We start from the raw sequence: 57671 nt of genomic DNA, 5'->3' as shown, positions 1-57671 counted from the left end.
ATCATCGAGCTCCAGAAGGGATTCGGAGGATAGGTCGACGGGAAGTTCAGCTCTGGTCATTGCCTCACCCTTGGGACTGCCGACGACCGCGCGATTGTCCACTGCGTCGAGCGCGGAGGCGCGGTCGCGGGCGGAACGAAAATGGAACGCCTGCCGAGCCGAGCGCCGCACGGCGCTCGGCTCGATCTCATCTGGTCAACCTCAGTTCATATGCCTCACCCGACATTCAGTGGCGGCATCTTGGGGAAGGCGACCGGCAGGGCTGCCAGCGCTCGATGGAACGGACCTGGACGCCACACCAGGTCCTGCGCCGGGACCGCCAGCCCCAATTCCGGAAGTGCGTCCAGGAGCTGGTCGATGGCGTCCTGGGCGATCTGGAACGCGGATGCCTGCGCCTGTCGCGGACATTGGTGCGGGCTCGGACCGCCCCAGCCCAAACTCCACGCCGCTCCGTGGCCGAAGTATTGGCCGTTGTTCATCGCCGGGTCGTTGCTGCACGCCGCCATGCTGATGATCACCGGTTCGTTCGCGGGCAGTGACGCCCCCGCGATCATGACGGGGTTGGGCGGGTAGGTGATGCAGTAGTTGGCCAGCGGCGGGTCGGTGGCCAGGATCTCCTCCAGCGCCGCACGGGTCAGCGGCGCCGAACCGAGATTGTCCGCCTCCCAACGGCTGTCGGTGAGCATCAACCGCAACGTGTTGGCGATCAGGTTCTGCTGCGGTTCGATGCCCGCCGCGTAGCAGGTGACCAGCGCGTTGATCAGCTCCTTGTCGTCCAGGTCGGCCGGATGCTGGACGAGTCGGGTCGCGACGTCCTCGGCGGGATGGGCCCGTTTGAGCTCGACGAGCTCGAGCAGCGCGTCGTCGAGCATCGCGTTGACCGTGGCCGTGTCCACGCCCTCGAACATGGCCGCCGACGCCGCGGCCACCCGCTCGCCGATCTCCGGCGGACACCCGAGGATGTGGTTGAGCACGCTGAACACCAGCGGTTGCGCGTATTGGCTGATGAGATCGGCCTCGCCCGCCCGGCAGAACGAGTTGATCAGCGGAACCGCGATCCGCTCGACGACCGCGTGCAGCGAATGCAGATCCACACCGGCCAGAGCATCGTTGGTCGCCGTCCGGTAGCGAATACGAGTCGCACCGACATTGCGCAGCGCATTGGGCCGCCATTCCACCATCGGCAGGATCGGCGAATCCGGATCGATGGTCTTCTGCCAGGCCCGCGGGTCGGCCGGGAAACGCGTTTCGTCGCCGAGGATCTTCACCGCGGTCGAGTAGCCGATGACCAGGGTCGCCGGAATGCCCGGGTCGATCTCGACCGGCACCAGCGGTCCGTAACGGCGACGCATGTCTTCGTAGGCTCGGTGCGGATCGTGAGCGAACTCGGGGCTGTAGAGCGAGATTCGTGGCCCGATCAACTCGATGGGGCGTGGTTCGGCGCCCTCACGAAGTGGCGCCTGCTGCGGCTGCACGCGGCTTCTCCTTAGAGATTCAGGGGTGGGGTTTTGGGAAAGGTCACCGGTAGAGCTGTCAACGCGCGGTGGAAAGCGCCGCGCCGCCATTGCGGCTGCTCGGCGAGCTCGATCTCCGGCAGGACATCGAGTAGCTGTTCGACCGCCTCGGTGGCGATCACCATGGCCACCGCCTGAGCCTTGTCCGGGCACGTATGCGGTCCCGCTCCCCACGCCAGATGCGAACGGTTGCCGGTGCGATCGCCGCCGCTGATCGTCGGGTCGTTGTTGGATGCCGCCATGCTGGTGATCACCGGCTGATTCGGCGGGAGCATCGTGGCGCCGATGATCTGCGGCTGACGCGGGTAGCCGACGCAGCCGTTGGGCATCGGCGGGTCACCGAACAGCACGTCGTCGATCGCGTCTCTCGTCGATAGGGATCCGCCGAGAAGGACGTCGCGGAACGAGACGTCGTTGGTCATCTCGAGCAGCGTGTTGGCGATCAAGTTCCAGGTGGGCTCGGCGCCGCCCTCGTACATCATGCCGACGGTCCGGGTGATCTCCGCGTCGCTGAACCGGCTCGGATGCGTCAGCAATGCCGACATCACATCCGAGCCCGGCCGCGAACGTTTGTCCGCCAGCGCCGTGCGGACGATCGCGGCCAACTGCTCGGCAGCCGCCTCCGCCGCTGCCGCGTCGGCGGCGTCGCGCAGGTGCGTCAACGCGGCGAACGCGGCGTCGTCCGCCTCGGGCGGGAAACCCACCAGGGCGTTCATCACCCGCACGGTCAGCGGTACCGCGTACTCGTTGAGCAGATCGGCGACACCTTCACCGCAGAACGAGTTGATCAGCGGTACCGCGTTGGCGATGACGTCGGTGCGCAGCGCGTGCAGGTCGACCCGAGCCAGACAGTCGATGTAGGCCCGCCGGTAGCGGGTGTGGTCCTCGCCCCTCGCGGAGCTCGGCCGCCACTGCGACAGCGGCAGTGCGGGCCATCCCGCCTTCGCCGACAGATCCGTGGGATCGGTCGGGAAACGCGCCGGGTCGCCGAGAATCTGCAGCGCCTCACGGTAGCCGAGCACCAACGTCGCGGCGACCCCGTCGGCCAGCTCGACGGGAGCCAGCGGGCCGTATTCCTTCCGGAGCGCGGAATACGCACCGTGCGGATCGGCGGCGAACGCCTCCGAATCCAGCCTCACGGGCGTCGGCCTCGTCCGTCCGCACGGGCTGCGATATCCGCAACCCGACGCACGGTCGGATTTCTCGGTGTCGATGTCACAGCAAAACCCCCTACAAATCGAATTCTTCGATGAAAGCTACTCGAGCACGAACGATTTCAAGCTGCGTAGATGAAGCGGCCGCGCGTCGACGCGGTCCGGTGAAGCTGAGTCGGCAATCCGCTGGCGACCCCGAAAACCCCGGTCGCCCTGTGCCGCAAGGACTCAGCCGCTGCGTAGACCAGCCGAACCGAGTTCGGTCCAGTGCCACGCCTGCCGCTCAGCAAACTTGCGGCAGTTGAAAAGTGTTCGACCAAAACAGGTTTCGATCACATCGGAGGATCATACCTACCGGAACCATCACTCGCAGCTCGACTGCCGGACAAGCAACTTCGGTGCACACGGCCGGAAAACGGCGCGGCGCGGTCGATTCGAGTTCGGGCCGGCTCTCGATGCGGTACGACAGGCATTCCGGGGAGCGGACCGCTCGGCAGGTGGGCAACGCGCGCGTACAGCAGCCGCAGGTCCGCTCGCAGTCCGGCCGCCATGGCGACCGCGACGGCGTGGTTCGGCGCGATGATCGGATCGTCGCCGCCGACGGCGCGCAGCGTCAGCGCCACCTGCGCGGTCGGCGCCAGCGCGGGGTGGCGGCACAGACGACGCGGACCGGTCCAACCCGAGGTCTGAGTGTTTCCAACCCGCGGGAGGAAGATCTTTCGCGCCCTCTGCGACGAGAGTTGGTTGTGTCATTCCGGGACGCCTTCCGGGGTGTCCCGAAAGCGCTCAGTTGAAGGAAAGATCATGAAATCAACCAAAATGCGCGCAGCCGTCGCAGCGGTAGCGATCGCACCGATGATCGCCCTCGGCTCAGGCGTTGCTACCTCGGCCCCGGCCGTCGAACCTCCTGTGCCCGTCCAGGTGGCGCCTGCCTCCGACCAAGTACCCGCGGAGGTCGAGCCCGCCCTTCTGTGGTGGAACCCCTTCCTGTGGTGGGTCTGCTTCGTGCCGCCGATCTTCCCGTTCGGTACGGGCATCTGCTTGGTCTGACCTGAGCAGCAACGCGACAATGCCATAAACGCCGCGCGTCACTCACCCGTCGGGTGGTGATGTGTAGTAGTAGTGCTTGAACAAGCACCTCCAACCAGACTCGATGCCAGAGAGAACACAACGACAAGGCCTGATGCCGTCGCGCCGATAGGTCTTGTGCGAGAAATGTGCCGACGTCATTCGCGCCGCACGGGAGTATCGCGGCCCCAGCGATGGGATGGACAAATGTTCAGGAAACTCGCAGTGGCCGCTCTCGCACTCGCGGCAGGCGCGCTGTCAGCCGGGGCACAGCCAGCCATCGCACAGGCCGCGGACCCGGCGGTGCTCGGCGGCGGCTCCGGCATTGTCATCGGCGACCAGGGCGTGTGCACGCTCACTACGATCGGGCACGACGCCGCAGGTCGGCTGGTCGGTCTCACCGCAGCTCACTGCGATGCGGCGGGCACCACGGTCGTCGCGGAGGCACACCGTGACGCCGGCGTCGTCGGCACGTTCGCCTACACGAACCCGGAGATGGACTACGCCGTCATCGAGTTCGACGCGGACAGTGTCATCCCCGTCGATCGCGTGGGCAACACGACGATCACCGAATTGGGTGGTCCGGCGCGGTTCCCGGACATCGCATGCAAGCAGGGCTACACCACCGGCCAGACCTGCGGACTCGCCTACGGCGATGTGTTCGAGACCAACAACTGGGCGTGGACCCAGATCTGTGTCCTACCCGGCGACTCCGGCGCACCGATCGTGGTCGGGACGACACTGGTCGGCATGGTCAACGGCTACCTGTACGTGCCGTGCCTCGGACCGCAGCTGGGCGGGAACATGGCCGCCATCATCGAGGACATCGACGCGCGCGGTGGCGTCGGCGCGGGCTTCCGCCCGATCTGACCTCCCACCGCGCCGAAAGGAGTCGCCGCTCCGCACGCGGCGCCGAGGGACGTAAACGAAGATCGAACGAACCGCTACCGATCGTGATAGTCGATCACGCCGCTCTCCATGGCACGTTCGACCAGGAACACGCGTTTCTGATTCGGCGGCAGGGCTTCGACGTCGAAAATCTTGAACAACGCCCGCATGTGGGTTTTGACCGTGGCGACGCTCAGGCACAGATCATGGGCGATCTGCCAGTTCGACGCGGGATAGGTGAACGCGGTCTCGGAGTCGTACGGGCGACACAGCGCCTCCAGAATCGAATACTGAGCGTCGGTCAGCGAGTTCCGGGTCGGCAGCCGCACCTGGACGATCGTCTTCTCGTCTTCGGACGGGCTGCCGTCGGTGAAGACGAACACCGATTTCCCCAGGCGCACCGTATCGCCGGACTCCAGCTTGCGAAATCCGCTGACGCGCTCGCCGTTGACGAAGGTCCCGTTCATCGAGAGACCGTTGTCGATCACGATCCAGCAGCCGCCCACTCGCTCGATGATGGCGTGCAGACGCGAAACGGTCGCGTCGGCCGCCACGATGATGTCCGCGGACTCCGACCGGCCGATCGTCATACGGGTCGCGCCGTGATCGAGGGAAATCTCGCGCCAGACCCCGTGGCGGTCCCGGTGCGACAGGGTGGCACACCCGTCCGACTGTCGCCGCGCCCGTTCGTATGCTGCCGGGTACGCTCGGTTACCCGGCGTTTTTTGCCCGTGTGGCGTGGACATGATGCGTAGTTCCCGTTCCGAAGTACGTCATGACTACGAACACCCGACCCATAACACAGAATGCGCTCTTTCGCGGCCGATTGCACGCGACAAGCCACTGACCTGCGGATTCAGGGGGACGTTTCCGGCTCGGGGCCCGCTTTCGACCCTCCGGCCGAACCGCAGGTGTCGATCCCGGGCCCGCGCACGGGCGCGGAGCCCGCAGCCGATGCGGACCGCCCCCTCACGGCGGTCCGCCGCCCGCCCTCGACGCGCGAAGTTCGGTTGGCAGTCAAACTAGACGACTGTCCAACTTTGTGCGAGGGTTCCGCTCACCACTATCGAAATCCTTGTCGGCCCCCGCGCCGCACCGCTTGGATTGCCGGGTTCAGACAAGGCGGGACGGCGGCAACGCGCCGCTCCGCCACCTCGCGACAAGCATTCGGGAGCACGAGTGAAATTCCATCGGGTACTGGCGATCCCGGTCCTGGTAGCAACCGCGGCCCTCACCCTGACCGCGTGCGGCACCGACGACGCGTCCACCGGCACAGTGGTGCGCATCGGCACCACCGATCGGGATCAGGTCTGGGACGTCTTCGAGCGTAAGGCGAAAGACCAGGGCATCACCCTGCGGATCACCAACTTCTCCGACTACCAGCAACCGAACCTCGCGCTCGCGCAGGGACAGATCGATGTCAACCTGTTCCAGCACCTGCAGTTCCTCGGCCAGTACAACGTGGCCAACAACGACACGCTGACCCCGATCGGCTCGACCTACATCGTGCCGCTCGGGCTGTACTCGAAGAAGCACCGGTCGCTGGCCGACATCCCGCAGGGTGGCCGCATCGCCATCCCGAACGACCCGACCAATCAGGCGAGGGCGCTGTTCGTGCTGCAGGCCGCCGGGTTGCTGAAGCTGTCCGGCGACAGCCGCCAGCCCTCCCCCGCCGACATCGACAAGGCCGCCTCCAAGGTCACCGTGACGCCGGTCGACGCGGCGCAGACGGCGCTGTCGCTGGCCTCGACGGACGGCTCGATCATCAACAACACCTTCCTGGAGCGCTCCGGCATCGACCCGAATTCGGCACTGTACAAGGACGATCCGAGGAATCCGGCCGCCGAGCCGTACATCAACGTCGTCGTCACCAGGGCCGCGGACAAGGACAACCCGCTCTACCAGCGGGTGGTCGACGCCTGGAAGGACCCGGAAGTGCAAGCGGCGCACGCGGAGTCGACCGAGAACACCGCGGTCGAGGTGACCCGCCCCGCGGCGGAGCTGGAGCAGATCCTGCGGCGGGTGCAGCAGACCATCCGCGACGGCAAGTGAGCTCGAGGCCGGACGAGCGCGCGGCCGCGGTCGAATTCCGTGGCGTCACCAAGGTTTTCGGTAGCGGCGCCGATCGCCACGTCGCGCTCGACGGCATCGACCTGCGGATCGAGCGCGGCGAGATCTTCGGCGTCATCGGCTATTCCGGCGCGGGCAAGAGCACGCTGGTGCGCCTGATCAACGCGCTGGAGAAGCCGACGAGCGGCACCGTCCTTGTCTCGGGCACACCGATCACCGGCGTGCCCGAGTCCCGGGTGCGGCGTGTCCGGCGCGATATCGGCATGGTGTTCCAGCAGTTCAACCTGTTCCGCTCGCGCACGGTCGCGGGCAACGTCGAGTACCCGCTGAAGATCGCGGGGTGGCGGCGGGCCGAGCGCAAGGCTCGGGTCGCCGAACTGCTCGAGTTCGTCGGCCTCTCGGAGAAGGCGCGCAGCTATCCGGATCAGCTCTCGGGCGGGCAGAAGCAGCGGGTCGGCATCGCGCGAGCGCTGGCGACTTCGCCCGCGCTGCTGCTGGCCGACGAGGCCACCTCGGCGCTGGACCCGGAGACCACCGGCGAGGTGCTGCGACTGCTGAAGAAGGTCAATCGCGAACTCGGCGTCACCATCGTGGTGATCACCCACGAGATGGATGTCATCCGCGCGGTGGCCGACCGGGTCGCGGTGCTCGCCGAGGGCCGGATCGTCGAGCTGGCCGAGACCTTCCAGGTCTTCGCGGCGCCGCGGGCGACGCCGACAAAGTCGTTCGTCGGCACCGTGCTGCGCAACCGGCCCGATCCCGGCGAACTGGCCCGGCTGCGCGAACGCCACGGCGGCACGCTGGTCACCGTCGACGTCGACGACGCGCGGGGGCTCGGCCCTGCGCTGACGCTCGCGGCGCACGCCGACGTGCGGTTCGAGGTGGTGTACGGCGGGGTCAGCACATTGCAGGACAAGACCTTCGGCAGCGTCACGCTGGCCCTGCACGGAGCGGACGACGCGGTGGCGAAGGTGATCGACGAACTCGAGCGGAGGTGACCGTGCACACGGATTGGGAGAGACTGCGGCCGATGCTGACCGAGGCGATCGGCACCACCGTCTACCTCGTGCTGATCACCTTCGTGGTGGGCGGGCTGATCGGACTCTTTCTCGGCACCGCCCTGTACACCACGCGCAAGGGCGGCCTGCTGGCGAACGCGCCGGTCAACGTGCTGCTCAACGTGCTGGTCAACATCGTGCGGCCGATCCCGTTCCTCATCCTGCTCGCCGCGCTCGGACCGGTGACGCTGGAGGTGGTCGGCACCACGATCGGCACCGAGGCGGCCGCCTTCGTGATGATCGTGGCGGCCTCGTTCGGGATCGCCCGGATCGTGGAACAGAACCTGGTGACCGTCGATCCCGGCGTGATCGAGGCGGCGCGTGCGGTCGGGGCGGGACCGCTGCGGATCATTCTGACGCTGCTCGTCCCGGAGGCGCTCGGCCCGCTGATTCTCGGCTACACCTTCGTGGTGATCGCGATCGTCGACATGTCCGCGATGGCTGGCATCGTGGGCGGCGGCGGACTGGGCGATTTCGCCCTGGTGTACGGGTACCAGCGCTTCGACTGGCAGGTCACCGTGGTCGCCACCCTGATCATCATCGTCGGCGTGCAGGGCATCCAGTTCCTCGGCAACTGGCTGGCGCGCAAGGTGCTGCGCAGGTAGCGGTCAGAGCGCCTGGATGTACCAGTCGAGCGGACCCTCGGCGGGATCGTCGCTGCTGCGCAGATAGTGGAACCTGGCCCGGCGGGCCACGCCCACCGCGGCGGAGCTCGCCGGATCGATCCGCAGCACGACTTCGTCGGCCAAGCCGCTGGCTGCCAGGTACCGGCAACCGAGGATCACCGCCTTGGTCGCCAGGCCCTGGCCGCGATAGGCCGGGTAGATCTCGAAGACCAGGTCGGCCTGACCCGCGGCCAAATAGAACCGACTGGTCTGAATATCCAGGGTGCCGACCAGGGACGCGCCGTGGTCGGCCGTGATCGCGAACAACCGCTCGGGGCCCCCGGAGGCCCAGCTCGCCACACACTTCTCGAAGTGGGCTCGCACGTCCTCCAACGAGCCGAGAGCGCCGCCGGGCCCGCGCGCCCGCCCAGGGCCCGCGGCGGCCAGATGCGCCTCGGCATCGGCCACCGCGATCGGTCGCAGCGCGATCACGCCGTCGGATAGCTGCACCACTCCATAATCGTCAACAAGATCACGATTCGGCAACCGACATCCCGGAGAATTCGCCACAAAGCGGGCGGCGGGGCCTCAGCCCACGTTGGACGTGCAGGCCGAGAGCACCGTGCTCGCCGGACGCGGCGAGGCGCTGCCGAGGTCGGGGAACGGCGGCGCGCTCAGGCCGAGCACCTGGATCGCGGCGCGCTCGGCCCCGCCCTTGGTGGTGTCCCACGCCCAGCCGACGCGCCCGTCGGCGCCCTGCGCCACGGCGCCGCAGGCGTTGCGGAAGTGCACGACCACCTGGCAGTCGCGCGCGCCGCACTCGTCGATCGCGTTGGCGTCGGCCGCCGCGAGGCTGGTGTAGTTCACCGCGTAGGAGACGGCACCGGTGCTACGCGACAGGGCCATGGCGCCGTAGAGATCACCGATCCTGGTCTCCCACGGCTCCGCCTGCTCGGCGACCGCGGGCCCCGCACCGGCGACCACCGCGCCCGCGGCGATGACGCCGACGAAGATACTGCGCGACAACGACATTGGAATTCCTCCCCGTTCAAGAAACGATTCGGGTCAGATCATCGTCCACGAAATCCGCAATGTCCAAAACGCCGGAGCTTTTCGAATGAAATACTCGCCCTGCGCATTTCATCGAATAGGGATCGGCGCCGAGGGGTGCTCGCCGCGAGCAAGGCTCGAGACGCCGAAATCGAGCTCCGGCGGAAATCTCACCCGACGTTCTTGGTGCAGGCCGACACCGCGACCTGAGCGGCACGCGGAGACGCACTGCCGAGATCGGGGAAGGGCGGCGCGCTCTCGCCGAGCGAGGCCATCGCGATCCGCTCGGCCTCTTCGCGGGAACCCGCTGCGGCCCAGCCGAATCGGCCGTCGGCGCCGCGGGCGATGGCGCCGCAGCCGTCGACGACGTTCAGCACCAGGTCGCAGTCGTAGACGTTGCACTCGCGGATGGCCGCGGCGTCGGCCTGGACGCGGCTGGGATGGTCCATCGTGGCAACCACCCGGCCGGTGCTCGGCGAGAACGCCAGCGTGCCGTAGAGCTTGGGCGCCGCGTCGGCCGCACCGGCGGCGACGACCCCGAGGGCGGCGGTGGAGGACACGGCGACGGCAAGGGCCGACTTGCGCAACACAGACAACAGGATCTCCCCGTTCAGAAGCGATAACGGGGAGATCCTTGCCGAGCGTGCCCGAATTGTCCAGATGTTCAGCGGATCACGAACGTCAACGCCCCCAGGGCATCTGGACGTTCGGGACGATCAGGGCCGATCAGCGCGCGTTGGCCGTGCAGACGACCTCGACGATACGCACGCCGCTCATGTTGGCGGAGCCGACGTTGGCCAGCAGCGCCGTCGGAGTGACCTCCGCGATCCGCTGGTAACCGGCGCGCTCGGCATCCGCCCTGGTCGGGCCGGACGCCACGACGGCGGCGTCGTTGCTCTCCATCAGCACACCGCAGCCGTTCGCCCACGAGGCAGCCACCTCGCAACCGTCCGTGCCGCAGTCGGCGATCGCCGCGGCGTCGGCGTCGGCGGTGCTCGCCTCGTTGACGCTCACGCCGTACACCAAACTGTTGGGGTTCACCGCGATCGCCGCGTGCTGGCTCGCCGCGTTCGCGGAGCCGGCACCGAGCACCGACCCCACCGCAAGGCTGCTCACCGCGACGGCGAAGCCGACCTTACCCATCAATCTCATCGAATTATCTTCCTGTTCGGATCGGCCCCGGAATCGGAGCCACCGCAATCATTGCCGACGGCATCGACATTCGAAAGTCGGCCATTGGCGCGAGAAACGAATCGGGCCCGGATCGACACGATCCGGGCCCGATTTCGAACGGCCGCACATGGCCGCGGCGAAGGCGAAGTCGCGCTTTTATACGGTGAAGCCGAGGGCGCGCAGCTGCTCGCGGCCGTCCTCGGTGATCTTGTCCGGACCCCACGGCGGCATCCAGACCCAGTTGATCTCGAGATCCTCGACCAGACCGCTGCGTACCAAGGCGTTACGCGACTGGTCCTCGATGACATCGGTGAGCGGGCACGCCGCCGAGGTCAGCGTCATATCCAGCTTGGCGATCTCGTTCTCGACCTTGATGCCGTAGACCAAGCCGAGATCGACGACGTTGATGCCCAACTCGGGGTCTACGACGTCGCGCATCGCCTCCTCGATGTCCTCGAGGTGCTTGATCTCCTCGGCCGAGAGTTCGACCTGCTCGGCCGCTTCGGTCGCCGGTGACTCACTCATGACGTTTCCCATCCTTCGGCAGGGCGCTGCCCATCGTGCGCTTGGTCTCTTCCGCGGAGGTTATCCGGACCACGGCGTCCTTGAACGCCATCCAGCCCAGCAGTGCGCATTTGACCCGCGCCGGGTACTTGGAAACACCGGCAAGCGCGATGCCGTCGCCGATCATGTCCTCGTCGCCCTCGACGGTGCCGCGGCTGGAGATCATCTCGTTGTAGGCGTCGACGACCTTCAGCGCCTGCTGCACGGGCAGCCCGATCACCTGATCGGTGAGGATCGAGGTGGCGGCCTGGCTGATCGAACAGCCCTGACCGTCGTAGGAGACGTCGGCGACGTCGCCGTTGTCGTCCAGCTGCACGCGCAGGGTCACCTCGTCACCGCAGGTCGGGTTCACGTGGTGCACTTCGGCGCCGTACGGTTCCCGCAGCCCGCGGTGGTGCGGGTGCTTGTAGTGGTCCAGGATCACTTCCTGGTACATCTGCTCCATGCGCATGTCTTATGCAACTCCGAAGAAGCTCTGAGCCTTCCGCACCGCGGCGACCAGCGCGTCGACCTCGTCGAGCGTGTTGTAGACCGCGAACGAGGCCCGCGCGGTGGCGGGAATGCCCATCCTGCGCATCAGCGGCCAGGCGCAGTGGTGGCCGACCCGGATCGCGACGCCTTCGTCGTCCAGGATCTGTCCGACGTCGTGGGCGTGGATGCCCTCGACGACGAACGACACCGCGCCGCCGCGATCCACGTTCTCGGTCGGGCCGACGATGCGCACGCCGTCGATCGCGCCGAGCCCCTCCAGGGTGGCGCCGACCAGCGTGTGCTCATGGGCCGCAACGGCATCCATGCCGATCTCGTCCAGATAGCGCACCGCAGCGCCCAATCCGACCACCTGCGAGGTCATCGGCACGCCCGCCTCGAACCGCTGCGGCGGCGGGGCGTAGGTGGTGGCCTCCATGGTGACCGTCTCGATCATCGAGCCACCGGTGATGAACGGCGGGGTCTCCGCGAGCAGCTCGCGACGGCCGTAGAGCACGCCGACACCGGAAGGGCCGAGCATCTTGTGCCCGGAGAACGCGGCGAAATCGACGCCGAGTTCGCGGAAGTCCACCGGCATGTGCGGCACCGACTGGCAGGCGTCCAGCACCACAAGGGCGCCGACTTTCTTTGCCCGGCGCACCATTTCGGTCACGTCGGCGACCGCGCCCGTGACGTTCGACTGATGGGTGAACGCGACGACCTTGGTGGCGGAAGACAATTCGAGCGAATCGAGGTCGATCCGTCCGTCGGCGGTGATGCCGTACCACTTCAGCGTCGCGCCGGTGCGCCGCGCGAGTTCCTGCCACGGAACGAGATTCGCGTGATGCTCCAGCTCGGTGATGACGATCTCGTCGCCGGGGCCGACGTGGTACGGGAACCGGTCGTCGGCGAACGCGTAGGTCACCAGGTTCAGCGATTCGGTGGCGTTCTTGGTGAACACGATCTCGTCGGCGTCGACGCCGACGAACCGGCCGATGTCGGCCCTGGCGCCCTCGTAGGCGTCGGTCGCCTCCTCGGCAAGCTGGTGCGCGCCGCGGTGCACCGCCGAGTTGCTCTCGGTCAGGAATCGCCGTTCCGCGTCGAGTACCGCGAGCGGCCGCTGCGAGGTCGCGCCGGAGTCCAGGTACACCAACGGTTTCCCGTCCCGAACCGTGCGGCTCAGGATCGGGAAGTCGGCCCGGATACGGGCGACGTCGAGGGTGCGGACCGTAGCGGTCATGTCAGGCTCCAGCGGTGGCGGCGGACGTGAAGCGGACGTAGCCGTTGGCGTCGAGTTCCTCGGCCAGCTCGGGGCCGCCCTCGGCGACGATGCGGCCGCCGACGAAGACGTGCACGAACTGCGGCTGGATGTAGCGCAGGATGCGGGTGTAGTGCGTGATCAGCAGGATGCCGCCGTCCTCGCGCTCCTTGTAGCGGTTGACGCCCTCCGAGACGATGCGCAGCGCGTCGACGTCCAGGCCGGAGTCGGTCTCGTCCAGGATGGCGATCTTCGGCTTGAGCAGGCCAAGCTGCAGGATCTCGTGGCGCTTCTTCTCACCGCCGGAGAAGCCCTCGTTCACGCTGCGGTCGGCGAAGGCGGCGTCGATCTCGAGCTCGCTCATCGACTCCTTCACCTCCTTGACCCAGGTGCGCAGCTTGGGGGCCTCGCCGCGGACCGCGGTGGCTGCGGTGCGCAGGAAGTTCGACATCGAGACGCCGGGCACCTCGACCGGGTACTGCATGGCCAGGAACAGGCCCGCACGCGCGCGCTCGTCGACCGACATCTCGAGCACGTCCTCGCCGTCGAGGGTGATCGAGCCGGAGGTCACCGTGTACTTCGGGTGGCCGGCGATCGCGTAGGACAGGGTCGACTTGCCCGAGCCGTTGGGGCCCATGATCGCGTGCGTCTCGCCCGACTTCACGGTCAGGTTCACGCCCTTGAGGATCTTGATGGGCTCGCCGGTCTCGTCGGGGTTGGCGACCTCGACGTGCAGGTCCTTGATTTCCAGGGTGGTCATGGAGTTCCTTTGCGGGGTAAGAGTTTCGGTGATCAGACGCCGATCGCGGCGAGCTCGGCCTCGATGGCCGTCTCGAGCCGCTCCCGGACCTCGGGGACCGCGATCTTCTGGATGATCTCGTGGAAGAAGCCGCGCACCACCAGGCGGCGGGCGGCGTCCTCCGGGATGCCGCGGGCGCGCAGGTAGAACAGCTGCTCGTCGTCGAAACGGCCGGTGGCCGAGGCGTGTCCGGCCCCGAGGATCTCACCGGTCTCGATCTCCAGGTTCGGCACCGAGTCGGCGCGCGCGCCGTCGGTGAGCACCAGGTTGCGGTTCACCTCGAAGGTGTCGGTGCCCTCGGCGGCCGCGCGGATCAGCACGTCGCCGACCCAGACCGTGCGGGCATCGCCCTTAGCGGAATGCGGATCGCCTTGCAGCGCACCCTTGTACAGCACGTTCGACTTGCAGTTGGGCACCGCGTGGTCGACGAGCAGACGCTGCTCGAAGTGCTGGCCCGCGTCGGCGAAGTAGAGGCCGAGCAGTTCGGCGTCACCGCCGGGGCCGTCGTACTTCACGGTGCCGGTCAGCCGCACCAGGTCGCCGCCAAGGGTCACCGCGGTGTGCCGCAGGGTCGCGTCGCGGCCCAGCTCGGCGTGGTGGGCGGTGGCGTGCACGGCGTCGTCGGCCCAGTCCTGGACCGCGACGACGACCAGCTTGGCGCTGTCGCCGAGCACGAATTCCACGTTCTCCGCGTAGGTTCCGCTGCCGCGCTGGTCGATGACGACGGTGGCGACGGCGAAGTTCCCGAGCCGGATCTGCAGGTGACCGTAGGCGGTCTTGCCCTCGCCGGGACCGGTGATGGTGACCGTGATCGGTTCGGCCACTTCGGTTTCCGAGCCGACCGACACGATGGTGGCCTGCTCGAAACCGGAGTACGCCTGCGCCGCGACGCGATCCGCCGGGATGCCCGCCTGGCCCAGGCGAGCGTCGGTGCGGTCCACCGTCTCCACGGTGACGCCCTCGACCTGCGTGACCTCGACCTGCGTCTTGCCGTCACGGGTCGCGGTGCCGTCGTGCAGGCCGCGAAGGCGGCGCAGCGGGGTGAACCGCCACGCCTCGTCCTTCGCGTGCGGAACTTCGAACGCGTTCACGTCGAACGAAGTGAAGACCTCGCCCTTGTTGATCGCTGGAGTACGAGCCTCAGCGGCTTCGGCAACGTTCTCGACGGCCATCAGCCGACGGCTCCTTCCATCTGCAGTTCGATCAGGCGGTTGAGTTCCAGCGCGTACTCCATCGGGAGTTCCTTGGCGATCGGCTCGACGAAGCCGCGCACCACCATCGCCATCGCCTCGTCCTCGGTGAGGCCGCGGCTCATCAGGTAGAACAGCTGGTCCTCGGAGACCTTCGAGACGGTCGCCTCGTGGCCCATGGTCACGTCGTCCTCGCGGATGTCGACGTAGGGGTAAGTGTCCGAGCGGCTGATCGTGTCGACCAGCAGCGCGTCGCACTTCACGGTCGACTTCGAGCCGTGCGCGCCCTTGTTGACCTGGACCAGGCCGCGGTAGGACGCCCGGCCGCCGCCGCGCGCCACCGACTTCGACACGATGGTCGAGGAGGTGTGCGGCGCCAGGTGCAGCATCTTCGCGCCGGTGTCCTGGTGCTGACCCTCGCCAGCGAACGCGACCGAGAGGACCTCGCCCTTGGCGTACTCGCCGGTCATCCAGACCGCCGGGTACTTCATGGTGACCTTGGAGCCGATGTTGCCGTCGATCCACTCCATGGTCGCGCCCGCCTCGGCCTTGGCCCGCTTGGTGACCAGGTTGTAGACGTTGTTCGACCAGTTCTGGATGGTGGTGTAGCGGCAGCGGCCACCCTTCTTCACGATGATCTCGACGACCGCGGAGTGCAGCGAGTCGGACTTGTAGATCGGCGCGGTGCAGCCCTCGACGTAGTGCACGTAGGCGCCCTCGTCGACGATGATCAGGGTCCGCTCGAACTGGCCCATGTTCTCGGTGTTGATGCGGAAGTAGGCCTGCAGCGGGATGTCGACGTGCACGCCCGGCGGCACGTAGATGAAGGAACCACCCGACCACACGGCGGTGTTCAGCGCGGAGAACTTGTTGTCACCGGCGGGGATCACCGAGCCGAAGTACTCCTGGAAGATCTCCGGGTGCTCGCGCAGACCGGTGTCGGTGTCCAGGAAGATCACGCCCTGGGCCTCCAGGTCCTCGCGGATCTGGTGGTAGACGACCTCGGACTCGTACTGCGCGGCGACACCGGCGACCAGCCGCTGCTTCTCCGCCTCAGGGATACCCAGCTTGTCGTAGGTGTTCTTGATGTCCTCGGGCAGGTCTTCCCAGCTCTCGGCCTGCTTCTCGGTCGAGCGCACGAAGTACTTGATGTTGTCGAAGTCGATGTCCTCGAGGTTGGAGCCCCAGTTCGGCATCGGCTTGCGGTCGAAGATGCGCAGCGCCTTGAGCCGCTGCTCGAGCATCCACGGCTCTTCGTTCTTCTTGGCCGAGATGTCGCGGACGACAGCCTCGGACAGGCCTCGTTGCGCGCTGGCACCGGCCACATCCGAATCGGCCCAGCCGTAACCGTATTTGCCCAGCGAAGCGATGGTTTCTTCCTGAGTGAGCGGTTGCACCTGGTCGGTGGTCGTCGTCATTCGGCACTCCTTCCGGAGTCGTTCGTTCGTACCGTCGCGGGCTGTGCGGCGGCTGGTTGTGCGGCTTTGGAATTGGTAATCGGTAATACGAGCAGCGGCACGTGCGTTGTGCACGCGCAGTCGCCGTTGGCGATCGTCGCGAGCCGCTGCACATGGGTGCCGAGCAGATCGCGGAACGCCTCGAGTTCGGCCTCGCACAGCTGCGGGAATTCCTCGGCGACGTGCGCGACCGGACAGTGATGCTGGCAGATCTGCACGCCCGCGCCCACCTTGCGCGTGGACGCGGCGAACCCGGCGTCGTTGAACGCCTCGGCGATCTCCTCGGCCTTGGCCTCGGTGGTCTCCGTGGTGTGTTCCGCGACGGGTTCGATCCCGGCCACGATAGTGCGTGCCCGTTTGCGGGCGAACTCGGTGATGGCCTGGTCGCCGCCGATCTCGCCGAGCTGGCGGATCGCCGCGCCCGCGAGGTCGTCGTAGGCGTGCCCGAGCTTGCCGCGACCGGCGGCGGTCAGCTGGTACTGCTTGGCTGGACGGCCGCGCCCCTTCTGCTGCCACGGCGCGGACCGGCTGGCCCTGGCCTGCCCCGAATCGATGAGGGCGTCCAGGTGGCGGCGCACGCCCGCCGGGGCGAGCCCCAGCTTGTTGCCGATCGCCGTCGCGGTGATCGGCCCCTCCTCCAGCAGCAGCTGGACGATGGCGGCGCGGGTGTGATGCCCCTCGGCCCCGACCGTGGCGATGGCAGCGGACGGCGCGGCACCGGTCTTGCGACCGGACCTCTCGTCGTTCTTCCGCAAACCCACGGTTTTCACAACATCAGTGTGGCGGAATTCGTTCCCGAAATCTAATAAGGGTGCCCTGAGTAGAACCGGGCTTGACCTGCGCCGCGCGGGGTCTGGGCGACTGTCCTTCTCCGGGGCTTGGAGGCCGCGATTCAGCAAACCGGAGACCGCGGCTACGCCTTCAGTGGGTTCGCACCGCCCCAACCTGGCGCTTTCCGCTGCGACTCGTCTCCACTTCCCCGAGCCCGAGGACGAACGCATCGCGTTCTCGCGACCTCACCACACCCCACCGATGCGAGGTCTGGCGTCGCTGCGACATTGGCCACACCCGCCCCGAGCTCACGGAAATAAGCAACAGACGCCTTCCCCAATGCCTGCGGACGAACCACGCGATGCTCGATGCCCTTCGGTCGTGCGGTGCGACACGCGACCCGCGAGGTTGTTGCCGAACCGGCTCCGGTCGCGCCGACAGGACGTACCTCGCGCGATGCGCGGGCTGTTGACGGACTGCGTCCGGCAGCGCCCACTAGGCTGCGTCTCGTGGCGGTACTGGAGGGCGCGCGGCGCAAGGCAGTGGTATTCGGGCGCCGGGCACTCGGTCTCGACGTGCCCGCGGCCGATCACACCATCGCGGTGTTGCACCGCGACGAATCCGAGGTGCCCGAACTCGACCGCAGAGAGCTGGTCCAGCTCGACCGTATCCGGCTCATGGGCGCGACCGGCACGGTGCTGATGGCGATCAGCGCGCTCGGCATCGGCGCGCAGCCGGTGCAGCAGAATCCCACCTCGGGCATGCGGGTGCTCGGCATCTTCGCCAGGGCGCACACCGGGTCGCTGGCGATGTGCATGATCGGCGCGGTCGTCGTGGTGCTCGCGTGGCTGCTGCTCGGCCGTTTCGCGGTCGGCGGCATCGGCGGCTCCCCACGACACCGGCTGACCCGCTCGCAGCTCGACCGCACCCTGCTGCTGTGGATCATCCCGCTCAGCGTCGCCCCGCCGCTGTTCAGCAACGACGTGTACTCGTACCTGGCACAGAGCGAGATCGCCGCGCGCGGCATCGATCCCTACAAAGAAGGGCCGGTCGCCGGTCTCGGGATCGACAACGTCCTCACCAACAACGTCCCGACCATCTGGCGTGACACGCCCGCCCCCTACGGGCCGCTGTTCCTGTGGATCGGCCGCGGCATCGCCGAATTGACCGGGGACAACATCATTCTCGGCGTCTGGGTGCACCGGGTGCTCGCGCTCGCGGGTGTCGCCTTGATCGTCTGGGCGCTGCCGCGGCTGTCGGTCCGCTGCGGCGTCGCGGGGGTGAGCGCGCTGTGGCTCGGCGCGGCGAACCCGCTGGTGCTGTTCCATCTGGTGGGCGGCGTGCACAACGACGCGCTGATGATCGGTCTGATGCTCGCGGGCCTCGAGTTCGCGCTGCGGGCGATCGAGGACACCCATCCGTTCGACGGCAGGGCCTACACGTTGCTCATCGCGGGTGCGCTGCTCATCTCGCTGTCGTCGACGATCAAGATCACCTCGATCATCGCGATGGGCTTCGTGGGGATGGCGCTGGCCCGACGCTGGGGCGGTGGCTGGCGGCCCGTGGTGACAGCGGCCGCGATGCTCGGCGCGATAGCCCTCGGCACCACACTCGTGATCAGTTCGGCGAGCGGTCTCGGCTTCGGGTGGATCCACACGCTCAACACCGCGAGCGCCGTGCGCAGCTGGATGTCGTTGCCCACCGCGCTCGGCATCATCACCGGTTTCGGCGGTGTGCTGCTCGGCCTCGGCGATCACACCACGGCTCTGCTCAGCATCACCCGGCCGATCGCCGCGACGGTCGCCGCGTTCGTGACGGTGCGCATGCTCGTCGCCACCGGCACCGGTCGCCTGCATCCGGTCGGCGCGCTCGGCGTCACCCTCGGCGCCATCGTGCTGCTGTTCCCGGTGGTGCAGCCGTGGTATCTGCTGTGGGCTATCGTGCCGCTCGCGGCGTGGGCGACCCGGCCCGTGTTCCGCGTTCCCGCCGTGGCGTTCTCCGCGGTGGTGAGCGTGTTGCAGATGCCGCGCGGCGCCGATCTGGAGGTGTTCCAGATCGTCGGCGCCGCCATCGCGACCGTCATCGTCGGCGTGCTGTTCATCGTGATCACCCGTAACTCCCTGCCGTGGCGGGCTGAGGCGGGGGTGTCGGCTCCGTCACAGCAGCCGACGTCTTACGGTGTCTCTTCGTGACCGCTGCCTCCGGACCCGCCGTTAGCGTCGACGGCGTCGTCAAGCGTTATGGCGAGACCACCGCGGTCGACGGCCTGACCTTCGATGTCGAACGGGCGCAGGTGCTCGCGCTGCTCGGGCCCAACGGCGCGGGGAAGACGACGACCGTCGAGATGTGCGAGGGCTTCGTGCGTCCCGACGCGGGCGCGGTGCGGGTGCTCGGACTCGATCCGATCGCCGATTCGGACCGGCTGCGTTCGCGCATCGGCGTCATGTTGCAGGGCGGCGGCTCCTATCCCGGCGCGCGGGCGGGCGAGATGCTCGACCTGGTCGCCGCGTATTCCGCCGACCCGCTCGACCCACAGTGGCTGCTGCGCACCCTCGGGCTCCAAGACAATCGCCGCACACCGTACCGGCGGCTCTCCGGCGGCCAGCAGCAGCGCCTGGCGCTGGCCTGCGCGCTGGTCGGGCGGCCGGAGATCGTGTTCCTCGACGAACCCACCGCTGGTCTGGACGCGCAGGCGCGGCTGATCGTGTGGGAACTGATCGACGCGCTGCGCCGCGACGGCGTCACCGTGGTGCTGACCACGCACATGATGGACGAGGCCGAGCAACTCGCTGATCAGCTCGTCATCATCGACCACGGACGCATCGTCGCCTCCGGCACGCCCGCCGAGGTGACCGCGCACGGCGCCGCCGGGCAGCTGCGCTTCACCGCGCCACCCAAGCTGGACCTCGAGCTGCTGAAAACCGCGCTCCCCGAGGGCTTCTCGCCGCGGGAGACGTCGCCGGGCTCGTACCTGGTGGAAGGCGAGATCGACCCGCAGGTGCTCGCCACCGTGACCGCGTGGTGCGCCCGGCTGAACGTGCTGGCCACCGACATTCGGATCGACCAGCGCCGCCTCGAGGACGTCTTCCTGGAACTGACCGGACGGGACCTACGCGGATGACGAAGCCAGAACCGACCGCCAACCGCTTCGCGCCGGGCACTTTCGCGCCCGATCCGCGGCCGACCACCCGCGCCGCCATGCTCGTCGCGCAGACCAGGCTCGAGCTGATCCTGTTGCTGCGCAACGGCGAACAGCTGCTGTTGACCATGTTCATCCCGATCACGCTGCTGGTCGGGTTGACGCTGCTGCCGTTCGGCGGTCTCGGCCAGGACCGGGTGGACAAGATCGTGCCCGCGGTGATGATGGTGGCGGTCATGTCCACCGCCTTCACCGGGCAGGCCATCGCCGTCGGTTTCGACCGCCGCTACGGCGCGCTCAAGCGCCTCGGCGCCACCGCGCTGCCGCGGTGGGGCATCATCGCGGGCAAGAGCGCCGCGGTGCTGATCGTGGTGGTCCTGCAGGCGATCCTGTTGGGCGCCATCGGTTTCGCGCTCGGCTGGCGGCCGGGTCCGGCCGGGCTGCTGCTCGGCGCGGTGGTGATCGCGCTCGGCACCGCCACCTTCGCCGCGATGGGTCTGCTGCTCGGCGGCACGCTCAAAGCGGAGATCGTCCTTGCGCTGGCGAACATCCTCTGGTTCGTCATGCTCGGCATCGCCAGCGTGGTGTTCGCCGCCGACGACCTGCCGACCGCCGTGAACGTGCTGGTCAGGCTGGTGCCCTCCGGCGCGCTCGCGGTCACGCTGGAGCACGCGCTGCGCAGCAGTGTCGACTGGTTCGGTCTCGCGGTGCTCGCGGGGTGGGGCGCTGTGTCGGGCGCACTGGCCGCGCGCTGGTTCCGTTTCGAGTGAGCGTCGGTACAAACGACGGTATGTAGTAGTCCGGGTGCGGTGGCCCGATCGCCGGTCGCTACCATCGTTGCGTGCTGTTTCGCGCATTCCTGCGACTCGTCGACAAGCTCCCGCTCCCCTCGCTGCGGGCGCAGCGACTGATCGCGCTCGCGGTCGTGCTCACCCAGGCGGGCATCGCGGTGACCGGCTCGGTCGTCCGGGTCACCGCCTCCGGCCTCGGCTGCCCGACCTGGCCGCAGTGCTTCCCCGGCAGCTTCACCCCGATCGGGGTATCCGAAGTAGCGGTCGTGCATCAGGCCGTCGAATTCGGCAACCGGCTGCTGACCTTCGTGGTCTCCCTGTTCGCCGGGCTGATCGTGCTCGCGGTGACCCGCGCGCGGCGCAGGAACGAAGTCCTCCTCTACGCCTGGCTGATGCCGGGCGGCACCGTGGTGCAGGCGATCATCGGCGGCATCACCGTGCGCACCGGTCTGCTGTGGTGGACGGTCGCGGTGCACCTGCTTGCGTCGATGCTGATGGTGTGGCTGGCCACGGTCCTGTACGCGCGGATCTGCGAGCCGGACGACGGCGTCCAGACCGTCCAGGCGCCCGCGCCGCTGCGCTGGCTGACCGCGTTGAGCGGCGTCGCGCTGGCCGGCGTCCTGATCGCGGGCACCCTGGTCACCGCCGCCGGACCGCACGCGGGCGACAAGAGCATCGAACGACCGGTCGAGCGGTTGCAGGTCGAGATCGTCACGCTGGTGCACCTGCACTCGCAGCTGCTGGTCGGCTACCTGGCGCTGCTGGTCGGCCTCGGCTTCGGACTGTTCGCGGTCGGCATCTCCCGCACGGTGCGCACCCGTCTGTTCGTGCTGCTCGGCGTGGTCTGCGCGCAGGCGCTGGTCGGTGTCGTCCAGTACTTCACCGACGTGCCCGCCGCGCTGGTCGTCACCCACGTGGCCGGGGCAGGCGCGTGCACCGCGGCGACCGCCGCGCTGTGGGCCGCGCTGCGGACCCGCGAACCGGTGCCCGCCGTCGCGCCCGACCCGGCGACTCAGTCCGCCTGATCCCGCGCGGTTCCCAGCGGAACCGCGCGGAAAAGGTGTACGTCAGACCACCGACGGACGTGTCAGGCTCGACCAGAGCGGATCACCCTGGGCGACAAGCCGGTTCGCGATCTCGGCGCGCGCGTCGGTGACGCCGCTGGCGCCCGAGACGCAGAACGCGGTCTCGGCGAGGGTGAGCAGCTTGATGTTGACCATGCGGATTCCCGACAGCGGACCGGCGACGGCGGTCGGGAATCCTTCGCCGGTCAAGCCCAGCAGCACGGTGACCAGCCCGTCCTCGTCGACATAGCTACCAGCGGCCTCCGGAGGAAAGTCCAGTCCGGGTAGTGAAACCGACAGCGTCCCATAGTGTTCCAGGTTTCGGGTGAAACGGAATCCGTGCTGCGAGGCGGTCTGCGCGACCGCCATCACCATCTGCCCGAGCCAGGAACCCATCACGTCCGCGAACGGTGCGTCCGCCGGAATGTCGGTGGCGGCCGCGTAGACCTCCACCTCGATGCCGTTGGTCGGGTCGGCGTCCGACCACGTGGCGGGAAACGACAGGCCGAGGCTGGTCACCACCAGCCCGTACTGGCGGCGCACCACCCGGTAGCTGGGGTGATCGATGCTGGGCGGCTCCGACTCCTGCACGCCCATCTGGGCCCAGATCTCGGCCGGAATGAATCTCGATTGGTAGCGCGGGGCCGACACTTCCGGATCGAGTCGCCCCCACGCGTTCCAGACATCGTCGTGCAGCGCCCACATCTGGGCCTCGTACCGCTCATAGATGTCCAGTTCGTCCATTTCAGTCACCCCGCGACGCTACCGACGCCGCGAGACCGGTGGCAAAACCGCGCCGCGTGCCACGGTGGGCGATCCGGTGACGGCTGCCACGATGGGTAAGAGGGTAGGAGAAGAACGGAGACCGAGCCGAGACGACGGCCGCGCCGAGGACACAGCGACGAGACCCACCGGAGGGCAGCGAGATGACCAGGTTCGCCAATCAGCAGTCCATCGTCGTCGGCGTCGACGGCAGTCGCTCCGCGCTGGCCGCCGCGCGGTGGGCGGGCGCCGTCGCCGCGCGCGAGGGCGTACGGCTGGTCGTCCTCAGCATCGTGCCGACCATCGACTACCGGATCACCGCCGCGATCGTCGCCGACGCCGACATCCTGCCGACGCTGCGCTTCGTGGCGAAGAAGCACGCCGCGGCCGCGGTCGACGCGGTGCGTGCCGACCAGCCCGACCTGGAGATCACCCAGACGATCGTGGAGGGCGTGCCTGGCGACGAACTCGTCGAGGCGAGCGAGACCGCGCTGCTGCTGGTGGTGGCCGCCACCGCCGACGACCGGATCACCACCCTGCTGCTCGGTTCGACGGCGCTGCGGGTCGCGAACAAAGCGCACTGTCCCGTGGTGGTGTGGCGCGGGGATGTGGACGATCCGCTGCCCGACGAGCGACCGGTCCTGGTCGGCGTCGACGGTAGCCCCGGCAGCGACGCCGCGGTCGGCAGGGCCTTCGAGATGGCCGCACTGCTCGGCGTGCGCGTCGTCGCGCTGCACGCATGGAACGATCCGGACCTGTTGCAGTGGACGCCGGTGCCCGACGCCTGGGAGGTCCTGGCGCAGCAGGAGCGAAAGTTGTTGAGCGAGCGGCTCGCCGGAGGGTCGAGCCAATTCCCCGACCTCCAGGTCGAGAAGCTGGTGCTACAGAGCCCGGCGACCCGCGCACTCCTCGAGCACGGCGCGGACGCCCAGCTCATCGTCACCGGAAGCCAGGGCCGCAACCGGCTCACCGGCCTGCTACTCGGCTCGACGAGCCAGAACCTGCTGCACCACGCACCGTGCCCGGTCCTGGTGGCCCGAGCCGTATCCTGACGGCCGGGGCCGCCGGGTCACTTCTCGTTGCGCGCCTTGGGGAAGCGGGTCTGGCGGGCGACCCAGCCCGCCATCTGCGCCCAGTGGCTCTTGCGCGGGGTGACGACGGAGGTGAGTTCGCGGTCCCACTCGTCGGCCTCGGTCAGGCCGTCGACGATCTCGACCAGACGCTTGGCGGTGGGCAGATCGTCGACCACGCGGTCGCCGAGGATACCGTCGGCGCCGACCAGGGTGACGCGCACGCCGATGCGGCCGATCGGCTGCAGGACGGCCGTGGCCGAACCACCGTGATCGGCGAGGAAGCCCTTCACCGAGTCGACGAGGGAACTCGACACCTTCACCGGGGCCGGGGCGGTCTCAACGCTCATGCCTGCGCCTCGCTGACGCTCGGCTCCGGCATGCCCGAGGGCGCTGTGCCCATGATTCGCTCGCTGCGCTCGCTCATGCTGGCGAGTTTACCGACCGGTAGGAGGTGGTCCAGACCCGGCGGGTGTAGAACTGAATGCCATGCGCGCCATTCAGGTTTCCGAACACGGTGGTCCCGAGGTCCTGCGGTACACGGAGGTCGAGGAGCCGAGTGTCGGGCCGGATCAGCTGCTGGTGACCACCGAGGCGATCGGCGTCAACTACATCGATACCTATATCCGCACCGGGACCTACCCGCAGCCGGTCCCCTACGTGCCCGGCTCCGAGGGCACCGGTGTGGTGTCCGCGATCGGCTCCGGTGTGGCCGAGTTCGCGGTGGGTGATCGGGTCGCGTGGGCGGCTGCGCCGGGCAGCTACGCCGAGAAGGTCGTGGTCCCCGCCGCCGTCGCGATCCCGGTGCCGGACGGCGTCGAGGCGCCGGTCGCCGCGTCGGCGCTGCTCCAGGGCATGACGGCGCACTACCTGATCGAGTCGATCTACCAGCCGGAACCCGGTGAGACGGTGCTGGTGCACGCGGGCGCGGGCGGTGTCGGCCTGATCCTGACCCAGCTGGCCGCGGCGCGGGGCGCGCGGGTCATCACGACCGTGTCCTCCGACGAGAAGGAGGCGCTCTCCAGGGAAGCGGGCGCGGCGGAGGTGCTTCGCTACGGCGACGACCTCGCCGACCAGGTCCGCAAGCTGACCGACGGTGTCGGTGTGGCGGCGGTCTACGACGGCGTCGGCAAGTCCACCTTCGACGCGAGCCTCGCCTCGCTGCGCGTGCGCGGCACACTGGCCCTGTTCGGCGCGGCCAGCGGACCGGTCCCGCCGTTCGACCCGCAGCGCTTGAACGCCGGCGGCTCGCTGTTCCTGACCCGCCCGTCGCTGGTGCACTACACCCGCGATCGCGCCGAATTGCTCTGGCGCGCGGGCGATATCCTCGCGGCCCTGGCGAACGGGACGCTGCGTATTCGGGTCGGCGCGACCTATCCGCTCGCGGAAGCCGAACGGGCGCATCGTGATCTGGAGGGGCGCAAGACCACGGGGTCGATCGTCCTGCTGCCCTGAGTTCTCGTCGCGGGTCGACCGAGCTGCCAACCCGCGTCGTCGGCCGCCCGCCTCGTCATCGGCACGGGGCCGTCGGTGGCCCGCATGGTCGGCACCGCAGGTCCGCGTGACCGCGCGGTGGTCTGCTGATCGGCCACCGCTCGAAAATGGCGGTCGGCGACCACATCGTCATAAGCCCCAGGCCGACATCGGCACGCAGCCCGCGCCATCGACAACGCCGCCCCGAACCGGAGACAGGCCCACGGTCGACAGCCTGTAGGAGCGGCCGCTACTCAGTAGTCCCGGCCGGTCAGCCCGCGGTAGATGAAGCGGGTCAACCCTTCCACGGCTTCGTCGTCATTCAGTTCGACATTGCCTTCCTCGACTGCGCCGAACAGCGCCTGCGTGAGCAGGAACATCATGGCGAGGCTCGCGTCCGGCGTGCTCGGCAGCCGTAGGCCCGCCGCGGCGAAACCGTCCAGGTGGTCGGCGATGTCGGCGCGCTGATCCTTCGCGAACCGCGCTGCGCTGCGGCCGAATTCGGCATCGACCAGGGCCGCCTGCTCGACCGCGCGCAGCACCGCGACGTGCTCGCGGGCGAAACGCCAGTAGCCCTCGATGTGGTACCGAACCGCGTCGGGACGGCGGAAATCCGGGTCGTGGCCCTCCGCTTCGGCGCGCGCGTCGCCCGCGTCGGCCATATCCCGTAGCAGCGCCGTGAGCAGGTCTTCCTTGCTCGCGAAGTGGTTGTAGAAGGAGCCAGCAGCCCGCCCGGCGGCCGCGGTGATGTCGGTGATCTTGGTGTTCAGATAGCCGCGTTCGGCGAAGACCCGCAGCGCGGCCGCCTTGAGCGCCTGTTCCGTCTCGGCCGACCTCTCCTTGCGGCTCGTCGCCACCGCGCCACCTCCTTGACAGCACAACGTACCAACTCCAATACTGAATCAACATTCAGTGAATTTATATTCAGTTTCAGTGAATTTATATTCAGTTACGGAGTCCTCGTGCAAGTACTCATCGCAGGAGCCGGACCGACCGGCCTCACCCTCGCCATCGATCTGGCCCGCCGCGGCGTGCCGGTGCGCATCGTCGACCAGGCCGCCGAATTCTTCGCCGGGTCGCGCGGTGACGGCATCCAGCCGCGCACGCTCGAGGTGTTCGACGATCTCGGCGTACTCGACGCGGTGCTCGCGGCGGGCTCGCCACTCCCGGTGCTGCGCGCCTACCTCGGCGGCGAGTTCGCCGGGGAACGCCGGATCGCCGAGCCCGTCGCGCCGACGCCCGCGGTCCCCTACCCCAATGGATGGGTGCTCGGACAGTCGCGGACCGAGGCGATCCTGCGCGACCGGCTCGCCGAGTTCGGGGTACGCGTGGAGACCGGCACCGCCCTGGTGTCGTTCGAGCAGGACGACGACGGCGTCACCGCGATCCTGGACCGCGACGGCGCGCGGGAGACCGTGCGGGCGGCATACCTGATCGGCGCCGACGGCGGCCGCAGCACGGTGCGCAAACACCTCGGCATCCCGTTCGAGGGCAGCACGGACGAGTCCCTGCGCATGCTGCTCGGCGACGTGCGCGCCGACGCCCTCGACCACGCGTACGGCTACTGGTTCGCCGCCGACGCCGAGCGTCCGATGGACGGCATCGTGCTGTCACCGCTGCCCGGCGGCGCCCATTTCCAGGTCGCCGCGCCGCTGACCGAGAACGCCGAGCCGACGCTCGCGCTGCTCCAGCGCTACGTCGACCACCACAGCGGCCGCACCGACATCGAACTCACCGACCTCACCTGGGTCACCGTCTGGCGGCCGAACATCCGTCTCGCCCAGCGCTTCCGGGACCGCCGGGTCTTCCTCGCGGGCGACGCCGCGCACACGCATCCACCCACCGGCGGCCAGGGCATGAACACCGGCATCCAGGACGCCTACAACCTCGGCTGGAAGCTCGCCGCCGCACTCGACGGCGACGAATCCGCGCTCGACACCTACGAATCCGAGCGACGGGCGGTGGCGGCGCGAGTGCTCGGCCTCAGCACCGCACTGCTGAACAAGCTGACCGACGGCGACGAGGACGCGCTCGCACGCGGCGAGGACACCCGCCAGCTGGGCATCAGCTACCGCGCGCCAGGCGATCACCGGCCGTTGGCGGTGGGTGACCGCGCGCCCGATGCGCCGGTGAAGGACGCCGACGGACGCCAGGTGCGGCTGTTCGATCTCTTCCGCGGACCGCACGCGACGCTGCTCTGCTTCGGCGCGACGGGCCCGCTGCCCGCCGAGGCGGGCGCGCGAAGTTACGCCGTGCTGCGCCCCGGAGCGACCACCACCGAACCGCACGTGGTCGACGTGGACGGGCACGCGTTCTCGGCGTACGCCGCCGTCGAGGGCGAGCGCGTCCTCGTCCGTCCCGACGGATACCTCGGCCGCCGCGACTGATCGCACCGACGAAAAAGGCCGACGCGCGATGCGTCGGCCTTCTTCGAATCCGGGCGATTACCCGAAGAAGCTTCCGATGGTCTCCCAGCCGAGCACCGAGTCGACCGCGAGACCGCAGAACACCACGGCCAGGTAGTTGTTCGACTGGAGGAACAGCCGCAGCGGCTTGACCGATTCCCCGCGCCGCACGCCCGCGTACAGCTGGTGCGCCATGAGCAGGAACCACGCGCCCGCCACCAGCGCCACCGCGGCGTAGAGCACGCCGGTGGCCGGGACAAGCGCCAGCGTGGTGAGCACGGTCAACCAGGTGTAGATGACGATCTGCTTGGTTACCGTGCGCTCGGTGGCGACGACCGGCAGCATCGGCACGCCCGCCGCACGGTAGTCCTCCTTGTAGCGCATGGCCAACGCCCAGGTGTGCGGCGGCGTCCAGAAGAAGATGACGCCGAACAGCGCGATCGCGGGCCAGCCGATGCCGCCGGTGACCGCCGACCAGCCGACCAGCGCGGGCATGCAGCCCGCCGCGCCGCCCCAGACGACGTTCTGCGAGGTGCGCCGCTTCAGGCCGAGGGTGTAGACGAAGACGTAGAACAGGATGGTCGCGACGACCAGCGCGCCGGCGAGCAGGTTCGCCTGCCACCACAGCCAGGCGAAGGATCCGATGCCGAGCGCGACGCCGAAGACGAACGCGTTGCGGGTCGGCACCGCCTCCCTGGCCAGCGGACGCTTGGCGGTGCGCTTCATCACCTTGTCGATGTCCGCGTCGGCCACGCAGTTGAGCGTGTTGGCGCTCGCGGCACCCATCCAGCCGCCGAACAGGGTGGCCAGGATCAGCGGCATGTTCACGTCGCTGCCGCGATCGGCCAGCAGCATGGTCGGAATCGTGGCGACGAGCAGCAGCTCGATGACGCGCGGCTTGGTCAACGCGATGTAGGCGAGCACCCGTCGCATCAGCCGGGACGGTAGGCCGGGACCAGTGAAACGGTCGGCAAGCACCGTCGCGGAGGAGCCGTGTGCGCCATTGCCACCCGGCTGTTGCCCAATCCGCACTGTCTCTCCTCGCACGCTGTGCATCGCATCCGGCAATGGAACGAGCAGCTCGCTCGGACCCGGTCACGGATGCGCGAGCGCCGGACGTCCGTCCGCCTCGGCGCCCTACAGCCGAATGCGGCGCGGCTACTACTACAGAGGATGGTAGACCCCCGCCGACACCGCTCCGCCGCGAGCCCCGCCCGGCGCGCGGCCCCGGCGCCCAATCAGTGGGCCCGGACACAGTCCGCTATCCGGCCGCGTACGTCCCCGGCGAAGGCGCGATATCACCTGCGACGCGTAGTCGGACACGGTCCGCTATCGGTCCGCGCACAACCGGGCCGAGGCCGAGGTACGCCCGTTAAACCGGGTTCCCGGCATGGCGCTCAGCGGGCACATCTAGGGTGGTTGGATACACAACCGGTATGCATGCCACAGCTGCCGTGCGTTCCCACCTCCGTTAGCAAGCACCGCCGTCGACGAGACCAATGTCAGGAGAACCTCGGTCGTGTCAGTCACAGACGACATCCGCGCCCTCACTCAGCCGAACTACCCGGACGACTGGACGGATCTGGACACCAAGGCCGTCGACACCGTCCGCGTCCTAGCCGCCGACGCGGTGCAGAACGCGGGCAACGGCCACCCGGGCACCGCCATGAGCCTGGCCCCGCTGGCCTACACCCTGTACCAGCGGGTGCTGCGCCACGACCCGAGCGACCCGAGCTGGGTCGGCCGGGACCGGTTCGTGCTGTCGTGCGGTCACTCCAGCCTCACCCAGTACATCCAGCTCTACCTGACCGGCTTCGGTCTGGAACTGGACGACCTGAAGAACCTGCGCAAGTGGGGCTCGCTCACCCCGGGCCACCCGGAGTTCCGGCACACCGACGGCGTCGAGATCACCACCGGCCCGCTGGGCCAGGGCCTGGCCTCCGCGGTCGGCATGGCGATGGCGGCCCGCCGCGAGCGCGGCCTGTTCGACCCGGCCGCCGCGCCGGGCACCAGCCCCTTCGACCACTTCGTCTACGTGGTGGCCTCCGACGGCGACCTCGAGGAAGGCGTCACCTCCGAGGCGTCCTCGCTCGCCGGCACCCAGCAGCTGGGCAATCTCGTCGTGATCTACGACGACAACCGGATCTCCATCGAGGACGACACCACCATCGCCTTCACCGAGGACGTGGCCGCGCGCTACGAGGCCTACGGCTGGCACGTGCAGACCGTGCAGGGCGGCGAGGACGTCGTCGCGATCGAGGCCGCCATCGAGGCCGCCAAGGCCGAGACCGGCAAGCCCTCGATCATCGTGCTGCGCACCGTGATCGGCTACCCGGCCCCGAACAAGATGAACACCGGCGCCTCGCACGGCGCGGCGCTGGGCGCGGACGAGGTGGCCGCGACCAAGAAGATCCTCGGCTTCGATCCCGAGCAGAGCTTCCAGGTCGACGACGCCGTCATCGCGCACACCCGCAAGGCCATCGAGCGCGGTAAGGCGGCGCACGCGGCCTGGCAGGAGCAGTTCGACGCCTGGGCCGCCGCCAACCCGGAGAACAAGGCGCTGTTCGACCGCCTCGCCGAGCGCAGGCTGCCGGACGGCTGGACCGCCAACCTGCCGGTGCACGAGCCCGACCCCAAGGGCATGGCCACCCGCAAGGCGTCCGGCAAGGTGCTCGCCGCGCTGGCCGACGTGCTTCCCGAGCTGTGGGGCGGCTCGGCCGACCTCGCCGAGTCCAACAACACCACAATGCCCGGCCAGCCGAGCTTCGGCCCGGAGTCGATCTCGACCGGCATGTGGAAGGCCAACCCGTTCGGCCGCACCCTGCACTTCGGTGTGCGCGAGCACGCGATGGGCTCGATCCTCAACGGCATCGCGCTGCACGGCCCGACCCGCCCGTACGGCGGCACCTTCCTGGTGTTCAGCGACTACATGCGCCCGGCGGTCCGCCTCGCGGCGCTGATGCGAGTGCCCGCGATCTACGTGTGGACCCACGACTCCATCGGCCTCGGCGAGGACGGCCCGACCCACCAGCCGATCGAGCACTTGGCCGCGCTGCGCGCGATCCCCGGCCTGAACGTGGTCCGTCCCGGCGACGCCAACGAGACCACCTACGCCTGGCGGGCCATCCTCGAGCGTGAATCGGCCGAGAACGCCTCGCACTTCTCGGTCTCCGAGATGCCGCACCAGGACGGCCCTTCCGCGCTGGCGCTGACCCGCCAGGACCTGCCGATCCTGGAGGGCACCGGCTACGAGGGCGTCGCCAAGGGTGGCTACATCCTGGCCGAGGCGTCCACCGGCACCCCGCAGGTGATCCTGATCGCCACCGGCTCGGAGCTGCACCTCGCGGTGGCCGCGCGCACTACGCTGGAGGCGCAGGGCATCGGTACCCGGGTGGTCTCGATGCCGTGTGTGGAGTGGTTCGACGCGCAGGACAAGGCTTACCGGGACGAGGTGCTTCCGCCCGCGATCCGCGCGCGCGTCGTCGTCGAGGCCGGTATCGCGATGCCGTGGCACCGGTTCGCCGGTGACGCGGGCGAGATCGTGTCCATCGAGCACTTCGGCGCCTCGGCCGATTACAAGACCCTGTTCCGCGAGTTCGGTATCACCGAAGACGCGGTCGTTGCCGCCGCGCAGCGCACGCTGGACAACGTGAAGGGATAAGACCTCATGGCACAGAACGAAAACCTCGCCGCGCTCGCCGCGGCGGGCGTCTCGGTGTGGCTCGACGATCTGTCGCGGGACCGGATCCAGTCCGGCAACCTGGCCGAGCTGGTCGCGACCCGCAGCGTCGTCGGCGTCACCACCAACCCGACGATCTTCCAGGGCGCGCTCAGCCAGGGCCACGCCTACGACGCGCAGGTGAAAGCGCTTGCCGCACAGGGCGCGGACGCCGACGCGGCGATCCGCACCATCACCACCGACGACGTGCGCGCGGCCTGCGATGTGCTTGCCGGGGTGTACGAGTCCTCCGGCGGCGTGGACGGCCGGGTCTCCATCGAGGTCGACCCGCGGCTCGCCTTCGACGCCGAGAAGACCGTCGCGCAGGCCATCGACCTGTGGAAGACGGTGGACCGCCCCAACCTGTTCATCAAGATCCCCGCGACCGAGGCGGGCCTGCCCGCCATCACCGCGGTGATCGCCGAGGGCATCAGCGTGAACGTCACGCTGATCTTCTCGGTGGCGCGCTACCGCTCGGTGATGGGTGCCTATCTGGACGGTCTGCGCAAGGCCAAGGGCGCGGGCTACGACCTGGCCAAGATCCATTCCGTCGCTTCGTTCTTCGTGTCCCGGGTGGACACCGAGATCGACAAGCGGCTGGAGGCGATCGGCTCCGACGAGGCGCTCGCGCTGCGCGGCAAAGCCGGTGTGGCCAACGCCCGCCTGGCCTACGCCGAGTACCAGGACGTGTTCGACGGCGGCAAGCACACCTCGACCTACTCGCACCTGGCCTCGGTCGGCGCGAACCGGCAGCGGCCGCTGTGGGCGTCGACCGGCGTCAAGAACCCGGACTACCCCGACACCCTCTACGTCACCGAGCTGGTCGCTCCGAACACCGTGAACACGCTGCCGGAGAAGACGCTCGAGGCGGTCGCCGACCACGGCGAGGTGCGCGGCGACACCGTCAGCGGCACCGCGGCGGAGGCCAAGGAGGTCTTCGACAAGCTCGCCGCGGTGGGCATCGACCTGGACGACGTGTTCGACGTGCTGGAGCGCGAGGGCGTCGACAAGTTCGAGAAGTCCTGGGAGGAACTGCTTTCCGCCACCGCCGAGGAGTTGGGCGCAGCGTCGTCGACCGGGGGCAACTGAATCCCATGGCAGGCTCGGCCAAAACGTCGACAGTCTGGAAGAACCCACTCCGCGACGAGCGGGACAAGCGGGTACCGCGGATCGCGGGACCGTGCAGCATGGTCATCTTCGGTGTGACCGGTGACCTGTCCCGCAAGAAACTGATGCCCGCCATCTACGACCTGGCGAACCGGGGGCTGCTGCCCCCGGGTTTCGCGCTGGTCGGTTTCGCGCGGCGCGACTACGCGGACGAGGATTTCGCCGCGGTCGTGCTCGACGCGGTGAAGGCGCACGCCCGCACGCCGTTCCGCCAGGAGGTCTGGGACCACCTTGCGGAGGGAATCCGGTTCGTGCAGGGCACCTTCGACGACGACGCCGCCTTCGCCAAGCTGGCCGACACCCTCGGCAGGCTGGACAAGGAGCGCGGCACCGGCGGCAATCACGCCTTCTACCTCTCGATTCCGCCGAACATGTTCCCGGTGGTGCTCGACCAGCTCTCCGAGCACAAGCTCGCGCAGCCGACCACCACCGATATCGCCGGGCGCAAGCCGTGGCGGCGGGTGGTGATCGAGAAGCCGTTCGGGCACGACCTGGACAGCGCGGTCGAGCTCAACGCGCTGGTCAACCGGGTGTTCCCGGAGGAGACGGTGTTCCGCATCGACCACTATCTCGGCAAGGAGACGGTGCAGAACGTCCTGGCGTTGCGCTTCGCCAACCAGCTGTTCGACCCGATCTGGAACGCCAACTACGTCGACCACGTCCAGATCACCATGGCCGAGGACATCGGCCTCGGCGGGCGCGCGGGCTACTACGACGGCATCGGCGCGGCCCGCGACGTCATCCAGAACCATCTGCTGCAGCTGCTCGCGCTCACCGCCATGGAGGAGCCGATCAGCTTCGAGCCCAAGCAGTTGCAGACCGAGAAGATCAAGGTGCTCTCGGCGACCAAGCTGGTGGAGCCGCTGGAGGAGACCACGGCGCGCGGGCAGTACTCGGAGGGCTGGCAGGGCGGCGAGCACGTCGTCGGCCTGCTCGACGAGGAGGGTTTCGACCCGCAGTCCAAGACCGAGACCTACGCGGCGATTACCCTCGAGGTCGACACCAGGCGCTGGGCGGGCGTGCCGTTCTACCTGCGCACCGGAAAGCGCTTGGGCCGCAGGGTGACCGAGATCGCGGTCGTCTTCAAGCGGGCGCCGCACCTGCCCTTCGACCAGACCATGACCGAGGAACTGGGGCAGAACGCGCTCGTGATCCGTGTGCAGCCGGACGAGGGCATCACCATGCGCTTCGGCTCGAAGGTGCCAGGCTCGGGCATGGAAGTGCGCGACGTCAACATGGATTTCAGTTACGGCGAGGCGTTCACCGAGTCCTCTCCCGAGGCCTACGAACGCCTGATCCTCGACGTGCTGCTCGGGGTGCCGTCGCTGTTCCCGGTGAACGCGGAGGTCGAATTGTCCTGGCGCATCCTGGATCCCGTGCTCGAGCGGTGGGCGGCGGACGGCACGCCGGACCCGTATCCCGCGGGCACCTGGGGTCCGGCTTCGGCCGACGAGGTGCTCGAGCGCACCGGCCGGGAATGGCGGCGCCCGTGATCATCGACATGCCCGACACCACGACCGGCGCGGTCACCAAGCGCCTGGTGAAGCTGCGCGAGAGCAACGGCGTCATCACCATGGGCCGCGTGCTCACGCTGGTGGTGTGCACGCTCGACAGCTCCGAAGCCGAGGACGCCATCGACGCCGCCAACGACGCCAGCCGCGAACATCCTTGTCGCGTCGTGGTTCTCGCGCGCGGCGATCGCGAGGCCGAGACCAAGCTCGACGCCCAGATCCGCGTCGGCGGCGACGCGGGCGCGGCCGAGGTGATCGTGCTGCGCCTGCAGGGCGAGCTGGTGAGCCACGAGAGCAGCGTCGTCATCCCGTTCCTGCTGCCCGACACCCCGGTGGTGGCGTGGTGGCCGAGGGGCGCGCCGGAGTTCCCGTCCAAGGACTCGGTGGGACGACTGGCGACCCGGCGCATCACCGACGCCACCTTCGCCGCCGACCCGCAGGCCACGATCAAGAAGCGCCGCGCCTCCTACGCATCGGGCGACACCGACCTGGCGTGGAGCCGGATCACCTACTGGCGGGCGCTGCTGGCCGCCTCGCTGGACGAGCCGCCCTTCGAACCGGTCGAGTCGGTGACCGTGTCGGGGCTGCGCGACGAGCCCGCGCTGGACATGCTGGCCGGCTGGCTGGCCGCCCGGCTCGGCTGCCCGGTGCGCAGGCGCTCGGGCGCGCTGCGGGTGGAGGTGAACCGGCCGACCGCGTCCATGGCCATCGAACGCCCGCAGACCGGGCGCACCGCGACGCTCACCCGCACCGGCGATCCCGATCAGCGAATCGCCCTGGCGCGGCGGGAAACTCGCGACTGCCTCGCCGAGGAACTGCGTCGGCTCGACGCCGACGAGATCTATCACGAAGCCCTCGCCGGAATCGAGAAGGTGACCTATGAGTGAGACTCCCAGCGACACCGTCGAAGTTCATCCCGACGCCGACACGCTCGTCGCCGCCGCGGCCGCCCGCTTCGTTCAGGTGGTGACGGCCGCCCAGGCCGAGCGCGGCTCCGCCTCGGTGGTGCTGACCGGTGGCGGCACCGGCATCGCGATGCTCGAGCAGGTGCGCAAGTCGCCCGGCGACATCGACTGGTCGCGCCTCGACATCTTCTGGGGCGACGAGCGTTTCGTCCCCGCGGGTGATCCCGAGCGCAACGAGTTGCAGGCCAGGCAGGCGCTGCTCGACCACGTGCCGGTCGACCACGCCAGGGTGCACCCGGTGGCGACGTCCGACGGCGAGTACCCCGATCCGGTCGAGGCAGCGGCCGAGTACTCGGCGGCGGTGCACGCCCACCTCGCCGAGCACGGCACGTTCGACCTGCACCTGCTCGGCATGGGCCCCGACGCGCACATCAACTCGTTGTTCCCCGGCACCGACGCGGTGCGCGAGGAGCACGAACTCGTTGTCGCCGTGACGAATTCCCCCAAGCCGCCGCCGGTCCGCGTCACGCTGACGCTGCCCGCCGTGCGGCGCTCGCGGCACGTGATGCTGGTCGTCGCAGGCGCGAGCAAGGCCGAAGCGGTCGCCGCGGCGGTCGGCGGGGCCGAGCCGGTCGACATTCCGGCCGCGGGCGCGGCCGGGCAGGAATCGACCACGTGGTTGCTGGATCGAGAAGCCGCGGGCGCGCTGCGCTGAGTATTCTCGAGCGGTCCGCTCGAGCGTTGTTCCCTCGAGCGCCGAGCGCTTTCGACAACGGAGGTCGGGTGCCGCACCTGCTCGTCGACAACCCCACGATGGACCGGCGGCGTGGTCGCACGGCCTACCGTCGGCCGTGCTCGCCCAGCGCGGGGCAGCGATGAGCGGGGTGGCGCCGGAATCCGGCGCGAATCCGGCACGGGCCTTGGACGAGCGTTTCCGCGCCGAGATCGGCACGCTGGCGCCGCGGCACATTCGTGACGAGAACCTCGGACCCGGCATCTCCCCGGACACGCTGTGGGAGGTCTTCGACGCGCAGGCCACCAGCAGGCATCTCGATCTGGCGGCGCGCGCGCTCGGCGTGGCCAAGCGCGGCTACTACAGCATCGGCTCCTCCGGCCACGAGGGCAACGTCGCGCTCTCGGTCGCGACGCGGGCCACCGATCCGGCGCTGCTGCACTATCGTTCCGGCGCGTTCTTCGTGCACCGCGCGCGCCGGGTGCCCGGGCTGGATCCGATCCGCGATGTGCTACTCGGCGTGGTCGCCGCGGCGGTCGACCCCATCTCCGGCGGCAGGCACAAGGTCTTCGGCAGCAAGCCCGCGCACGTGATTCCGCAAACCTCCACCATCGCCTCGCATCTGCCGCGAGCGGTCGGGCTCGCCTTCGCGATCGAACGGGCGGATCGGCTGGGCATCCCCTCGGAATGGCCGCGAGACTCGGTGGTGCTGTGCACTTTCGGGGATGCCTCGGCCAATCACTCGACGGCGGCGGGCGCCGTCAACGCCGCGATTCACACCGCGCACCAGGGGATTCCGGTGCCGATCCTGTTCGTCTGCGAGGACAACGGCATCGGCATCAGCGTGCCGACGCCGCCGGAGTGGATCGAGCACGCGTACGGAACACGGCCCGGCCTTGCCTATTTCGACGCCGACGGTTGCGATCCGATCGACGCGCTGACCGCGTCCGAACGCGCCGTCCGCTGGGTGCGCGAGCACCGCAAGCCCGCGTTCCTGCGGCTGCGCACGGTGCGGTTGCTCGGCCATGCCGGTTCGGACATGGAGACCGCGTATCGCCGTCCCGCCGACATCGCGGCCGATCTGGTGCGCGACCCGGTCGTCGCGACGGCTCGGCTACTCGTCGAACGGGGGCTGGCCAAGCCCGACGAGATGGTCGCGCTCTACGACGAGATCGGGCACCGGGTGACCGCCATGGCCGAATTGGTCTGGCGGGAACCGAAATTGACGTCCGCGGCGGCGGTCACCGCACCCCTGGCGCCCGCGCACCCCGAGGAGGTGCGGGCCGACGTGCTGCGCGCCGGGCCGCCCGGGGAGCGGCGCGACGAGCAAGCTTCCGGAACGGTCGGCGCGGCTCCCGGGATGCCGGACGGCCACGCGGATTCACGGTCCGCGGCGCACAGCACCGCATCCCGGTACGGCGCGCGTCTCACGGGTCCGGACCGTCGCACGACCCGAGCCGCCGCGTCCACGAGCGAACCAGAGATGACCGTCGCGCAGGCGATCAACCACACCCTGGCCGACCTGCTCGCGCGCGACCCCGACGTGCTGGTGTTCGGCGAGGACGTCGGCCGCAAAGGCGGCGTGTACGGCGTCACCAAGGGTTTGCAGAAGCGTTTCGGCGCGCGCCGCGTCTTCGATACGCTGCTCGATGAACAGAGCGTGCTCGGCACCGCGCTCGGCGCGGGGCTCGCCGGATTCGTCCCGATTCCGGAGATCCAGTACCTCGCCTACCTGCACAACGCGGCCGACCAGTTGCGCGGCGAGGCGGCCACCCTCCAGTTCTTCTCGCACGGCCGCTACCGCAATCCGATGGTGGTGCGGATCGCCGGGCTTGCCTACCAGAAGGGCTTCGGCGGGCACTTCCACAACGACAATTCCGTTGCGGCGCTTCGTGACATCCCCGGGCTGGTGATCGCGGTGCCGTCGCGCGCCGACGACGCGGCGGCGCTGCTGCGCACCTGCGTCTCGGCGGCGCGCGTGGACGGACGGGTCTGCGTATACCTCGAGCCCATCGCGCTGTACCACACCAAGGATCTGCATCCTGGCGACGGCGCGTGGTCGGCCCCTGCCACCGGGCCGCACGTGGAGATCGGCCGCGCCCGCGTCTACGGCGACGGCGGCGACCTCACGATCGTGAGCTTCGGCAACGGCGTTCCGATGAGCCTGCGGGTGGCGGACCGGCTCGCGTCGCGCGGTGTCCGCGCCCGCGTGCTCGATCTGCGGTGGCTCAGCCCGCTACCGGTCGCCGATCTGCTCGCGCACGCCCGCGCCACCGGCCGCGTCCTCGTCGCCGACGAGACCCGGCACAGCGGCGGGGTCTCCGAATCGGTGTGCACCGCGCTGATCGACGCCGGTTTCACCGGTCGCGTCGCGCGGGTGACCAGCACGGACAGCTTCGTCCCGCTCGGGCCGGCGGCGGACACCGTGCTGCTGGACGAGACCGGCATCGAGAAGGCCGCGGCGGAACTGCTCGCCTGATCACGTCCGCCGACAATCGCGTGGCCGGAGCGGAGGAATCGGCGCGCGGGTCCGCGTGTTCGCGGTTCGATGGCCGGCAGCGGGAAATACCCTGGACGAATCACCGGTGACCGGCGGCGAAAGGCAGGACGATGACCACGATGTCCATCCTGGGCGAGGTGCGACCCGAGCACGACGCGATCGAGGGCGACGCTCGCGTGCTGCTGCACTACCTGCGGTCCTACCGGCAGCCGGTGCTGGACGTCTGGTCGGCGTGCACGTCACGGAGCCAGCTCGAGCGCTGGTTGGGCGCGGTGTCGGGCGGCAGCGGCAACTACACGATCGAGCCGGTGGACGGTCCCGTCGCGGGTCCGATCGCGGTCCGCGTGGAGCACTGCGTGGCGCCGCACGAACTCGTCGTGCACGTCGACGGCTGTATCGTCGAGCTGCGCCTGTCCCAGGTCGGCGTGGTCACCAATCTGGAACTCGTCCGTCGCCACCTCTGCCATCCCGAAGCAAGTTCCGTCGGTCCGCGCTGGCAGTACCTGCTGGACCGGCTCACCGCCTACCTGGAGTATCGGCCGCTCCCGTGCTGGGCGGATTATCCGGAGCTCGCGGCGGAATACCGCTGAGGGAGCGGTCGGCGCCCTCGATCTCCCACTAGCGCCAGTAGGAGTACCAGTCCCCCTCGTGCGGCCTGAACTTGTACTCGTACTCGCCCTGCGATTCCGGCACGCCATGGGGCATATACGCGTAGCCGAAACCGGCGAGCAGGCCTTGCCTCTCGAACAAGCATCCTCCGCGGTACCTCTCGACACCGACGATGGTGTACACGCCGTAGCGGGCGTCGGTGCCGGACTCCACGCAGTCGGCCGCCGCCTGTTCGAGGCTGCTTTTCGACAACCGCCACCCGAGGTTCTCCGGCAGACCCGTCAACACGAGCGCCACCGTGCAAAGCACCAGGAGAGGCGCCGCCATGCTCAACCGGCCGTTGTCATACCTGATCAGCCCGACCAATCCGCAGATCAGCCAAGACAAGCCGGACAGCAGCAAGATCAATAGCAGCGCGATCGTGCGGTCGCCGTCGCCCTGAACGACGTTCTGGAAGAGCAGCCCGAGACAGCAGAAGCCCGCAACCGCCGCAGTACCCAGCGCCCAGACGACCCACCACCGCGGCGCTCCACGCCGCCACTCGATTCCCCCGATTCTCATGAGGCCACAGTACCGACCGCTCGGCCCGCTCGGCGCGGACCGACGACATCCGAAAAGCCGGGTGCCGCAGCGCGACTCACCGAATGCGCGACACGCCAAGGGATCTCATCCGTCCGAAGCACCGCCCCGAATCACTGACGATCGCTGCTGTCCGCGATCACGCCACACGCCGGGGTGTCACCCCGGCGGTCCAGTTGTGCGGAAGGCGGTGCCCGATATGGCCTTGGAATTCATCTTTCCGGTTGCCGCGGCGGTCTTGGCGCTGACGGTGTTCGTGGTGGGCGACCGAGTTCGCCCGGAATCATGGCGGCAGACCGGCGACGAGGCGTCCGGAACCCTGGTGCTCGATCTCATCAAGACGTTCTTCACCGCGGTCGTCGCGTTCGTCGTGGTGATCTGCTGGCAGCAGTATCAGAACGCGCACAACCACACCGTCGCGGAATCCAAAGCGCTGGTGGACACCTACCTCGCCGCGCAGGAGCTGCCCGAGGCCGACCGGCAGCAGGTCCAAGGCCTGCTGCGCGCGTATACCGACCAGGTCGTCAGCGGGGAATGGGCGGTGATGGACGCCGAAGGCAAACTCAGCCCGGCCACCCAGGACACCTTCGACACACTGCGCGCCAGCGTCACCGCGGTGTCGTCGAGTGATACCGCGACGAGCGATACCCGCGCCGCAGCGTTGGCCGGACTCGACCAGGTAGCGCAGGCTCGGCACGATCGAGCCGTCGACGCGGGCCGCGGCGTGCCCGGATTCCTTTACCTCGCCTTGTTTTTCGGCACCCTCCTGCTGCTGTTCAGCCCGGTGCTCTCAGGTCTGCGGGTGACCAAACGCAGCGTCGCGATGACCGCGCTCCTCGGCGTGGTTGTCGGCGCCGCCGTGCTCGCCATCCACAATCTGGACCGCCCGTTCTCCGGCGGCAACGTCGTCCCGAGGGACGCCTACGAATACGCGCAGACCCGCTTCGAGCAGATAGGCGGGCGCTGGGCGAATTCCGCACCGGCCACGGCGATCGGCGCAGGCGATGTTCCGCACCGGTAAGCCGCGCCGCGCCGGCGTGCGGAAGGCTGACCGCAGCGGGCGAAAGCGCTGCCCGAGAGTCGGATTGGCCGTGGCACTGCCCGTAGCAGCCGTCTGGCTGACGTGCCCACCGCTCGCCGCCGCCTCGCCCGCGCCGCCGCTCCCACCACCGGGCATCATCACCGGCAGTGCGGCGGGCGGGCCATCGACCGGTATCGAGAGTCCCCCCACCGCAGCACCTTTGGCGCTTGGTCCGAAACTCGCGCCGGTCCCCCGCGGCAGCGGTGGCGCGGGCGGCGACGCGCCCGACGGTAGCGGAAATGCCGTCCCGTTCGCCGGTGCGCCGCTCTCGGTGCCGGAGGTCGCCACCGGCAGCGCAGGAGGAACGTCGCCCCTCGGCGGACATCCCGCCGCCGGGCCTGATCAACCGCTCGTGCCGCTGAGCCTCGGTGCACGCGACACGTCCGCGGGCGGAGCACCGATCGGAAGCGGAAGCGCCGCCGCCGGGGCAGCGCCGCGAACCAACTCCGGTAGCACCCTCACGGATCTGACGGCGATCGATACCGGAAGTGCCTACGCCGCAATTCCTTTGGCGCTCGCGCCGGAAGGCTCGCCGATGCGCGAGTCTTCGACAGTCGCAGGCGCCCCGGGCTACGAGCCGGTTCCCGTCGCGAACACCGACTCGGCTCTCGAACCGGCCGCTACCACCCCCGCCGAAACCCTCGGCCTCGACGTCGGGAGCGTGCGCACGGCCTGTGCCGGCAGCGCGGCGGCGGGCAGCGCGGCACTCGCGCTCGGCTCCGCCGCCCCCGCACTGGGCAGCGGTCTCGTCGGTCCCGGCTCGAGCGGGTCCGCCCTCGGCAGCGGTCTGGTAGGCCCGGGTCTCCTCGGCTCCGGCTCGGCGCTCGGCAGCGGCCTCGTCGGACCTGGTTCCAGCGGTTCGGCCCTCGGCAGCGCCGCGGGCTCGGCACTCGGCAGCGCACTCGGCGGAAGCGCCCTGCTCACCTGCCTCCTGCTGCTCCCGACGACACCCCCGACGCCCGGCATTCCGCTTCGGCTCGAGCCACCGCTGCCCATTCCGATACCGCAGGCCGCGCCCGAACCCGTTCCAGCGCAAGCCCTTACACCGGCACCCGTGCCGCCGCCGCTCCCCGCGCGACCACCCGAAGCTGCGGATCCACAACCCGTCGAACCCACCGCCGACCCGCTCGCCTGGAACCTCTTGGAGCTCATGACGGTCCTGGTGATCACGGTGCTCGCCGCCGTCCGCACCCGGGTCGTCGCGACTCGCGCCCCGAGACTGCCGTGATGATGTATCGCTATCAGGCCGGGACGTCGGCGGTGGTCGACGCCAGGTCGGCCAGGTGCGCGGTGATCAGCGCGTTCACTTCGTCGCCACGCTCGAGCTGGACGAGGTGCCCGGCGTCGGCAATCTTGGTCACCGCGCGCAGGTCCGGCACGTACGCGCGCAAGGTCCCCAGCGGATCGCGCCCGCTGAAGCCCTCCATATCCGGATCGCGGTCACCGTAGAGGAAGTAGGCGGGCACGCTCACCCGAGCGTCCGCGTAGTCGGCTGTGAGCGTCCAGTTCCGGTCCAGGTTGCGGTACCAGTTGAGGCCGCCGGTGAAGCCGGTGCGCTCGAAATCGGCTGCGAGCGTGTCGAACTCGTCTTCGGACAGCCAGCGCCACGGCAGCGCGGGAGCCTCGGGAAGCACATCGAGGTAGCCGGTGCCCTCTGCGGGAAAACGCCAGGTGTCGAGGTAGTGGTAGTCGGCGCTGAGCGAGTAGTAGACGCGGGCGAGGAATTCGCGCGGGCGGGCCGCGAGCTCGGCGTCGGCGACACCGGGCCGCTGGAAATAGTCCAGGTGCAGGAAATGGCGCGCGGCGGCCTTCGCCCACAGCTCGGAGGGCGCCCGCGGCGGACGCGGCGCGTAGGGGTTGTTCAGCACGATCACGCCCGCCACTCGCTCGGGCGCGCGCAGCGCCAGCTCCCACACCAGCGCGGCGCCGAAATCCAGGCCGACGAACACCGCGCGTTCGGCGCCGATGTCGTCCAACAGGCCGAGGAGATCACCGATGACGGCGCGATTCGTGTACTCCGCCGGATCATCGGGTGCCTCGGTCCGGCCGTATCCGCGCAGGTCCGGGGCGATGGCGCGATACCCGGCCGCGGCGACAGCGGCGAGCTGCCGATGCCAGACGAACCAGGTGTGCGGGAAACCGTGACAGAACACCACGGGATCGCCACTGCCCTGTTCGGCGATGTGCATCCGGATGCCGTTGGTGGTCACGAACCGATGCGTCAGCTCCACTATCGCCTCCAAATCTAGAACGCGTTCTACAAGTAACGGTAATGTCCGAGAGTCGTGAGCGGAATACCTCGAGAACTCCACGGCCGGGTCGCGGTCGTCACCGGCGCGAGCCGCGGCATCGGCAAGGGCATCGCACTGGAACTGGGCGCGGCGGGCGCGACGGTGTACATCACCGGGCGGTCGGCGACGGCGGGCCGACTACCCGGCACCGTGCACGACACCGCGGCCGAGATCGACGCGCTCGGCGGGCACGGAATCCCCTTCGTCTGCGATCACCGCGACGACGACGCCGTACAGCGCCTCTTCGAACGGGTGCGCGCCGAACAGGGCCGCCTGGATGTACTGGTGAACAACGTCTACAACTCCCCCGCCGCGGCCCGCTGGCTCGGCAAACCGTTCTGGGAGGTGCCGCCGAGCACCTGGGACGAGACCTTCGACGTCGGCGTCCGATCCCATTACGCGGCAAGCTTCTACGCCGCGCCGCTGCTGATCGGTTCGGGCGGGCTCGTCGTCAACGTCTCCTCGCCGGGTTCCCAGCGGTACATGCACAACGCGGTCTACGGCGTGGCCAAGACCGCGCTGGACCGGCTCACCACCGACATGGCCCGCGATCTCGCCGACACCGAGGTCACCGTGGTCTCGCTGTGGCCGGGGATCGTGGACACCGAACTCCTGCAACTGGTCCCCGCCGACGCCGAGGGACGCCGCCTTGTCACCCTGCCCGGCGAGGGCACCTTCGACCTCGGCGCCGCCGAGACACCGCGCTTCCCCGGCCGCGCCGTCGTCGCGCTGGCCGCCGACCCGCAGCGGCGCGCACGCACCGGATCGGCTTGGCGGGTGGCCGATCTCGCCGACCAGTACGGCTTCACCGACGTCGACGGCCGAGTGCCGCGCAACGACTGACCGGGTCGACTCGCCACCGCTGCCGCGCGGCGCAGGTCGTGACGCGCTCGCGAGCGCGCGCCACGACGCGCCGGGGTCACTTCCGCGGGAACGGGGTGTTGATCGTCGTGAAGTACTGGGTCGCGGCAAGCACGGCGACGGGCGCGGTCACCAACAGCTGACCGGCGACGGTGCCGAGCGCGCCGATGGCGACGATGCCACCGAGGCACATCCGGGTGCTCGCGCGCCATCCTGGCAGCGCGTCGGGCGGCGTCGTCAGGTGCAGCCGCAGCGCGGCCCGATGACCGAGCCGTTACCCGTCAGGCGAACTTGATCTCCAGACCGATGCCGAGGATGGCGATGACCCAGATGACGCCGGTGAAGATCGTGACGCGGTCGAGGTTCTTCTCGACGACGGTGGAGCCGGACAGGCTCGATTGCACGCCGCCGCCGAACAGGCTGGACAGGCCTCCACCCTTGGCGCGGTGCAGCAGCACCAGCAGCACCAGCAGCAGGCTGGTGATGATCAGGAGGATATCCAGGAACATCCGCATGGCGACCAGTCTATGGGGTGCCATGATCACCCGCCTAATGGGCCTCGGCGGCGAGGGCTATCGACGGTCCATCGCGACGAGATGAGTGATCTGGTCCTCGCCCGCGGAGAACTCCGCCACCGCGTGCTCGCGGATCTGGTCCTGCGCGGTGAGCCGCACCTGATGCTGCTGCATGTGCTCGGCCCAGGAGCGCACCACGAAGGCCTCGACGTACCGATCGACCACGCCGACGTCGCGATACAGCCGCCATTCCATCGCGCCCGTGCGCTGGCGCGACCGGCCGACGAACGCTATGGCCGCGAGGAACTCCTCGACCCGGTCCTCCGGCACGTCGTAGCCGCGCAGCACCAGCACCGGGCCGTCGTCCGGCTCGGGCTCGACCACCAGCTCGGGTTCCGGCCAGAACGCCGAGGGCGTGAGGTCGAGTTCCTCGGCGTTGTGCCGGATCGGCAGCCACACGCTGCTCACCGCGCTGGCCGCCAGCAGCGCCGCGGCGATCAGCAGTGCGGTCACCGGCGCGAGCGCACCGGCGACCAACCCCCAGAGCAGTGAACCGATCGCCTGCCCGCCCATGAAGACCAGCATGTAGACCGAGAGCCCGCGGGCGCGCACCCAGGCGGGCAGCAGCAGCTGCATGGTGGAGTTCATCGTCGACATGGCCAGCAGCCAGGCCAGACCAGCGCCGACGAGCAGCACCAGCACCACCGCCACGTTGTGCAGCAGGGCCGCGCCCGCCGAGGCGATCCCGAACAGCACGGCGGCCGCGGTCAGCCGCTGCGTGGGTGTCAGCAGCGCGCGGATCCGCGACAGGCCGAACGCGCCGAGCACGGCCCCGACGCCGAGCGCGCCGAGCATCAAGCCGTAGCCCGAGGAGGACAGGCCGAGCGAGTCCCGCGCGATCACCGGAAGCAGCGCCCACAGCGCGCTGGCGGGGGCGATGAACAGGATCGACCGCAGCAGCACCCGGCGGATCGCGGGCGCGGCGCGGATGAACCTCGTACCCGCCTGGAGCGCCGCCAGCGGCCGCTCGGTGGGCAGCTGCCGGTCGGTGACCGGCCTGCGCCACACGGTCAACACGGCGACGATCCCGGCGAAGGACGCCGCGTTGAGCGCGAACACCAGCGTCGGCCCGGACAGCGAGACCAGCACGCCAGCGACCGCGGGTCCCACCGCGCGGCCGATGTTGATGTTCATGCTGCCCAGCGCCGCGACGGACGGAATCTGTTCGCGCGGAACCAGTTCCGGCTGGATCGCCTGCCACGCCGGCGCGGTGAGCGCCTGTCCGCAGCCGAGCAGGAACAGCAGCGTGAGCAGGACCGCGGGCGTAGTGTGGCCCGTCGCGGTCGAGATCGCCAGCAACGTGGCAAGCAGCGCCATCGCGGACTGGGCGCCCAGCAGCAGGCGGCGGCGATCGACCAGGTCGGCGAGCACGCCGGAGGGTATGGACAGCAACATGACCGGCAGCGTGATCGCGGTCTGCACGAACGACACCAGCGTCGCCGCGTTCGGCTCGTCGACCAGAATCCACTGCGCGCCGACCGTCTGCATCCACGTGCCGAGATTCGACACCAACTGCGCGATCCACAACGCCCGATAGATCGGCGACCGCAGCGGCGCCCAGGTGGAGAGCGGGGTCGTCGCGTCGGCGGTGGTCACTCCGCAGAGCATATCGCCGCGTGAAAACCCGCATCTTCGTACGTAGCAGCGGTGCCGCACTCGACTGGCCGGGGCTGGATCCCCGGTTCGCGGGCCGGGGGCTCGGTAGCATCGCGCCCATGGCCTCTCTTACGCGACTCGTCCCAGTGCTGCTGCTCGCGTTCGGTGTCGCCGCGTGCGGGGGCGCGGAGGACGGTGAGCCGACCGAACCGGAGGCGACGCCGATGGGCCGGACCTTTCTGTCGACCGAGGTGGAGGGCGCGCCGATTCCGGGTGGCGGGCCGCTCAGCTTGCGGTTCGCCGAGGGCAACATCACCGCGTACGCGGGGTGCAACACCATTTCGGGGGCGGTGACGCTGGACGAGCACGTGCTGCGGGTCGACGAGCTGGCGAGCACGCTCATCGGTTGTCCCGGCGACCTCGCGAAAGCGGACCAGTGGGTGGACACGCTGCTGACCTCCGCGCCGACCTGGCAGCTCGACGGCGACACCCTGACGTTGAAGAACAACGAGCAGACGGTCACGCTGCTGGACAAGAAGGTCGCGCAGCCGGACAAACCGTTGCGCGGCACCACGTGGGTGGTGAACGGGCTGATCACGCCGGACGCGCAGATCCAGTCCCAAGCCATCGTCGACGCGAAGCCGACGCTGGTGATCGCCGAGGACGGCGCGGTCTCCGGTTCGGCCGGCTGCAACCGGCTGACCGGCACGGCGACCGTCGAACCGAGCCAGGACGCCGAGAAGGTCACCTTTCAGGTGGCCACCACCAAAATGATGTGCCCGCCGGAGGTGATGGAGGTCGAGGCCGCGGTGCTGCGCGTGCTCGACGGACAGACCACCGCCACCATCGACGCCGACGTGCTCACCCTGCGCAACGCGAACGGCCACGGCCTGACGCTGACGGCCCAGTAGCCGGTTCCTGGCGAGTACCACCCGCCCGCCGAAACGCCGTCGGCCCGGCATCGCCTCCGCGATACCGGGCCGACTTCGAGCGTTGTGCCCTATGCCGGGAACGGCTCGGCGCCGTCCACAGCTCAGGGCAGCGGACCGCCCGCGGCGATCGCCGAGAGCGTGGCGAACTCGTCGCCCTTCAGCGACGCGCCGCCGACCAGCGCACCGTCGATGTCGGGCTGAGCGACCAGCTCGCCGACATTCTTGGCGTTGACCGACCCGCCGTAGAGCACCCGCACCTCCATGGCGACCTCGGGCGAGGCCAGCTCGCCGAGCTCGGCGCGGATGGCGCCGCATACCTCCTGCGCGTCGGCAGGAGTGGCGACCTTGCCGGTGCCGATGGCCCAGACCGGCTCGTAGGCGATGACGACCTTCGAGATATCCTCGGCCGTCAGGCCTTTCAGCGAACCGCGCAACTGCTCGAGGTTGTACTCGACGTGCGTGCCCGCCTCCCGGACGTTCAGGCCCTCGCCGATGCAGACGATCGGCGTGATGCCGTGCTTGAGCGCCTGCTTGGCCTTGGCGAGCACGGTGGCGTCGTCCTCGTTGTGGTACTGCCGCCGCTCCGAGTGCCCGACCACCGCGAAGGTGCAGCCGAGCTTGGCCAGCATGCCGCCGCTGATCTCACCGGTGTAGGCGCCCGAGTCGTACACGGAGACGTCCTGCGCGCCGTAGGTGATCAGCAGCTTGTCGCCCTCGACGAGGGTCTGCACGCTGCGGATGTCGGTGAACGGCGGGATGACCGCCACGTCGACCTTGGCGAAGTACTTCTCCGGCAGCGCGAAGGCGATCTTCTGCACCAGGGCGATGGCCTCGAGGTGGTTGAGGTTCATCTTCCAGTTGCCCGCGATAAGCGGTTTCCGTGCCATGGATCAGTCCTCCAACACGCTGATGCCGGGGAGTTCCTTGCCCTCCAGGTACTCCAGCGACGCGCCGCCGCCGGTGGAGATATGCGAGAAACCGTCCTCGGGCAGGCCGAGCGCGCGCACGGCCGCGGCCGAGTCGCCGCCGCCGACCACGGTGAACGCACCCTTGCCGGTCGCGGTGACGATGGCCTCGGCGACCCCGCGGGTGCCCGCGGCGAAGTTCGCGAACTCGAACACGCCCATCGGGCCGTTCCAGAACACCGTCTTCGCCTCGGTGAGCAGCGCCGCGAAACGATCGACCGACTCCGGGCCCACGTCCAGCCCCATCCAGCCTTCGGGGATCTCGTTGGCGGGCACGATCTTGGAGTCGGCGTCGGCGGCGAACTTGTCCGCCACCACGATGTCGCGCGGCAGGTGGATGACGTCGCCGAAGCGCTCGAGCAGGCCCTTGCAGGTGTCGATCATCTCTTCCTGCAGCAGCGAGGAGCCCACCGAAAGGCCCTGTGCGGCAAGGAAGGTGAAGCACATGCCGCCGCCGATCACCAGGGTGTCGACCTTCGGGGCGAGCGCCTCGATGACCGCCAGCTTGTCGGAGACCTTCGAGCCGCCGAGCACGACCGCGTACGGCCGCTCCGGGTTCTCTGTCAGCTTGGCCAGCACGTCGACCTCGGCAGCGACCAGCGTGCCCGCGTAGTGCGGGAGCAGCTTGGCCACGTCGTAGACCGAGGCCTGCTTGCGGTGCACGACGCCGAAGCCGTCGGAGACGAACGCGCCGTCGTCGCCGACCAGTTCGACGAGCGCCGCGGCGAGCTTGCCGCGCTCGGCGTCGTCCTTGCTGGTCTCGCGGGGATCGAAGCGCACGTTCTCCAGCAGCAGCACGTCGCCGTCGGTGAGGCCCTCCGAGCGCGAGAGCGCGTCGTAGCCCACCACGTCACCGGCCAGCTGGACATTGCGGCCGAGCAGCTCGGCCAGCTTCGCGGCGACCGGAGCCAGCGAGAACTTCGGGTCCGGCTCGCCCTTCGGGCGGCCGAGGTGCGCCGTGACGACGACCTTGGCGCCGGCCTGGACCAGCGCCTCGATGGTCGGCACCGACGCGATGATGCGGCCGGGGTCGGTGATCTCGCCGTTGTCGTCGAGGGGAACGTTCAGGTCGGAGCGCACCAGCACGCCCCGGCCCTCGACGCCTTCGTTCAGGAGATCCTGGAGTGTCTTGACTGCCATGCCGATCAGAGGGACTTGCCGACGAGGCCGATGAGGTCGGCGAGGCGGTTGGAGTAGCCCCACTCGTTGTCGTACCACGACACGACCTTCACCTGATCGTCGATGACCTTGGTCAGCGGCGCGTCGTAGATCGACGAGTGCGGGTCGGTGACGATGTCGCTGGACACGATCGGGTCCGTGTTGTACTTCAGGATGCCTTTCAGCGGGCCCTCGGCGGCGGCCTTGTACGCGGCGTTGATCTCGTCGATCGTGGCCGACTTGCGCAGGGTCGCGGTCAGGTCGGTGACCGAGCCGGTCGGGACCGGAACACGCAGCGCGTAGCCGTCCAGCTTGCCCTGCAGCTCGGGCAGCACCAGGCCGATGGCCTTGGCGGCGCCGGTGCCGGTGGGCACGATGTTCAGCGCGGCGGCGCGGGCGCGACGCAGGTCGCTGTGCGGGCCGTCCTGCAGGTTCTGGTCCTGGGTGTAGGCGTGGATCGTGGTCATCAGGCCACGCTCGATGCCGAACTCGTCGTTGAGGACCTTGGCCAGCGGGCCGAGGCAGTTGGTGGTGCAGGACGCGTTGGAGATGATGTTCTGGCTGCCGTCGTACTGGCTGTCGTTGACACCCATGACCACGGTCAGGTCCTCACCCTTGGCCGGGGCGGAGATGATGACCTTCTTGGCGCCCGCCGCCAGGTGGCCCTTGGCCTTGGTGGCGTCGGTGAAGATGCCGGTGGACTCGACGACGACGTCGACGCCCAGGTCGCCCCAGGGCAGCGCCGCCGGGCCTTCCTTGATGGCCAGCGCCTTGATCCGCTGGTCGCCGACCACGATGGTGTCCTCGCCGTCCAGCGAGACATCCTGCGGCAGACGGCCGAGGATCGAGTCGTACTTCAGCAGCGTGGCCAGGGTCGCGTTGTCGGTGAGGTCGTTGACCGCGACGATCTCGATATCGGTGGTGCCGAGCGCCTTCTGCGCCTCCACCGCCCGGAAGAAGTTACGTCCGATACGACCGAAGCCGTTGATGCCTACCCGGACTGTCACGTTATCGCTCCTCAGCTTTCAAGCGGATTCATTCCGATGCCTTACTCACACTAGTGCCCTACCGTCACCTCTCCGACACGCACCTGGCGCGGTGAGGACCGCCCGAGGGCCGTGACCGGTCACGATCCGGCGACCGGCCGCCCAGGTGGGCGCCACGTCGACGACGGCGCGACCGGCCGTTCGCGTCGCCCGCCCGGGGCCTGGGACGGCGACAATCCCCCTCGACAGAACTCCGCGTGTCGCGGAAGCACAGCGCCCCAATGCTTTTCGCCGCCGCACCGCCCGACGAACGCACCGATGGCGCCACTGCCGTTTCGGCGCGGTCGGCGCGCCGACGAGGGCGCCAGGAAAATCGCCGGCGCATCCCGCGTGGCGCGGCAGGATGAACGGCTTCGTCGACCTCGCGCCCCTCCTCGCCGAGCCGGACGGTGACCGCGCCGCCGCGTACGCCGAGGCCGCGCTCGGGCCGCAGCGCACGGCGGCCGCCGCGTACGCCGAGGCCGCGCTCGCGCCGCACCGCACGGCCGAACCCGCCTGGTTCCTCCGCACCGTCGGCGTCAACCCCGGGGCGCGGCCTCGGTGCCGCGGTGATCCGGCCGGCCTGGCTGCCGCCGAGCGCGCGGGCCTGTCCGCCTTCTTGGAGACCTGCGAGGACGCAACGTCGGCTGCTACGAGCGGCTCGGCCTCCGCCTCACCGCAACCGTGGACCGGCCGGACAGCGGCCCCTCCGCTTGGGCAATGCCATGTGACCTCCGCACCGGCGAGAAACCCCACGAACGCTGGGCCCACACACGCGACACGCCCCGGGTGCCGGAATCGGCTCTCGGGGCGTGCGGTGATTCGAGTGCCCTCAGGCCTCGTCGAGAAGCTCTGCGGTGACCGCGGATTCGGTGTCGGGCACGCCCAGTTCCTTGGCGCGCCGGTCCGCCATCGACAGCAGGCGCCGAATCCGGCCCGCGACAGCGTCTTTCGTCATCGGCGGTTCGGCGAGCTGGCCGAGTTCCTCCAGCGACGCCTGGCGATGCTGCACGCGCAGCTTGCCCGCCGCGGCCAAGTGATCGGGCACCTCCTCGCCGAGGATCTCCAGCGCGCGCTCCACCCGGGCGGCCGCTGCGACGGCGGCCCGCGCCGAGCGGCGCAGGTTGGCGTCGTCGAAGTTGGCAAGCCGGTTGGCGGTGGCGCGCACCTCGCGCCGCATCCGGCGCTCCTCCCAGGTGAGCCGGGTGTCCTGCGCGCCCATCCTGGTCAGCAACGCGCCGATGGCCTCGCCATCGCGCACCACGACGCGATCGGTGCCGCGTACCTCGCGCGCCTTGGCCGTGATGCCGAGCCTGCGGGCCGCGCCGACCAGCGCGAGCGCCGCCTCCGGGCCGGGGCAGCTGACCTCGAGCGCGGACGAACGACCGGGCTCGGTGAGCGAGCCGTGCGCGAGAAACGCTCCGCGCCAAGCGGCTTCGGCGTCGGCGATGCTGCCGCCGACCACCTGGGCCGGCAGTCCGCGCACCGGGCGGCCGCGCACGTCGAGCAGGCCGGTCTGCCTGGCCAGCGCCTCGCCCTCCTTGGACACCCGCACGACGTAACGGGAGGTCTTGCGCAGACCGCCCGCGCCGAGCACGTGCACGTCGGAGCCGTAGCCGTACAGCTCGAAGATCTCCCGGCGTAGCCGTCGGGCGATGGATCCCATGTCCACCTCCGCCTCGACGATCACCCGGCCCCCGACGATGTGCAGGCCACCCGCGAAACGCAACAGGGCGGAGAGTTCCGCCTTGCGGGAACTCACCTGGGACACCGTGAGCCTGCTCAGCTCGTCTTTCACTTCGGCTGTCATCGCCACGAGACGCGCTCCTTTCCACCCAACCCGGACCGCACATCCGCGCCCATGTGCCGTCCCTCGACTCGAAGCCCTGCCATTTGCGGCCGAGGTTGCCGGATCAGCTGATCCAGGGCGGCGGCAAGCTTTCCGGGGTGATGCCGGTCAGTTCCCGCTTCGGCGACATCGGAGAAGGTTACTCGCGCCCGCAACTGTTCGGCAGCCCTGGCCACATGTTCGCGTTCCCGTCCCTCCGGCACCGAGCCGGAATCGACCAAGACCTCGTCGACAACGAATTCCGGTGCGTGCTGGGACAATACATGCAGATGGCGCTCGGCGGAGAAACCGGCTGTCTCCCCCGGTTCGGCGGCCAGGTTGAGCACGAGCACCTTTCGCGCCCTTGTGTAGACCAGCGCGTCGCGCAGTTCCGGGACGAGGACGTGCGGAATCACGCTGGTGAACCACGAGCCAGGCCCGAGCACCACCACGTCGGCGTGTTCGATGGCCGAGGTCGCCTCCGGGCTGGCGGGCGGATCGGACGGGATCAGCCGCACGCGCCGCACCTTGCCCGGCGTGGTGGCGACCGCGACCTGGCCGCGGATGCAGCGGCTGACCCGCGGGTCCGCTTCCAGACCCGAGACGTCGGCCTCGATGTCGAGCGCGATCGGCGACATCGGGAGCACCCGGCCGCTGGCGCGCAACATCTTGGCCACCTCGTCCAGCGCCGCGACGGGATCGCCGAGCACCTCGGTCAGCCCCGCGAGAATGAGGTTGCCGACGGAATGACCCGCGAGCGCGCCGGTGCCGCCGAAACGATGCTGAACGGTCTGCGTCCACACGCCTTCGGGATCCGCGGCGAGGGCGGCCAACGCCATGCGCAGATCCCCCGGCGGCAACACTCCGAGCTCGGCGCGCAGCCTGCCCGAGGATCCGCCGTCGTCGGCGACGGTCACCACCGCGCAGATCTTCCTGGTCAGCCGCCGCACCGCCGTCAGCGTCGCGTACAGCCCGTGCCCACCACCCAGTGCGACGATGGCGGGATTCGATTCCCACCCGGTCATTCGCGCCCCAGATCCCGGTGCACGACCCGCACGACGTCGGCGGAGCCGTCGGACTCCGGCCCGATGAGTTCGCCCAGCGCCTCGGCGATCGCCACGCTGCGGTGCTTGCCCCCCGTGCAGCCCACTGCCACCGTCATGTATCGCTTCCCCTCTTGGCGGTAACCGTTCGTCGTCAGGTCGACGAGGTGGCGGCAGGTGTGCAGGTAGTCGGTCGCCCCGGGGCGCGACAGCACGTACTCGCTGACCACCGTCTCCTGTCCCGTGTGTTCCCGCAGTTCCGGTATCCAATGTGGATTGGGTAGAAAACGCACATCCAACACCATGTCGGCGTCCAACGGAACCCCGTACTTGAAGCCGAAGGACTGCACGGTCAGCTGCAGCGCGGCGGGCGCGCCGCCGCCGTACGCCTCCTCCAGCTTGCGGTGCAGCTGATGGATGGACAACTCGGTGGTGTCGATCACCAGGTCGGCGGCGGTCTTCACGGCCGAGAGACGCACCCGCTCGGCGGCGATGCCCGCGGACAGCGTGCCGTCGGCGCTCTCGCTCTGCAGCGGGTGGCGGCGGCGGGCGAAGCCGAAGCGGCGGATCAGCACGTCGTCGGAGGCCTCGAGAAAGAGCACCCTGGTCCGCACGCCGAGCGCGCGCAGCTGTTCGGTGACCACCGAGAGATCGCCGGTGAAGAATCTGCTACGGACGTCCATGACCAGCGCCAAGCGCCGGATCGGCGGCTCGGCGGACGCGCCGAGTTCGACGAGTCTGCCGATCAGTTCGGGCGGCAGGTTGTCGGCGACGTACCAGCCGAGATCCTCCAGCACCCGCGCTGCGGTGCCGCGGCCCGCGCCGGACAAGCCGGTCACGATGACGACCTCGACCTGCTGGCACAGCTGGTTGCCCGCGCGCTGGCCGCCCGCACTGTTGTTCGATTCGACGCGTGTCATGTCCTACCGGAATCCGTGTCTAGGTGCCTCTCGATCATCCCGCACCGGATTCGGTATCGGGCACGCGCGCTCACCCTCCGTGGTGCACGAGGACGGTTCACGAACATGTGGAAACGTTACCGAGGATATATGCAGGTCGGACCGGAGCCGGAGATTTCGAGATCACTCACTCGTCCCGCAGCGCGGCGAGCACGGCTTTCGCGGTGGCCACGCCGATGCCGGGTACCTCGGTGATCTGCTCCACCGTCGCCTCCTTCAACTTGGCCACCGAACCGAAATGAGTGACAAGCGCGGTCCGGCGCGCCGCGCCGAGCCCGCGCACCGAATCCAGCGCCGAGGCCGTCATCCGCCGCGAGCGTTTGCTGCGGTGGAAAGTGATGGCGAAACGGTGCGCCTCGTCGCGGACCCGCTGCAGCAGGAACAGCGCCTCGCTGTTGCGCGGCATGATCACCGGATCGGGTTCGCCGGGCACCCACACCTCCTCCAGGCGTTTGGCGAGGCCGATCACCGCGACATCGGTGATGCCGAGCTCGTCGAGCACTTCGGCGGCGGCGGCGACCTGCGGCGCGCCGCCGTCGACGACGTACAGGTTCGGCGGGTAGGCGAACTTGCGCGGGCGTCCGGTGCGGGGGTCGATGCCCGGCCGCGAGGTCAGCTCGATCTCGTCGGCGTCGTCGGCCAGCATCGTGGTCGCGCTTCCGACGTCGACCGGTAGCGTCGAGGCCGCGTCCGCCCGCGCCACCGAAGTCGCGGCTCCGGCCGAGAGTGCTGATCCCTCGGGCCCGAGCGGCGCGGCGGTCCCGTCGGCGACCCCCGCTGGCTCGCCGATGAGGGGCGCCCCGGGCTCGGCGTCGACCAGCGGGGCGGATGCCCCACCGTCGAGTTCCTCGCGCTCGGCTTCGTCGCGCTCCTTGCGCAGCCGATAGAACCGCCGCCGCGTCACCTCCGCGATGCTGCCGACGTCGTCGGAGCGCCCGCCGCCCGCCGCCTCCTTGATCGCGTAGTGCCGGTATTCGGATTTGCGCGGCAGACCGTCCTCGAAGACGACCAGCGAGGCCACCACGTCGGTGCCCTGCACGTGGCTGATGTCCACGCACTCGATGCGCAGCGGCGCGGTGTCCAGATCGAGTGCGTCCTGGATGTCCTGCAGGGCCGCCGAGCGAGAGGTCAGGTCGCCCGCGCGCTTGAGTTTGTGCTGGGCGAGGGCCTCCATCGCGTTGCGCTGCACGGTCTCGGCGAGCGCCTTCTTGTCGCCGCGCTGCGGTACGCGCAGCTGCACCGCCGAACCGCGCAGCTTGCTCAGCCACTCCTGGATCTGCTCGTGGTCGGCGGGCAGCTCGGGGACGAGCACCTCGCGCGGGACGACGGCGGCGGGCTGCTCGTCGGGACTCTGGTCGGCGTAGGCGACCTGTTCGCCGTAGAACTGGGTGAGGAACTGTTCGACCAACGCGGCCAGCTCGCCGCCGGAATCCGCGGTGTCGACGGCGTCGCCGGACTTGTCGACCACCCAGCCGCGCTGACCGCGCACCCGGCCGTCGCGGACGTGGAAGATCTGCACCGCCACCTCCAATTCGTCGGTGGCGAAGGCGATCACGTCGGCGTCGGTGCCGGTGCCGAGCACCACCGCCTGCTTCTCCAGCGCCCTGCGCAGCGCCTGCACGTCGTCGCGCAGCCGGGCCGCGGTCTCGAAATCCAGATCCTCGGCGGCCTCGTGCATGCGCCGCTCCAGCTCGCGCACCATCCGGTCGGTGCGCCCGGCGAGGAAGTCGCAGAAGTCCTCCACGATGCGGCGGTGCTCGTCGGCGGTCACCCTGCCGACGCACGGCGCGGAGCACTTGTCGATGTAGCCGAGCAGGCACGGGCGACCGATCTGGTTGTGCCGCTTGAAGACTCCGCTCGAGCAGGTGCGCGCGGGAAACACCCGCAGCAGCAGGTCCAGCGTCTCGCGGATGGCCCATGCGTGCGCGTACGGGCCGAAGTACCGCACGCCCTTCTTGCGCGCGCCGCGGTAGACGAACAGGCGCGGGTATTCCTCGTTCAAGGTCACCGCGAGCACCGGGTAGGACTTGTCGTCCCGGTAGCGCACGTTGAACCGCGGATCGAATTCCTTGATCCAGTTGTATTCCAGCTGCAGCGCCTCCACCTCGGTGGAGACGACCGTCCACTCCACGCTCGCGGCGGTGGTGACCATCTGCTTGGTGCGCGGGTGCAGCGAGGCGACGTCGGCGAAGTAGGAGTTCAGCCGACTGCGCAGGCTCTTGGCCTTGCCGACGTAGATGACCCGCTTGTGCGCGTCCCGGAATTTGTAGACGCCGGGTTCGACGGGGATCGTACCGGGGGCGGGGCGGTACCTCGATGGATCTGCCACTCGAACAGCCTATCGACACTGTCGGACACAGTCCGTCCGCAGCCGCGCCGGGCCGAGCGCAGGCGAGGCAGCCGCCTATCGAGGAGAGCCGACGGGTTGGTGTCCGTCCACGGCATGCGCCGGGCCGGGCGGCGGCGACGCAGGTGCGTACCGAGGGGGCCGGGCTTTCAGTCGGTCCTGCGGCGAGGAGAGACACTCACCTCGGGACGGCCAGTCCGTGCGCCCTCAAGGCGTCGACGAGCGCGTCGGGCCGATCCGCGGTGGGCAGCGGGTCCACGAGCGCGAAGCGGGAGCCCAGCGCGGTCGCGCCGCCGTCGGCGTGTGCGCTGTCGCCGACCATCAAGGCGCGCGCCGGGTCGACGCCGAGCTCGTTCAACGCGGCAAGGAAGATCCCCGGCTCGGGTTTGATCACGCCAACCTCGAACGACAGCGCGACCGCGCCGACGAGTCGGTCCCAGCCCCTGGTGCGGAACGCAGGGCGCACGTCGAACGCGATATTGCTCACCACGCCCACCGGAACACCCTGTGCCGCAAGGAACTCCAGGACCGGTCCGGTGTCGGGGTACGGCGTCCAGGCGAGCGGATCGATCAATCTGCCGTAGAGCCGTTCGGCCTGCTCCTCGGTCGGCACGCCGGAGGAACGCAGCACCTCCAGGTACGCGTGCCGGTGCAGCGCCGGGTCCAAATCCCTGTTGTCCCAAGCGTGCTGGCCCGCGGCGTCGAAGGTCATGAACTGTTCGACCGGCGCCGTCATGCGCCGCAGGATCTCGGCCTTGGCCTCGACGTCGAAATCGGCGCCGTCGGCGCCGACCAGCTCGTCGCCCCACGACTCGTCCTCCTCCAATCGAAAGATCGTCCCGGAGAAGTCGAACAGCACGGCCTCGATATCCACCCGACCAGCGTACCGACGCCGAGGCGAACGGTCCGGTCGAGCGCGGGCGGGCCGCGCGTTGTAGATTTGCCGAGCGCCGACCACGACGGCACCGGATCCGTTGGCGGGCATGGTGATCTACCACTACTGCTTCGCCTACGACTGGCGGGCCGTCTTCTGCTACGACGTGGCCGACTGGTCGGAGCCGGTCGAGGTGGACTGATCGCCAAGCCAACTGACGGCCTCGCCCGAAAGCCGCACCGCTGTCGGTCCCGAGGGCTACAGTCCAGGCCATGACGCGCGCGCGACACATCTGGAGCGGAGCCGCCGCGGCCACGATGCTCACGGTCGGACTTCTCACCGGATGTACCACCACCGAGGAGACGACCACCGCCGAATGCACCAGCGCCCCCAACGGCACGCCGGTCGTCGCGGCGCCGCCGACCACGGCGGGCACGGCGACCACCCAGAACCTCAGCACCAACCCCGAGATCGCGTCCGGCTATCGCAGCGGGATGACCGCGGTGCGCACCGGCTCGTACGCGGTCTCCACCGCGAATCCCCTTGCCACAGAAGCGGCTTGCCGGGTACTGCGCGACGGCGGCACCGCGGCCGACGCGCTGGTCACCGCGCAGCTGGTGCTC

General features: G+C 69.3%; 56 protein-coding genes (2 of these 56 cut by a window edge). 24 read left to right on the top strand and 32 right to left on the bottom strand.

The window, feature by feature from the left end:
• The 3 genes from NAM01S_RS05985 to NAM01S_RS05975 all read right to left on the bottom strand — a co-directional run.
• Positions 1–60, bottom strand: partial view of an acyl-CoA dehydrogenase family protein gene (locus NAM01S_RS05985; RefSeq protein WP_157107608.1) — the 5' end (the start) only. It extends 1779 nt beyond the left edge of the window; the window shows 60 of its 1839 coding nt (coding positions 1–60); its start codon is at positions 58–60; its stop codon lies beyond the left edge, outside the window.
• Between the two features lie 155 nt (positions 61–215).
• On the bottom strand, positions 216–1475 hold the full coding sequence (locus tag NAM01S_RS05980; protein WP_067780513.1) for a cytochrome P450 family protein: 1260 nt from the start codon (positions 1473–1475) through the stop codon (positions 216–218).
• Between the two features lie 11 nt (positions 1476–1486).
• Positions 1487–2653: a cytochrome P450 family protein gene (locus NAM01S_RS05975; RefSeq protein ID WP_067780511.1), complete on the bottom strand. Its 1167-nt coding sequence runs from the start codon at positions 2651–2653 to the stop codon at positions 1487–1489.
• 819 nt (positions 2654–3472) lie between these two features.
• Here NAM01S_RS05975 and NAM01S_RS05970 point away from each other — a divergent pair.
• Both NAM01S_RS05970 and NAM01S_RS05965 read left to right on the top strand, forming a co-directional pair.
• Positions 3473–3718: a hypothetical protein gene (locus NAM01S_RS05970; protein ID WP_143861373.1), complete on the top strand. Its 246-nt coding sequence runs from the start codon at positions 3473–3475 to the stop codon at positions 3716–3718.
• Between the two features lie 225 nt (positions 3719–3943).
• Complete coding sequence (locus NAM01S_RS05965) at positions 3944–4606, top strand: chymotrypsin family serine protease (protein ID WP_067780505.1); 663 nt, start codon at positions 3944–3946, stop codon at positions 4604–4606.
• A gap of 74 nt (positions 4607–4680) precedes the next feature.
• Here the strand turns inward: NAM01S_RS05965 and NAM01S_RS05960 are convergent, their stop codons facing one another.
• Entirely contained in the window at positions 4681–5214 is a 534-nt protein-coding gene (locus tag NAM01S_RS05960) for an FHA domain-containing protein (RefSeq protein WP_245909974.1), read from the bottom strand.
• 589 nt (positions 5215–5803) lie between these two features.
• Here NAM01S_RS05960 and NAM01S_RS05955 point away from each other — a divergent pair.
• From NAM01S_RS05955 to NAM01S_RS05945, 3 genes are read left to right on the top strand one after another with little or no spacing between them, the layout of a single operon-like run.
• A complete protein-coding gene (locus NAM01S_RS05955) occupies positions 5804–6676 on the top strand; it encodes a MetQ/NlpA family ABC transporter substrate-binding protein (protein WP_067780504.1) in 873 nt (290 codons plus the stop codon).
• Complete coding sequence (locus tag NAM01S_RS05950; RefSeq protein ID WP_067780502.1) at positions 6673–7692, top strand: methionine ABC transporter ATP-binding protein; 1020 nt, start codon at positions 6673–6675, stop codon at positions 7690–7692. The genes NAM01S_RS05955 and NAM01S_RS05950 overlap by 4 nt, the downstream gene beginning before the upstream one ends.
• Before the next feature lie 2 nt (positions 7693–7694).
• Entirely contained in the window at positions 7695–8357 is a 663-nt protein-coding gene (locus NAM01S_RS05945) for a methionine ABC transporter permease (protein ID WP_067780786.1), read from the top strand.
• A 3-nt stretch (positions 8358–8360) separates the two neighbouring features.
• Here NAM01S_RS05945 and NAM01S_RS05940 read toward each other — a convergent pair whose 3' ends face one another.
• From NAM01S_RS05940 to NAM01S_RS05890, 11 genes are all read right to left on the bottom strand, one after another.
• Complete coding sequence (locus tag NAM01S_RS05940; protein WP_253798246.1) at positions 8361–8870, bottom strand: GNAT family N-acetyltransferase; 510 nt, start codon at positions 8868–8870, stop codon at positions 8361–8363.
• A gap of 75 nt (positions 8871–8945) precedes the next feature.
• Positions 8946–9389 carry a DUF4189 domain-containing protein gene (locus tag NAM01S_RS05935; RefSeq protein WP_067780500.1) on the bottom strand — a complete coding sequence of 148 codons (444 nt, stop codon included), beginning with the start codon at positions 9387–9389 and terminating at the stop codon, positions 8946–8948.
• A 188-nt stretch (positions 9390–9577) separates the two neighbouring features.
• Positions 9578–9997, bottom strand: a complete 420-nt coding sequence (locus NAM01S_RS05930; protein WP_253798248.1) for a DUF4189 domain-containing protein — start codon at positions 9995–9997, stop codon at positions 9578–9580.
• Between the two features lie 136 nt (positions 9998–10133).
• The gene (locus NAM01S_RS05925) at positions 10134–10559 is read right to left on the bottom strand and encodes a DUF4189 domain-containing protein (RefSeq protein ID WP_067780496.1); all 426 of its coding nucleotides are present in this window, start codon (positions 10557–10559) and stop codon (positions 10134–10136) included.
• Between the two features lie 177 nt (positions 10560–10736).
• Complete coding sequence (locus tag NAM01S_RS05920) at positions 10737–11105, bottom strand: metal-sulfur cluster assembly factor (protein WP_067780494.1); 369 nt, start codon at positions 11103–11105, stop codon at positions 10737–10739.
• Complete coding sequence (gene sufU, locus NAM01S_RS05915) at positions 11098–11595, bottom strand: Fe-S cluster assembly sulfur transfer protein SufU (protein WP_067780490.1); 498 nt, start codon at positions 11593–11595, stop codon at positions 11098–11100. Before sufU ends, NAM01S_RS05920 begins: the two co-directional genes overlap by 8 nt.
• A 3-nt stretch (positions 11596–11598) precedes the next feature.
• Positions 11599–12852, bottom strand: coding sequence for a cysteine desulfurase (locus tag NAM01S_RS05910; RefSeq protein ID WP_067780488.1), 1254 nt, complete (start codon positions 12850–12852; stop codon positions 11599–11601).
• A 1-nt stretch (position 12853) separates the two neighbouring features.
• Positions 12854–13630: a Fe-S cluster assembly ATPase SufC gene (sufC, locus tag NAM01S_RS05905; RefSeq protein ID WP_067780485.1), complete on the bottom strand. Its 777-nt coding sequence runs from the start codon at positions 13628–13630 to the stop codon at positions 12854–12856.
• 32 nt (positions 13631–13662) lie between these two features.
• Positions 13663–14841 carry a Fe-S cluster assembly protein SufD gene (gene sufD, locus NAM01S_RS05900; protein ID WP_067780483.1) on the bottom strand — a complete coding sequence of 393 codons (1179 nt, stop codon included), beginning with the start codon at positions 14839–14841 and terminating at the stop codon, positions 13663–13665.
• Positions 14841–16277, bottom strand: coding sequence for a Fe-S cluster assembly protein SufB (gene sufB / locus NAM01S_RS05895; protein ID WP_067780480.1), 1437 nt, complete (start codon positions 16275–16277; stop codon positions 14841–14843). The genes sufD and sufB overlap by 1 nt, the downstream gene beginning before the upstream one ends.
• The gene (locus NAM01S_RS05890) at positions 16274–17086 is read right to left on the bottom strand and encodes a helix-turn-helix transcriptional regulator (protein WP_084482528.1); all 813 of its coding nucleotides are present in this window, start codon (positions 17084–17086) and stop codon (positions 16274–16276) included. The genes sufB and NAM01S_RS05890 overlap by 4 nt, the downstream gene beginning before the upstream one ends.
• Positions 17087–17596: 510 nt before the next feature.
• Here NAM01S_RS05890 and mptB point away from each other — a divergent pair.
• The 4 genes from mptB (at position 17597) to NAM01S_RS05870 (ending at position 22042) form a co-directional block, all read left to right on the top strand.
• Positions 17597–19279: a polyprenol phosphomannose-dependent alpha 1,6 mannosyltransferase MptB gene (gene mptB / locus NAM01S_RS05885; protein WP_067780478.1), complete on the top strand. Its 1683-nt coding sequence runs from the start codon at positions 17597–17599 to the stop codon at positions 19277–19279.
• Entirely contained in the window at positions 19276–20208 is a 933-nt protein-coding gene (locus tag NAM01S_RS05880) for an ABC transporter ATP-binding protein (protein WP_067780476.1), read from the top strand. The genes mptB and NAM01S_RS05880 overlap by 4 nt, the downstream gene beginning before the upstream one ends.
• Complete coding sequence (locus NAM01S_RS05875; RefSeq protein ID WP_067780474.1) at positions 20205–20996, top strand: ABC transporter permease; 792 nt, start codon at positions 20205–20207, stop codon at positions 20994–20996. Before NAM01S_RS05880 ends, NAM01S_RS05875 begins: the two co-directional genes overlap by 4 nt.
• Positions 20997–21067: 71 nt before the next feature.
• Positions 21068–22042, top strand: coding sequence for a COX15/CtaA family protein (locus tag NAM01S_RS05870; RefSeq protein WP_067780472.1), 975 nt, complete (start codon positions 21068–21070; stop codon positions 22040–22042).
• 42 nt (positions 22043–22084) lie between these two features.
• Here the strand turns inward: NAM01S_RS05870 and NAM01S_RS05865 are convergent, their stop codons facing one another.
• Positions 22085–22834, bottom strand: coding sequence for a hypothetical protein (locus tag NAM01S_RS05865; RefSeq protein ID WP_157107607.1), 750 nt, complete (start codon positions 22832–22834; stop codon positions 22085–22087).
• 173 nt (positions 22835–23007) lie between these two features.
• Between NAM01S_RS05865 and NAM01S_RS05860 the strand changes: the two genes are divergently transcribed.
• Positions 23008–23895, top strand: a complete 888-nt coding sequence (locus NAM01S_RS05860; RefSeq protein ID WP_067780468.1) for a universal stress protein — start codon at positions 23008–23010, stop codon at positions 23893–23895.
• Between the two features lie 17 nt (positions 23896–23912).
• Here NAM01S_RS05860 and NAM01S_RS05855 read toward each other — a convergent pair whose 3' ends face one another.
• The gene (locus NAM01S_RS05855) at positions 23913–24263 is read right to left on the bottom strand and encodes a hypothetical protein (RefSeq protein ID WP_067780466.1); all 351 of its coding nucleotides are present in this window, start codon (positions 24261–24263) and stop codon (positions 23913–23915) included.
• 139 nt (positions 24264–24402) lie between these two features.
• Between NAM01S_RS05855 and NAM01S_RS05850 the strand changes: the two genes are divergently transcribed.
• Positions 24403–25368 carry a quinone oxidoreductase family protein gene (locus tag NAM01S_RS05850; protein WP_067780463.1) on the top strand — a complete coding sequence of 322 codons (966 nt, stop codon included), beginning with the start codon at positions 24403–24405 and terminating at the stop codon, positions 25366–25368.
• 272 nt (positions 25369–25640) lie between these two features.
• Here the strand turns inward: NAM01S_RS05850 and NAM01S_RS05845 are convergent, their stop codons facing one another.
• Positions 25641–26243: a TetR/AcrR family transcriptional regulator gene (locus NAM01S_RS05845; protein ID WP_067780460.1), complete on the bottom strand. Its 603-nt coding sequence runs from the start codon at positions 26241–26243 to the stop codon at positions 25641–25643.
• A 105-nt stretch (positions 26244–26348) separates the two neighbouring features.
• On the opposite strand from NAM01S_RS05845, the gene NAM01S_RS05840 reads away from it, so the two are divergent.
• Positions 26349–27773 (top strand): FAD-dependent monooxygenase, encoded by a 1425-nt coding sequence (locus NAM01S_RS05840; RefSeq protein WP_084482526.1) that lies wholly within the window; start codon positions 26349–26351, stop codon positions 27771–27773.
• A 57-nt stretch (positions 27774–27830) separates the two neighbouring features.
• Here NAM01S_RS05840 and NAM01S_RS05835 read toward each other — a convergent pair whose 3' ends face one another.
• A complete protein-coding gene (locus NAM01S_RS05835; RefSeq protein WP_067780458.1) occupies positions 27831–28823 on the bottom strand; it encodes a heme o synthase in 993 nt (330 codons plus the stop codon).
• A gap of 487 nt (positions 28824–29310) precedes the next feature.
• Between NAM01S_RS05835 and tkt the strand changes: the two genes are divergently transcribed.
• The 7 genes from tkt to NAM01S_RS05800 all read left to right on the top strand — a co-directional run bounded on the left by tkt (position 29311) and on the right by NAM01S_RS05800 (position 38915).
• Complete coding sequence (tkt, locus tag NAM01S_RS05830; protein WP_067780455.1) at positions 29311–31452, top strand: transketolase; 2142 nt, start codon at positions 29311–29313, stop codon at positions 31450–31452.
• A gap of 6 nt (positions 31453–31458) precedes the next feature.
• Complete coding sequence (gene tal, locus NAM01S_RS05825; protein WP_067780452.1) at positions 31459–32598, top strand: transaldolase; 1140 nt, start codon at positions 31459–31461, stop codon at positions 32596–32598.
• Between the two features lie 5 nt (positions 32599–32603).
• Entirely contained in the window at positions 32604–34169 is a 1566-nt protein-coding gene (zwf, locus tag NAM01S_RS05820) for a glucose-6-phosphate dehydrogenase (protein ID WP_067780449.1), read from the top strand.
• Entirely contained in the window at positions 34166–35074 is a 909-nt protein-coding gene (opcA, locus tag NAM01S_RS05815; RefSeq protein WP_067780774.1) for a glucose-6-phosphate dehydrogenase assembly protein OpcA, read from the top strand. Before zwf ends, opcA begins: the two co-directional genes overlap by 4 nt.
• Complete coding sequence (gene pgl / locus NAM01S_RS05810) at positions 35067–35807, top strand: 6-phosphogluconolactonase (protein ID WP_067780447.1); 741 nt, start codon at positions 35067–35069, stop codon at positions 35805–35807. The genes opcA and pgl overlap by 8 nt, the downstream gene beginning before the upstream one ends.
• A 160-nt stretch (positions 35808–35967) precedes the next feature.
• Positions 35968–38304: a thiamine pyrophosphate-dependent enzyme gene (locus tag NAM01S_RS05805; RefSeq protein WP_067780444.1), complete on the top strand. Its 2337-nt coding sequence runs from the start codon at positions 35968–35970 to the stop codon at positions 38302–38304.
• A gap of 131 nt (positions 38305–38435) precedes the next feature.
• Positions 38436–38915: an SRPBCC family protein gene (locus NAM01S_RS05800; RefSeq protein WP_067780435.1), complete on the top strand. Its 480-nt coding sequence runs from the start codon at positions 38436–38438 to the stop codon at positions 38913–38915.
• A 28-nt stretch (positions 38916–38943) separates the two neighbouring features.
• On the opposite strand, the gene NAM01S_RS05795 is transcribed toward NAM01S_RS05800, so the two are convergent.
• Positions 38944–39495 (bottom strand): hypothetical protein, encoded by a 552-nt coding sequence (locus NAM01S_RS05795; protein WP_067780432.1) that lies wholly within the window; start codon positions 39493–39495, stop codon positions 38944–38946.
• Between the two features lie 217 nt (positions 39496–39712).
• On the opposite strand from NAM01S_RS05795, the gene NAM01S_RS05790 reads away from it, so the two are divergent.
• Together NAM01S_RS05790 and NAM01S_RS05785 are read left to right on the top strand one after the other, a co-directional pair.
• On the top strand, positions 39713–40534 hold the full coding sequence (locus NAM01S_RS05790; RefSeq protein WP_067780428.1) for a bestrophin-like domain: 822 nt from the start codon (positions 39713–39715) through the stop codon (positions 40532–40534).
• Positions 40535–40604: 70 nt separating this feature from the next.
• On the top strand, positions 40605–41822 hold the full coding sequence (locus NAM01S_RS05785) for a hypothetical protein (RefSeq protein ID WP_157107604.1): 1218 nt from the start codon (positions 40605–40607) through the stop codon (positions 41820–41822).
• A gap of 13 nt (positions 41823–41835) precedes the next feature.
• Here NAM01S_RS05785 and NAM01S_RS05780 read toward each other — a convergent pair whose 3' ends face one another.
• Entirely contained in the window at positions 41836–42828 is a 993-nt protein-coding gene (locus tag NAM01S_RS05780; RefSeq protein ID WP_443678272.1) for an alpha/beta fold hydrolase, read from the bottom strand.
• A gap of 51 nt (positions 42829–42879) precedes the next feature.
• Here NAM01S_RS05780 and NAM01S_RS05775 point away from each other — a divergent pair, with 51 nt between their 5' ends.
• Positions 42880–43728: an SDR family NAD(P)-dependent oxidoreductase gene (locus tag NAM01S_RS05775; protein ID WP_067780422.1), complete on the top strand. Its 849-nt coding sequence runs from the start codon at positions 42880–42882 to the stop codon at positions 43726–43728.
• 76 nt (positions 43729–43804) lie between these two features.
• Here the strand turns inward: NAM01S_RS05775 and NAM01S_RS36390 are convergent, their stop codons facing one another.
• The 3 genes from NAM01S_RS36390 to NAM01S_RS05765 all read right to left on the bottom strand — a co-directional run bounded on the left by NAM01S_RS36390 (position 43805) and on the right by NAM01S_RS05765 (position 45929).
• The gene (locus NAM01S_RS36390) at positions 43805–43939 is read right to left on the bottom strand and encodes a hypothetical protein (protein WP_255284292.1); all 135 of its coding nucleotides are present in this window, start codon (positions 43937–43939) and stop codon (positions 43805–43807) included.
• 88 nt (positions 43940–44027) lie between these two features.
• The gene (gene secG, locus NAM01S_RS05770; RefSeq protein ID WP_067780768.1) at positions 44028–44261 is read right to left on the bottom strand and encodes a preprotein translocase subunit SecG; all 234 of its coding nucleotides are present in this window, start codon (positions 44259–44261) and stop codon (positions 44028–44030) included.
• Positions 44262–44318: 57 nt separating this feature from the next.
• Entirely contained in the window at positions 44319–45929 is a 1611-nt protein-coding gene (locus NAM01S_RS05765; protein WP_157107603.1) for an MFS transporter, read from the bottom strand.
• Between the two features lie 107 nt (positions 45930–46036).
• Here NAM01S_RS05765 and NAM01S_RS05760 point away from each other — a divergent pair, with 107 nt between their 5' ends.
• Positions 46037–46828, top strand: a complete 792-nt coding sequence (locus tag NAM01S_RS05760; protein ID WP_067780762.1) for an META domain-containing protein — start codon at positions 46037–46039, stop codon at positions 46826–46828.
• A 122-nt stretch (positions 46829–46950) separates the two neighbouring features.
• Here the strand turns inward: NAM01S_RS05760 and tpiA are convergent, their stop codons facing one another.
• From tpiA to NAM01S_RS05720, 8 genes are all read right to left on the bottom strand, one after another.
• On the bottom strand, positions 46951–47736 hold the full coding sequence (gene tpiA, locus NAM01S_RS05755; RefSeq protein WP_067780419.1) for a triose-phosphate isomerase: 786 nt from the start codon (positions 47734–47736) through the stop codon (positions 46951–46953).
• A gap of 3 nt (positions 47737–47739) precedes the next feature.
• Positions 47740–48954, bottom strand: a complete 1215-nt coding sequence (locus tag NAM01S_RS05750; RefSeq protein WP_067780415.1) for a phosphoglycerate kinase — start codon at positions 48952–48954, stop codon at positions 47740–47742.
• 5 nt (positions 48955–48959) lie between these two features.
• On the bottom strand, positions 48960–49979 hold the full coding sequence (gap, locus tag NAM01S_RS05745) for a type I glyceraldehyde-3-phosphate dehydrogenase (protein WP_067780412.1): 1020 nt from the start codon (positions 49977–49979) through the stop codon (positions 48960–48962).
• Positions 49980–50829: 850 nt separating this feature from the next.
• Positions 50830–51813, bottom strand: coding sequence for a DNA-binding protein WhiA (whiA, locus tag NAM01S_RS05740; RefSeq protein ID WP_067780409.1), 984 nt, complete (start codon positions 51811–51813; stop codon positions 50830–50832).
• Positions 51804–52850 carry a gluconeogenesis factor YvcK family protein gene (locus NAM01S_RS05735; RefSeq protein ID WP_067780407.1) on the bottom strand — a complete coding sequence of 349 codons (1047 nt, stop codon included), beginning with the start codon at positions 52848–52850 and terminating at the stop codon, positions 51804–51806. Before NAM01S_RS05735 ends, whiA begins: the two co-directional genes overlap by 10 nt.
• Positions 52847–53788: an RNase adapter RapZ gene (rapZ, locus tag NAM01S_RS05730; protein WP_245909977.1), complete on the bottom strand. Its 942-nt coding sequence runs from the start codon at positions 53786–53788 to the stop codon at positions 52847–52849. Before rapZ ends, NAM01S_RS05735 begins: the two co-directional genes overlap by 4 nt.
• Positions 53789–53954: 166 nt before the next feature.
• Entirely contained in the window at positions 53955–56156 is a 2202-nt protein-coding gene (gene uvrC, locus NAM01S_RS05725) for an excinuclease ABC subunit UvrC (protein ID WP_067780403.1), read from the bottom strand.
• A gap of 196 nt (positions 56157–56352) precedes the next feature.
• Positions 56353–57048: an HAD family hydrolase gene (locus NAM01S_RS05720; RefSeq protein WP_067780401.1), complete on the bottom strand. Its 696-nt coding sequence runs from the start codon at positions 57046–57048 to the stop codon at positions 56353–56355.
• 272 nt (positions 57049–57320) lie between these two features.
• Here NAM01S_RS05720 and NAM01S_RS05715 point away from each other — a divergent pair, with 272 nt between their 5' ends.
• A protein-coding gene (locus NAM01S_RS05715; RefSeq protein WP_067780398.1) for a gamma-glutamyltransferase family protein crosses the window boundary here: on the top strand, positions 57321–57671 show its 5' end (the start). The gene runs 1602 nt beyond the window's last position; 351 of the gene's 1953 nt are visible here — the first part of the coding sequence; its start codon is at positions 57321–57323; its stop codon lies off the right edge, out of view.

Source organism: Nocardia amikacinitolerans NBRC 108937, assembly GCF_001612615.1.
In the GTDB taxonomy this organism is placed as follows: domain Bacteria; phylum Actinomycetota; class Actinomycetes; order Mycobacteriales; family Mycobacteriaceae; genus Nocardia; species Nocardia amikacinitolerans.
Note: the sequence above shows the minus strand (reverse complement) of the source record. Positions and strands in the feature narration are given on the sequence as shown.

Excerpts from the sequence above, each read along its gene's own strand:
- NAM01S_RS05970 (WP_143861373.1), top strand. The coding sequence starts at position 3,473 with ATGAAATCAACCAAAATGCGCGCAGCCGTCGCAGCGGTAGCGATCGCA.
- NAM01S_RS05965 (WP_067780505.1), top strand. The coding sequence starts at position 3,944 with ATGTTCAGGAAACTCGCAGTGGCCGCTCTCGCACTCGCGGCAGGCGCG.
- NAM01S_RS05960 (WP_245909974.1), bottom strand. The coding sequence starts at position 5,214 with ATGACGATCGGCCGGTCGGAGTCCGCGGACATCATCGTGGCGGCCGAC.
- NAM01S_RS05935 (WP_067780500.1), bottom strand. The coding sequence starts at position 9,389 with ATGTCGTTGTCGCGCAGTATCTTCGTCGGCGTCATCGCCGCGGGCGCG.
- NAM01S_RS05925 (WP_067780496.1), bottom strand. The coding sequence starts at position 10,559 with ATGAGATTGATGGGTAAGGTCGGCTTCGCCGTCGCGGTGAGCAGCCTT.
- NAM01S_RS05920 (WP_067780494.1), bottom strand. The coding sequence starts at position 11,105 with ATGAGTGAGTCACCGGCGACCGAAGCGGCCGAGCAGGTCGAACTCTCG.
- sufU (WP_067780490.1), bottom strand. The coding sequence starts at position 11,595 with ATGCGCATGGAGCAGATGTACCAGGAAGTGATCCTGGACCACTACAAG.
- NAM01S_RS05910 (WP_067780488.1), bottom strand. The coding sequence starts at position 12,852 with ATGACCGCTACGGTCCGCACCCTCGACGTCGCCCGTATCCGGGCCGAC.
- sufC (WP_067780485.1), bottom strand. The coding sequence starts at position 13,630 with ATGACCACCCTGGAAATCAAGGACCTGCACGTCGAGGTCGCCAACCCC.
- sufD (WP_067780483.1), bottom strand. The coding sequence starts at position 14,841 with ATGGCCGTCGAGAACGTTGCCGAAGCCGCTGAGGCTCGTACTCCAGCG.
- sufB (WP_067780480.1), bottom strand. The coding sequence starts at position 16,277 with ATGACGACGACCACCGACCAGGTGCAACCGCTCACTCAGGAAGAAACC.
- NAM01S_RS05875 (WP_067780474.1), top strand. The coding sequence starts at position 20,205 with ATGACGAAGCCAGAACCGACCGCCAACCGCTTCGCGCCGGGCACTTTC.
- NAM01S_RS05860 (WP_067780468.1), top strand. The coding sequence starts at position 23,008 with ATGACCAGGTTCGCCAATCAGCAGTCCATCGTCGTCGGCGTCGACGGC.
- NAM01S_RS05855 (WP_067780466.1), bottom strand. The coding sequence starts at position 24,263 with ATGAGCGTTGAGACCGCCCCGGCCCCGGTGAAGGTGTCGAGTTCCCTC.
- NAM01S_RS05850 (WP_067780463.1), top strand. The coding sequence starts at position 24,403 with ATGCGCGCCATTCAGGTTTCCGAACACGGTGGTCCCGAGGTCCTGCGG.
- tal (WP_067780452.1), top strand. The coding sequence starts at position 31,459 with ATGGCACAGAACGAAAACCTCGCCGCGCTCGCCGCGGCGGGCGTCTCG.
- zwf (WP_067780449.1), top strand. The coding sequence starts at position 32,604 with ATGGCAGGCTCGGCCAAAACGTCGACAGTCTGGAAGAACCCACTCCGC.
- pgl (WP_067780447.1), top strand. The coding sequence starts at position 35,067 with ATGAGTGAGACTCCCAGCGACACCGTCGAAGTTCATCCCGACGCCGAC.
- NAM01S_RS05805 (WP_067780444.1), top strand. The coding sequence starts at position 35,968 with ATGAGCGGGGTGGCGCCGGAATCCGGCGCGAATCCGGCACGGGCCTTG.
- NAM01S_RS05800 (WP_067780435.1), top strand. The coding sequence starts at position 38,436 with ATGACCACGATGTCCATCCTGGGCGAGGTGCGACCCGAGCACGACGCG.
- NAM01S_RS05795 (WP_067780432.1), bottom strand. The coding sequence starts at position 39,495 with ATGAGAATCGGGGGAATCGAGTGGCGGCGTGGAGCGCCGCGGTGGTGG.
- NAM01S_RS05790 (WP_067780428.1), top strand. The coding sequence starts at position 39,713 with ATGGCCTTGGAATTCATCTTTCCGGTTGCCGCGGCGGTCTTGGCGCTG.
- NAM01S_RS36390 (WP_255284292.1), bottom strand. The coding sequence starts at position 43,939 with ATGTGCCTCGGTGGCATCGTCGCCATCGGCGCGCTCGGCACCGTCGCC.
- secG (WP_067780768.1), bottom strand. The coding sequence starts at position 44,261 with ATGCGGATGTTCCTGGATATCCTCCTGATCATCACCAGCCTGCTGCTG.
- NAM01S_RS05765 (WP_157107603.1), bottom strand. The coding sequence starts at position 45,929 with ATGCTCTGCGGAGTGACCACCGCCGACGCGACGACCCCGCTCTCCACC.
- NAM01S_RS05760 (WP_067780762.1), top strand. The coding sequence starts at position 46,037 with ATGGCCTCTCTTACGCGACTCGTCCCAGTGCTGCTGCTCGCGTTCGGT.
- tpiA (WP_067780419.1), bottom strand. The coding sequence starts at position 47,736 with ATGGCACGGAAACCGCTTATCGCGGGCAACTGGAAGATGAACCTCAAC.
- NAM01S_RS05750 (WP_067780415.1), bottom strand. The coding sequence starts at position 48,954 with ATGGCAGTCAAGACACTCCAGGATCTCCTGAACGAAGGCGTCGAGGGC.
- NAM01S_RS05735 (WP_067780407.1), bottom strand. The coding sequence starts at position 52,850 with ATGACCGGGTGGGAATCGAATCCCGCCATCGTCGCACTGGGTGGTGGG.
- rapZ (WP_245909977.1), bottom strand. The coding sequence starts at position 53,788 with ATGACACGCGTCGAATCGAACAACAGTGCGGGCGGCCAGCGCGCGGGC.